The organism is Pseudooceanicola marinus (assembly GCF_020177265.1).
GTDB classification, from domain to species: Bacteria; Pseudomonadota; Alphaproteobacteria; order Rhodobacterales; family Rhodobacteraceae; genus Pseudooceanicola; species Pseudooceanicola marinus_A.
Window position 1 is genome coordinate 1 of record NZ_JAIVMC010000019.1, and the last position, 43,218, is coordinate 43,218.

General features: G+C 66.0%; 46 protein-coding genes and 1 tRNA gene. 37 read left to right on the forward strand and 10 right to left on the reverse strand.

The features are described from left to right. Positions 1-169: transposase (locus LC066_RS20825; protein ID WP_224903405.1), on the forward strand; the 169-nt coding region annotated here is incomplete at its 5' end. A 9-nt stretch (positions 170-178) separates the two neighbouring features. Here LC066_RS20825 and LC066_RS20830 read toward each other — a convergent pair. Then, positions 179-673 (reverse strand): glycoside hydrolase family protein, encoded by a 495-nt coding sequence (locus tag LC066_RS20830; RefSeq protein WP_263625223.1) that lies wholly within the window; start codon positions 671-673, stop codon positions 179-181. A gap of 425 nt (positions 674-1,098) precedes the next feature. On the opposite strand from LC066_RS20830, the gene LC066_RS20835 reads away from it, so the two are divergent. Next, positions 1,099-2,406 carry a short-chain fatty acid transporter gene (locus tag LC066_RS20835; RefSeq protein WP_224903326.1) on the forward strand — a complete coding sequence of 436 codons (1,308 nt, stop codon included), beginning with the start codon at positions 1,099-1,101 and terminating at the stop codon, positions 2,404-2,406. A gap of 72 nt (positions 2,407-2,478) precedes the next feature. On the opposite strand, the gene LC066_RS20840 is transcribed toward LC066_RS20835, so the two are convergent. Continuing rightward, a complete protein-coding gene (locus LC066_RS20840) occupies positions 2,479-2,823 on the reverse strand; it encodes a cupin domain-containing protein (protein WP_224903329.1) in 345 nt (114 codons plus the stop codon). Positions 2,824-3,231: 408 nt separating this feature from the next. Between LC066_RS20840 and LC066_RS20845 the strand changes: the two genes are divergently transcribed. The 5 genes from LC066_RS20845 (at position 3,232) to LC066_RS20865 (ending at position 4,736) form a co-directional block, all read left to right on the forward strand. Then, complete coding sequence (locus LC066_RS20845) at positions 3,232-3,438, forward strand: cold-shock protein (protein WP_085888236.1); 207 nt, start codon at positions 3,232-3,234, stop codon at positions 3,436-3,438. Further along, complete coding sequence (locus LC066_RS20850) at positions 3,435-3,662, forward strand: hypothetical protein (protein WP_224903331.1); 228 nt, start codon at positions 3,435-3,437, stop codon at positions 3,660-3,662. Before LC066_RS20845 ends, LC066_RS20850 begins: the two co-directional genes overlap by 4 nt. A gap of 182 nt (positions 3,663-3,844) precedes the next feature. Continuing rightward, positions 3,845-4,021: a hypothetical protein gene (locus LC066_RS20855; RefSeq protein ID WP_224903334.1), complete on the forward strand. Its 177-nt coding sequence runs from the start codon at positions 3,845-3,847 to the stop codon at positions 4,019-4,021. Positions 4,022-4,210: 189 nt separating this feature from the next. Continuing rightward, positions 4,211-4,462, forward strand: a complete 252-nt coding sequence (locus LC066_RS20860; RefSeq protein ID WP_224903337.1) for a DUF982 domain-containing protein — start codon at positions 4,211-4,213, stop codon at positions 4,460-4,462. A 109-nt stretch (positions 4,463-4,571) separates the two neighbouring features. Continuing rightward, positions 4,572-4,736 carry a hypothetical protein gene (locus tag LC066_RS20865; RefSeq protein ID WP_224903340.1) on the forward strand — a complete coding sequence of 55 codons (165 nt, stop codon included), beginning with the start codon at positions 4,572-4,574 and terminating at the stop codon, positions 4,734-4,736. Between the two features lie 308 nt (positions 4,737-5,044). Here the strand turns inward: LC066_RS20865 and LC066_RS20870 are convergent, their stop codons facing one another. Next, the gene (locus tag LC066_RS20870) at positions 5,045-5,215 is read right to left on the reverse strand and encodes a hypothetical protein (RefSeq protein WP_222479397.1); all 171 of its coding nucleotides are present in this window, start codon (positions 5,213-5,215) and stop codon (positions 5,045-5,047) included. Between the two features lie 226 nt (positions 5,216-5,441). Between LC066_RS20870 and LC066_RS20875 the strand changes: the two genes are divergently transcribed. The 3 genes from LC066_RS20875 to LC066_RS20885 all read left to right on the forward strand — a co-directional run bounded on the left by LC066_RS20875 (position 5,442) and on the right by LC066_RS20885 (position 8,087). Continuing rightward, a complete protein-coding gene (locus LC066_RS20875; protein WP_222479399.1) occupies positions 5,442-5,651 on the forward strand; it encodes a hypothetical protein in 210 nt (69 codons plus the stop codon). A gap of 284 nt (positions 5,652-5,935) precedes the next feature. Then, positions 5,936-6,736 carry a helix-turn-helix transcriptional regulator gene (locus tag LC066_RS20880; protein WP_224903343.1) on the forward strand — a complete coding sequence of 267 codons (801 nt, stop codon included), beginning with the start codon at positions 5,936-5,938 and terminating at the stop codon, positions 6,734-6,736. 208 nt (positions 6,737-6,944) lie between these two features. Next, positions 6,945-8,087 carry a LysR family transcriptional regulator gene (locus tag LC066_RS20885; RefSeq protein ID WP_224903346.1) on the forward strand — a complete coding sequence of 381 codons (1,143 nt, stop codon included), beginning with the start codon at positions 6,945-6,947 and terminating at the stop codon, positions 8,085-8,087. Here the strand turns inward: LC066_RS20885 and LC066_RS20890 are convergent. Both LC066_RS20890 and LC066_RS20895 read right to left on the reverse strand, forming a co-directional pair. Beyond that, positions 8,041-8,763 carry a hypothetical protein gene (locus LC066_RS20890; protein WP_222479405.1) on the reverse strand — a complete coding sequence of 241 codons (723 nt, stop codon included), beginning with the start codon at positions 8,761-8,763 and terminating at the stop codon, positions 8,041-8,043. The two genes, LC066_RS20885 and LC066_RS20890, sit on opposite strands and share 47 nt — an antisense overlap. Before the next feature lie 115 nt (positions 8,764-8,878). After that, entirely contained in the window at positions 8,879-9,271 is a 393-nt protein-coding gene (locus LC066_RS20895) for a hypothetical protein (protein ID WP_224903349.1), read from the reverse strand. 537 nt (positions 9,272-9,808) lie between these two features. Here LC066_RS20895 and LC066_RS20900 point away from each other — a divergent pair. Genes LC066_RS20900 through LC066_RS20940 form a run of 9 tightly spaced genes read left to right on the forward strand, consistent with a single transcriptional unit; the run spans position 9,809 to position 21,300 of the window. After that, positions 9,809-11,020: a PP2C family protein-serine/threonine phosphatase gene (locus tag LC066_RS20900; protein ID WP_224903352.1), complete on the forward strand. Its 1,212-nt coding sequence runs from the start codon at positions 9,809-9,811 to the stop codon at positions 11,018-11,020. Then, positions 11,001-11,348 carry an STAS domain-containing protein gene (locus LC066_RS20905; RefSeq protein WP_222479411.1) on the forward strand — a complete coding sequence of 116 codons (348 nt, stop codon included), beginning with the start codon at positions 11,001-11,003 and terminating at the stop codon, positions 11,346-11,348. The genes LC066_RS20900 and LC066_RS20905 overlap by 20 nt, the downstream gene beginning before the upstream one ends. After that, entirely contained in the window at positions 11,348-11,782 is a 435-nt protein-coding gene (locus LC066_RS20910) for an ATP-binding protein (RefSeq protein ID WP_222479413.1), read from the forward strand. The genes LC066_RS20905 and LC066_RS20910 overlap by 1 nt, the downstream gene beginning before the upstream one ends. Beyond that, complete coding sequence (locus LC066_RS20915) at positions 11,779-14,349, forward strand: PAS domain-containing hybrid sensor histidine kinase/response regulator (RefSeq protein WP_224903355.1); 2,571 nt, start codon at positions 11,779-11,781, stop codon at positions 14,347-14,349. The genes LC066_RS20910 and LC066_RS20915 overlap by 4 nt, the downstream gene beginning before the upstream one ends. Further along, the gene (locus LC066_RS20920; RefSeq protein WP_224903358.1) at positions 14,340-16,001 is read left to right on the forward strand and encodes a DUF3131 domain-containing protein; all 1,662 of its coding nucleotides are present in this window, start codon (positions 14,340-14,342) and stop codon (positions 15,999-16,001) included. The genes LC066_RS20915 and LC066_RS20920 overlap by 10 nt, the downstream gene beginning before the upstream one ends. Continuing rightward, the gene (locus LC066_RS20925) at positions 16,001-17,161 is read left to right on the forward strand and encodes an acyltransferase (RefSeq protein WP_222479419.1); all 1,161 of its coding nucleotides are present in this window, start codon (positions 16,001-16,003) and stop codon (positions 17,159-17,161) included. The genes LC066_RS20920 and LC066_RS20925 overlap by 1 nt, the downstream gene beginning before the upstream one ends. Before the next feature lie 4 nt (positions 17,162-17,165). After that, positions 17,166-19,025 (forward strand): glycosyltransferase, encoded by a 1,860-nt coding sequence (locus LC066_RS20930; protein ID WP_224903361.1) that lies wholly within the window; start codon positions 17,166-17,168, stop codon positions 19,023-19,025. Then, on the forward strand, positions 19,022-20,401 hold the full coding sequence (locus tag LC066_RS20935; protein ID WP_224903364.1) for a DUF3131 domain-containing protein: 1,380 nt from the start codon (positions 19,022-19,024) through the stop codon (positions 20,399-20,401). Before LC066_RS20930 ends, LC066_RS20935 begins: the two co-directional genes overlap by 4 nt. Then, the gene (locus LC066_RS20940) at positions 20,398-21,300 is read left to right on the forward strand and encodes a peptidoglycan-binding domain-containing protein (protein ID WP_224903367.1); all 903 of its coding nucleotides are present in this window, start codon (positions 20,398-20,400) and stop codon (positions 21,298-21,300) included. The genes LC066_RS20935 and LC066_RS20940 overlap by 4 nt, the downstream gene beginning before the upstream one ends. An 82-nt stretch (positions 21,301-21,382) precedes the next feature. On the opposite strand, the gene LC066_RS20945 is transcribed toward LC066_RS20940, so the two are convergent. The 3 genes from LC066_RS20945 to LC066_RS20955 all read right to left on the reverse strand — a co-directional run bounded on the left by LC066_RS20945 (position 21,383) and on the right by LC066_RS20955 (position 24,364). After that, positions 21,383-22,729: a TRAP transporter large permease gene (locus LC066_RS20945; RefSeq protein WP_224903370.1), complete on the reverse strand. Its 1,347-nt coding sequence runs from the start codon at positions 22,727-22,729 to the stop codon at positions 21,383-21,385. Position 22,730: 1 nt separating this feature from the next. Next, complete coding sequence (locus LC066_RS20950) at positions 22,731-23,246, reverse strand: TRAP transporter small permease subunit (RefSeq protein ID WP_222479429.1); 516 nt, start codon at positions 23,244-23,246, stop codon at positions 22,731-22,733. Positions 23,247-23,311: 65 nt separating this feature from the next. Continuing rightward, positions 23,312-24,364 carry a TRAP transporter substrate-binding protein gene (locus tag LC066_RS20955; RefSeq protein WP_222479431.1) on the reverse strand — a complete coding sequence of 351 codons (1,053 nt, stop codon included), beginning with the start codon at positions 24,362-24,364 and terminating at the stop codon, positions 23,312-23,314. Positions 24,365-25,029: 665 nt separating this feature from the next. Between LC066_RS20955 and LC066_RS20960 the strand changes: the two genes are divergently transcribed. The 16 genes from LC066_RS20960 (at position 25,030) to LC066_RS21035 (ending at position 39,700) form a co-directional block, all read left to right on the forward strand. Then, the gene (locus LC066_RS20960) at positions 25,030-26,190 is read left to right on the forward strand and encodes an amidase (RefSeq protein WP_224903373.1); all 1,161 of its coding nucleotides are present in this window, start codon (positions 25,030-25,032) and stop codon (positions 26,188-26,190) included. Continuing rightward, on the forward strand, positions 26,187-27,329 hold the full coding sequence (locus tag LC066_RS20965; protein WP_224903376.1) for an acyl-CoA dehydrogenase family protein: 1,143 nt from the start codon (positions 26,187-26,189) through the stop codon (positions 27,327-27,329). Before LC066_RS20960 ends, LC066_RS20965 begins: the two co-directional genes overlap by 4 nt. 73 nt (positions 27,330-27,402) lie before the next feature. Next, complete coding sequence (locus tag LC066_RS20970; RefSeq protein ID WP_222479437.1) at positions 27,403-27,762, forward strand: IacB protein; 360 nt, start codon at positions 27,403-27,405, stop codon at positions 27,760-27,762. Continuing rightward, a complete protein-coding gene (locus LC066_RS20975; protein ID WP_222479439.1) occupies positions 27,759-28,292 on the forward strand; it encodes a nuclear transport factor 2 family protein in 534 nt (177 codons plus the stop codon). Before LC066_RS20970 ends, LC066_RS20975 begins: the two co-directional genes overlap by 4 nt. 12 nt (positions 28,293-28,304) lie before the next feature. After that, positions 28,305-29,579, forward strand: a complete 1,275-nt coding sequence (locus LC066_RS20980; protein ID WP_224903379.1) for an aromatic ring-hydroxylating oxygenase subunit alpha — start codon at positions 28,305-28,307, stop codon at positions 29,577-29,579. Then, the gene (locus LC066_RS20985) at positions 29,576-30,067 is read left to right on the forward strand and encodes an aromatic-ring-hydroxylating dioxygenase subunit beta (RefSeq protein WP_224903382.1); all 492 of its coding nucleotides are present in this window, start codon (positions 29,576-29,578) and stop codon (positions 30,065-30,067) included. The genes LC066_RS20980 and LC066_RS20985 overlap by 4 nt, the downstream gene beginning before the upstream one ends. Continuing rightward, positions 30,067-30,825, forward strand: coding sequence for an SDR family NAD(P)-dependent oxidoreductase (locus LC066_RS20990; protein ID WP_224903384.1), 759 nt, complete (start codon positions 30,067-30,069; stop codon positions 30,823-30,825). The genes LC066_RS20985 and LC066_RS20990 overlap by 1 nt, the downstream gene beginning before the upstream one ends. A gap of 16 nt (positions 30,826-30,841) precedes the next feature. Beyond that, positions 30,842-31,804: a PDR/VanB family oxidoreductase gene (locus LC066_RS20995; RefSeq protein ID WP_224903387.1), complete on the forward strand. Its 963-nt coding sequence runs from the start codon at positions 30,842-30,844 to the stop codon at positions 31,802-31,804. 14 nt (positions 31,805-31,818) lie between these two features. Further along, positions 31,819-32,304 (forward strand): flavin reductase, encoded by a 486-nt coding sequence (locus tag LC066_RS21000; RefSeq protein WP_222479449.1) that lies wholly within the window; start codon positions 31,819-31,821, stop codon positions 32,302-32,304. Between the two features lie 73 nt (positions 32,305-32,377). After that, entirely contained in the window at positions 32,378-33,391 is a 1,014-nt protein-coding gene (locus LC066_RS21005; protein ID WP_222479451.1) for a TRAP transporter substrate-binding protein, read from the forward strand. Next, positions 33,388-33,930, forward strand: coding sequence for a TRAP transporter small permease (locus LC066_RS21010; protein ID WP_224903390.1), 543 nt, complete (start codon positions 33,388-33,390; stop codon positions 33,928-33,930). The genes LC066_RS21005 and LC066_RS21010 overlap by 4 nt, the downstream gene beginning before the upstream one ends. A 4-nt stretch (positions 33,931-33,934) precedes the next feature. Beyond that, a complete protein-coding gene (locus LC066_RS21015) occupies positions 33,935-35,215 on the forward strand; it encodes a TRAP transporter large permease (protein WP_222479455.1) in 1,281 nt (426 codons plus the stop codon). A 13-nt stretch (positions 35,216-35,228) separates the two neighbouring features. Beyond that, a complete protein-coding gene (locus LC066_RS21020; protein WP_224903394.1) occupies positions 35,229-36,248 on the forward strand; it encodes a ketopantoate reductase family protein in 1,020 nt (339 codons plus the stop codon). Beyond that, on the forward strand, positions 36,245-37,000 hold the full coding sequence (locus LC066_RS21025; RefSeq protein WP_222479459.1) for a class II aldolase/adducin family protein: 756 nt from the start codon (positions 36,245-36,247) through the stop codon (positions 36,998-37,000). Before LC066_RS21020 ends, LC066_RS21025 begins: the two co-directional genes overlap by 4 nt. A 225-nt stretch (positions 37,001-37,225) precedes the next feature. Beyond that, positions 37,226-38,044 (forward strand): hypothetical protein, encoded by an 819-nt coding sequence (locus LC066_RS21030; protein ID WP_224903397.1) that lies wholly within the window; start codon positions 37,226-37,228, stop codon positions 38,042-38,044. Between the two features lie 138 nt (positions 38,045-38,182). After that, positions 38,183-39,700 (forward strand): catalase, encoded by a 1,518-nt coding sequence (locus LC066_RS21035; RefSeq protein WP_224903401.1) that lies wholly within the window; start codon positions 38,183-38,185, stop codon positions 39,698-39,700. A gap of 78 nt (positions 39,701-39,778) precedes the next feature. Here LC066_RS21035 and LC066_RS21040 read toward each other — a convergent pair whose 3' ends face one another. Together LC066_RS21040 and LC066_RS21045 are read right to left on the reverse strand one after the other, a co-directional pair. Further along, entirely contained in the window at positions 39,779-40,243 is a 465-nt protein-coding gene (locus LC066_RS21040; RefSeq protein ID WP_222479464.1) for a MarR family winged helix-turn-helix transcriptional regulator, read from the reverse strand. 198 nt (positions 40,244-40,441) lie between these two features. Continuing rightward, the gene (locus LC066_RS21045) at positions 40,442-41,746 is read right to left on the reverse strand and encodes an ATP-binding protein (protein WP_222479466.1); all 1,305 of its coding nucleotides are present in this window, start codon (positions 41,744-41,746) and stop codon (positions 40,442-40,444) included. Between the two features lie 39 nt (positions 41,747-41,785). Between LC066_RS21045 and LC066_RS21050 the strand changes: the two genes are divergently transcribed. Both LC066_RS21050 and LC066_RS21055 read left to right on the forward strand, forming a co-directional pair. Further along, complete coding sequence (locus tag LC066_RS21050; protein ID WP_224903404.1) at positions 41,786-42,700, forward strand: MBL fold metallo-hydrolase; 915 nt, start codon at positions 41,786-41,788, stop codon at positions 42,698-42,700. Between the two features lie 157 nt (positions 42,701-42,857). Beyond that, positions 42,858-42,932 (forward strand) — tRNA-Asn (locus LC066_RS21055). The last annotated feature ends 286 nt before the right edge of the window (positions 42,933-43,218 follow it).

Below are 43,218 nucleotides of genomic sequence, written 5' to 3' on the forward strand. Positions count from 1 at the left end.
GAACAATGCGGTCAAATACGACAAGCGCCGCTACAAACGCCGCAATCGGATCGAGATCATGTTCGGCAGGCTGAAGGATTGGCGGCGTGTGGCGACCCGATACGACAGATGCCCGAAAGGCTTCCTGTCAGCCATCGCCCTCGCAGCCCTCGTTATTTACTGGCTATGAGTCCTGACCCTAGTCCTCCAGCTCGGCCGGATCGGCCGCGCGAACCGAGTGGATCTCGGCGATATGGTCGCAGTCCTGGGCAGCCTCGCGCGCAGCCCGGGCGTCGGGCGCCTCGAAGGGCACCTCGCGCGGCGGGTAGTAGTAGCCGTGGGCCTCGTTGCTCATGGTCACGAAGTAGCGGGGCATTCGGCCTCCCAGGTCGCATTGGTCTTCAGGTCGCGCCGCAGGTTCCAGGGCGCATGGGCCGCCCACCTGGGTGCGCCGGAACATCGAGGAGCCGCAGAAAGCCCCTGCCCCGATATTGTAGGCGGCCGAGACGAAGGCGGCTCGCGTCTGGTCCGGCAGCTGCGCCGGCTGGCGGGGTCGGATCCGCGTCTCGAAGGCGACCACCTCAGCCAGGAAGATCTCCCGGCATTCCTCCGGCCTCGCCGTGTCGCCCATCTTCACGCCGGCCGTGTGGCCGGTGCAGATCGTCGGGATGAGGCCACGCCGCTGATTGTTCAGCTGGCATCTCCACGCAGACCCATATCACTGACGAAACCAGTGCCCTTGACCGGAAAAGCACATTTGAGAAGAAAGTACTCGCAGCTGGACTGGCGAACCGGTGGCGTGCCCTAGCCCAATGGAACACTGAGCATCCATTCTTCCGGTCACGCCAAGGGCCATTGAACGCGTAGGCGTCCGAAACCTAAGACCGAACTAGCTTGTCTTACATGCAAGCCGCAAGATCCGTAGGCCGCCATCAAAATGACTGCGCTTCCGATTGGCCTGGCATCAAGTCAAGTGCGTCACCTAAAAACAAACTGATACAGGCAGCTAGTGCGCATTACGATCGACGCAGCTCTTGCCATCGGTGTTGCACAACACAATTCGACTCTTAGGAGGAGGCCGCACCGCGGCCCCAAGTCTGACGGATTGGAGGATTCCCCATGCTGAATGCCGTGTCGCGCCCGCTGGTGCGCCTGGTCGAGCGCTGGCTGCCCGACCCCTATATCTTTGTCGTCATCCTGACCCTGATCGTCATGGTCGCGGCGATGGTCTTCGAGCAACAGAGCCCCGTCGCCGTGGTCGAGATGTGGGGCGGCGGCTTCTGGGGGCTGCTGGCCTTTGCCATGCAGATGCTGCTGGTCCTGGTTACCGGCTTCATGATGGCTTCCACGCCCCTGGTGAAAGGCGGCCTGCAGAAACTGGCCGGCCTCGCCAGTTCGCCGGGCGCGGCGATCCTGCTGGTCACCTACACCGCCCTGGCGGCAAGCTGGCTCAACTGGGGCTTCGGCCTGGTCGTCGGCGCCCTCTTCGCCAAGGAGGTCGCGCGCAAGGTGAAGGTCGACTACAGGCTGCTGGTGGCCTCCGCCTACTCCGGCTTCATCGTCTGGCATGGCGGGCTGGCGGGTTCCGTGCCGCTGGCCATCGCGACCGAGGGACACCCGTTCGAGAGCATGATCGGCGTCATTGGAACCGACCAGACGATCTTCTCCTTCTTCAACCTGGCGATCGTCCTGTGCCTCTTCATCGTCGTGCCACTGCTGAACCGCATGATGCTGCCGAAGCCGGATGAAAGCGTCTATGTCGATCCCGAGCTGCTGACCGAATCCGAGCCCCCGGTGGCGAAGGGCGACACCCCGGCCGAGCGGCTGGAAGGCAGCCGGATCCTGACCTGGCTGATTGGCCTCTCGGGCTTCGCCTTCCTGTTCGACTATTTTATCAACGACGGGACGCTGACGCTCAATATCGTCAACTTCCTGTTCCTCTTCATGGCGATCATCCTGCACGGCACCCCACGCAACCTGCTGGCCAGCCTCAACGATGGCATCAAGGGCGGCGCCGGGATCGTCATCCAGTTCCCCTTCTATGCCGGCATCATGGCGATCATGGTCGACTCTGGGCTGGCCGAGTCGATCTCCTCGGGCATGGTCTCTCTCGCGTCCGAGGCCACCCTGCCCCTCTGGTCCTTCCTCAGCGCCGGCGTGGTGAACTTCTTCGTGCCATCGGGCGGCGGACAGTGGGCCGTGCAGGCCCCGGTGATCCTGCCCGCGGCGGCCGAACTGGGCGTCGATCCGGCCCGCGCGGCGATGGCCGTGGCCTGGGGCGATGCCTGGACGAACATGGTGCAGCCCTTCTGGGCCTTGCCGATCCTCGGGATCGCCGGCCTGAAGGCGAAGGACATCATGGGCTTCTGCACTCTGCACCTGGTGCTGAGCGGCATCGTGATCTCGCTCGGCCTGACCTTCCTGTAAGGCAAACGACTGCCCCGGGATCGACGCCCGGGGCAGCCGAAACTGGCCCAGGTGCCATTCACTCAGCCGCGCTTACAGGGCCGGCGCGTCGTGCCTATCGCCCCGGGAGGTCGGCGTTGAGACCACCAGGAAGATGACTTCGGACTCGCTGTCGTTCCGGGCCTGATGAGGGGAATTTGCAGGGACGTTGATGCCGCTTCGCGCGGGAACGGTCTGGCTCACCCCGTCCAGCTCCATCGTCAAGGACCCGGAGAGGACGTAGAAGAACTGCCGCGCTTTCGCATGATAGTGGCGAACTTCTTTCGTGTTCGCCGGCATGCGCTCTTCGATGATGAGCAGGTCGCTGCCCGAGGCCAGGATCCAGCCATCGCAATCCTCACCCCACTTGTAGTGCTCCGCGGTTTGCGAGCTGATCATCGGCGCCCCCCTTAATTAACGGGGACAACCTCTAAGATCAAAGCGGTCGTTCCACAATGCTTGGCCCGTTCCGGCAGCCTGACCGGCGTCGCCCCAAGGGGCGACTACACCGGACAGATGTGCATCACGCAGCGCACGCCCCTTTCAGTGAATTTCTGGAGAAGTGAACCACGATTTCCGGGACTCGATGCAGCATCATGCCGGGTGATCGCGGCAGAGGAGATGGCGCCTGAATTCGGCAATGATCCGACGCTGCCTTGTAAACCCGGTCCGCAAGGACCATGTGAGTTTAGCTTACGCTTTTCTCTTCGACATTCTGCTGCCTGAAACGGTTTCGGTTGATCGACTTGGATCGACTTTGCCGGGCTGCCGCATATCGCGGGCAGCAGACATCAGGAGGAGACCGACATGGCTCAAGGCACCGTGAAATGGTTCAACACCACCAAAGGCTTCGGGTTCATTCAGCCCGACGACGGCGGGAAAGACATCTTCGTGCACATCTCCGCGGTTGAACGCGCAGGTCTGTCCGATCTGCCCGAAGGCAAGAAGGTGAGCTACACGCTCGAGGCCGGCCGCGATGGCCGCGAATCCGCCGGATCGCTGGAGCTGGTGTGAAGCCAACTCTGGACGATATCCTCAACGGCGTTCCCGAACAGGGCGGCAATGGTGGCAAACCATTGTCGCCCACCAAGAAGGCCGATGCGCGGTCCGAGACGCAGCTCGACAAGATTTCGGCCAGCGCCAAGCGCTTGCTGACAGAAGAAGCTGAGCAGCGCGCGGACAAGATCGCGCGCCTCAGTGCCGCCCGCCGCGCGCTAGGGCGGGACGATAACACCTGATCCCCTGCGGCCCGCCAAGGGCCCGCACGAGATCAGTTCCAATACCTCTTGCGACACGGCCTGCCCGGAGCGCCCATCTCGGACCCAGTCCGACGGCGCCCCGGTGCAGCTCTTCGTGGCCGCCCCAGGCGGCGGCCGATGGCGCGAGGCACCACCGACACAACGGATCAGGGAGGATCACCATGGGCTATTCACAGCCAAAGAAGCAGTTGGATCTCAAGGAGTTCCTCAGCACGCCCGCGAAGAAGCGGCCCGGCGCCAAGACGTTCGGGTATCGAAGATTCCCCACGGCGCCTGCCGCGTCCCAAGACGACGCCCCGACCGGCGAGAGCGGGTCCGAGGAGCCTTCGGACGGCTGACCCACCAGGTCCACCGCAGCGGCTCGCCCGTCCGGGCGAGGCCTGCCCGGGCATTACCGGACGGGCTGTGCCCCGTTGGCCGATCTATCGCTCACTGCGCGAGACCAGACACGAATACAGGCGCCATTGCAGCGTCCCCGGACTGCAGCTGAGGAAACCGCTGCTTCCGGCAGATACTAGGATACGAAAATGATGGATATTCCCTGGGGCGAACCCTTCGCCCTCATCGACACGAACGGCCACAGCGTCGCCCGTGTCGGAACAATCGAAACCGCTCACCACTGGCTACGCCGCAAATGGCCGACCAGCGACACGACGCACCGAAAGGCTCTGGACCGGATCGAGGACGCCATGGACTGCATGGGTTCGGTCGTGGAGGCCAGACAGGCTTTCATAGTGGCGGCGCGCTCTGCCGGGTTCGTTACTGCGGAGCTTTCGTAGGAAGGCGCGACCCGGCGCCTTTCGCGGTCCCTCAAGGCGCCCCCATTTGCCCTGTAAACAAGATCCAAGAGCAGGCGGCGCTCCAGGACATCGCTAGGAAACACACCCCATGACCTCCACGAAACTCCCTCACGAGAACAACGAGACAGCGCGTCCCACGCAATTGAACCCGAATTCAGAGGCACTTACCTGGGACGACTTCATGATTGGGCTTTCTGAAGACATCCCGGTGACTGAGGCGCGCACTTCATTGGGGCGCCTGCTCCAAGAATGACAGGCCCTGGCCGTCGATCAACCTCCCAAAGGCAGGATCGGCTGCCCCCCAACGCCGCAGAATAGTCGGCCGGATCAGCCGCTCGGACCGAGTGGATCTTGGCGATATGATCCCAGCGTTGCGCAGCCTTGCGGGCCGCTCGGGCCTACAAGACATCAAATCGCCGCGTGCCCCCCGGCAACCGCAGGGTGGCCATCCGGCCGCAGAGCGGCACCTGCCCACGTTGGCCTCTCACCCCAGTCGCAGACTGTGGCGAAGACGCCCGGGACGGGGAACCAGACCCCACCCCGGGTCACGACAGGCTCTTGTCAGTGCTTCAACTCGCGGATCGCGTCGCGGATCCGCTGCCAGTCGCGGGCCTGGTCCGTTTCGCCGGACGCTTCGCAGGCACGGATCTTTTCCGCGACCTTCGCCTCGGCGGCCGGGCCGTGCGCACGGTAGAGCGCGCTCGCCTGCTGGGATGCGTTGATCGGTTGCATGGGTCCTCCTCTCTGCGGGCCTCTCTTGGCCCGGTGCAAGCGGTCTATCACATCCGCCCCTGTTTTTCATGACGCAGCGCAGCACGACGGCAAGGTCAGCGGGATACGGTCCACCTCCCATGGAAGCCCCCCGCTCCCGCGCCCCTGCCGCGGGCGGCAGGCAGGATCGCGGCGTCCCGCGACAATCGCTCTTGAGCCTCCCCGAGAGGCGCGGCAGAAGGCGCCCATGAGCGAGAATACATGCGAGATCGACCGGGCCGCGGGCACCTTCACCCTGAACCTGGAGACATGGGGCAACACCTACCCGCTGGACACGCTGGAACGGTGGCTGGCCTTCTACCGCGAGCAGCGCGACCTCTTTCCCAAGTCGCGCAATTCCTACGACAAGACGATCGCCCTGCTGGAAAACGCCCTGGCCGAGCGGGACGGGGGCTGACGCCTCCGCAGATGACCAACAGAGGCACGCCCGGTCCCGCCGCAGGCCGCCCGTGGCCCGCCCCGAAAGCCGTGCTGCGGCGATCTTGATCGCAGTCAGCCAATGGCCAACTGACGCCAAGGCGCGGCAGAAATGCGCCCGAGGTGATAGGAAAAACCTTTCTTGTGAATAGATTAACGCGACGGCGATTTCTGGCTAGCGTCGAGGCCGATCAGAAGAGGTGACCGCCCGCATCTGCACCGGGCTCTCGCACATCACCTCATGCGCCAGGAAAGGGGGATCCTATGAGTGCACCGGGAGGAACGGAGAGCGGTTCTACGCCGCAGAGCCACGGCACCGGCACGGGCGACCTGAGTCATTTCACCTTCATCGGCTCCGGCACGCTGTTTTCGGACGTGGTTCTACGCACGATCGACACCGAGTTTGCCGGCATTCACGCGACCAGATACCCGCAGCTCAACACCTGGGCGCTGACCGTGCTGGATCACCCGACCGCCCCGCCCCCGCCGACGCGTTTGCTGGTGGTGGATGAACGGCAGGTCGACGACCTGTTCCTGCTGCTCCGACGGCGTCCGACGGAGATGGAGGACACCCGGCTGGCCCTGGCCGCGCGCACCTCCCTGGGGGCGGCCAAACTTGTCCGCAGCGACGGGCACAACCTGGTGCAGCACCGCGTCAGCATCCTGCCGATGAACCTGCACCTGACGGCCTGGATCCAGCTGCTGCGACTGCTGGACTGTGGCGAACACTATCTGCCGTCCTGCGCGTTCGACCTCACGCCCCCCTATGCAGAGGGCGCGACACCCCCGGACGCCGGGGGAGAGGGTGACCACGCCTCGGCCGAGGCCTTCACCGCCCTGACGCCGCGAGAACAGGAGGTTCTGCGCCTCGTGGCGGCGGGCCGGCCCAACAAGGTCATCGCCCGCGACCTATCCGTCTCGGCCCATACGGTGAAACTGCATATCCACCGGATCATGGGCAAGCTGGGGGTCAGCAACCGCACCGAAGCGGCCATCCGTTTCCTGCACGAGGGCGCCGGCGACGGCCACGCCTCGGCACAGGCGCCCTCCCCCTCCAACAGCTGAACCCCCGCCGCACGCCCGCCCCACAGCCGCCGGGATGCTGCCCTGCGGCGCGAGAAATGCGGCGGCGCCGCACGGCAGCTGACCGGAATCCGGTCTGGCGCGAACGTCGAACTTCATGATTAGCTTCAATAATTGCCTGAGATCCGTCGGACACCCGAGGTCGGGAAAGAAGCGTCCAGCGGGGACCGTATTTTTCCGGAGCTGTGACATGACAGGTTCGAAACCGATTACCATTCGCCAGCTGGAGGTGCTCGACGGGATCGCCACCGCCGGTTCAATCCGCAAGGCCGCCAAGCTTCTCGGCCTGACCCAGCCCACCATCTCCGCGCAGCTCGCCAAACTGGAAACCGCGCTCGGCTCCGAACTGGTCAGCCGCGACCAGGGGCATCCCGGTGTCCTGACCGGGGCCGGCGAGCTTTGGGCGCGCACCGCCAGCAGCGTGTTGACTGAACTGGAGGAAGGCCGGACCCGCCACGGCGAGATCTTCGGCCATGAAGGCTACACGATGAGCTTCGCGACGATCCCTTCCCATGCCGGGCGGTCGCTGGGGATCGCGGCAGCGGTGGCGCGCGCCATCCCCGGCTTCTCCGAGGTCTCGGTCAGCCTGGCCCCGTCCAGCGCCGAGCTGCTCGACTACCTTGCCATTCGCAAGGCCAGGATCGGCCTGCTGGCCATGACCGAGGAGCTGAGGCAGACGCGCTCGCTGATGTCAGAAGAGATCTACACGGATCAGATCGTCTGGGCGGTGCCACGCTCGATCGACCCAGGGCTGGTGCGCGCGGTGCTGTCAGGCGACGCCGGGGCGCGGGACCTGCCGCCGGCGCTGCAGAAACGTGTCGTGGTAAGGGCCCCGCACGAATGGTCCGACGTCGGTGCCAACTGGTACAGGACCCGGTTGCCCGACGCCGCGCCCTCCTATGTCAGCGACCTGCACGTTGGCGCGGTCGAGATCGTCGCCGCGGGCCTGGCCACCTGCCATGTCTCGATGACGCTGCGGGCCAACCTGCCGGAACGCATCCACGACACCGTCGCCTTCTACGAGACCGGCCTGACCTCCCAGGCGATGGTGGTGGCCATGCCGCGCCACCTGATGGCCGTCCCCTCCTTCGCACGCTACTTCCGCAACCTGTCCGCCGCCCTGCGGGATCACTACGCCCGGGCCCTGTCACCTGCGGCCCTGCGGCCCGATGCGACGGCGCGTTTCATGCGCCATCGCGCCGGCGAAACCGGCGCGATGACACTGGAAAAAGTCCTGCCCCGGTCGGGACTTCCGGGGCAGGACCGATGCAGTGATGGGGGGACGATCACTGCATCGTCGAGCGACAGTAGTCAGCCACCTGTTCATCGTTGAACGGGGTGCCGCGCAGCTTGCGCGCAAGGATCACCCCGTCGTCACGACGAGAGCACGTCACATAGCTCGACAGCGGGCGCGGTGCCTGAGTGGTGGCGCGTCGCGGCGTCGTCGTGGCCGCGAAGGCCGCCCGCTGAACCTGGGTGGCCTGCCGCCGCTCGTTGGCGGTACAGACACTGTTGGGCGGAAGGGTGCCGACCTGCCGCAGGGCCTGGCAGGCCTCGGAATCACGCCGCGCGATCATGATCAGCGCCGCCTGACCCTGGCCCATCTGCGCCAGCAGGCAGGCCTCGTCCACGCGGGAGTTGCCCCCGGCCGCCCCGCCGCCGATCAGCGAGATGCCGACGCTGGAGGACAGCGAACAGGGATGCCCCGAGCCCATCGAGGGCGGCTGCACGGCCGGCGCGTTGCGCACGGTGTAGGACCCGCCGTAGCGATGATTGGTGGTGATCTCCCCCGGGGTCCGCTGATCGAGGTAGATCTGGGCGTTGGAATGGCCGCCCGCGGCCGAGGACGTCGAGCTGGTCGACACCTGGGCGGAGCTGGACGAACTGGAGCTCGATCCGCTGCTGGCGCTCTGGCCGGCGGCGGTCGTGGCCAGCATGGCCGAGACGAAGAGGGCGCCGGCAGCAGTGGCCAGCAACTTGGCGGGTACTTTCTGGATATCATTGAACATGGGTTTCTCCTCCCCGAACGCAGAGGTCTGGGTTGAGGCCGGAGCAGTACGTTCGGATAGCTGCTCCGGCCAGCCCGATCCGATGGGACACGGGACCGGGCTCTGGCATCAGGTCCTAGAACATGATGCCAAGGCCGCCGAAGGCGCCGCTGCTGCTGCCGTTGCCGAGGCTGTAGCCACCGGTGGCGCCTGCCGCACCGAAGCCGAAGACGCCGGCGGTCGAGGTGTTCTCGACCCCGCCGACCGTGGCGGTCGAGGACGACGAGCCGGAAATCGCGCCGCCCGGTCCGAGAACCGTGTAGCCTTCCGCGGTGCCAGCGCTGGCCAGTTCCATCGAGGTGCTGTTGGTCGCCCCGGCGAGACCACCGAAGGTCCCCGCGCCCGAACCACCCGATGCGATCACCCCGCTTTCGGAGCCCGACCAGGACCCGGTGCCCAGCACGACCTGTGCCGAGGCGCTACCCCCGGCCAGGGCGGCGGCAGATGCCAAGATAACGAAAAGTCTCATTTCAATTCCTCCTGCTGGTTTCACTTTCGCCCGACCGGCGTCGCCGTCGGCCGAACCGTCGAGTTGAGGTCTAAGCCTCGAAACCAACTTACTTTTCCGGATCAGCCGCCAGCAATTGACGTGACGGGCATCGCCCGTTTCGGGGAGGCCGGGATGCGGCATTGCCCGAAGGGTGTAACCCGATGGGGAGACGCCTCACCCGACCGGGCTACCCGGGGCCGTGGCACGGCGCCTCCTTCCTGCCCGGATGGGTCAGAACAGCGCCAACGCACCGCTTTTGGGGTCCCTCTCGCGACTCGGCGGAAGACGCCAGGGAGTCGCGGCATGCGGCCAGACCCCTCCTCGCAGTCTCGCGGCGGACGACGGGTCGGAAAACGACGGCCCTTGCCATTGAAAGAGCAGAATTAACCGGCGCCCGGGTCCAAAAATCGCCATCTTCTGACACAATAGTGAGCACCAGTTCAGAGAGTTCGCGGCGGCCCCACGGTCGCCTGTTTTCGACCCAGAGTGAGGCCAGTGCGCAGAATGCCATTGACCATGACCGATCCGATCCTGGTTCCGCCGCTGAAAGTGGTGGTCGCAGATGATGATGCCCTGCAGCGCGCCCATGCGTCCGCGCTGCTGCGGAAGCTGGGTTATGACCCCTACGAGGCCGAGGATGGCGCGGCGGCGCTGGATCTGGTGCGCCAGCTGGGCGCGCGAATCCTGCTGTGCGATCTCAACATGCCTGGCCTGGACGGTCACGAACTGGCCCGCAGCGTGCGCGAGGACAAGACCGATCACTACGTGCACATCATCATGGTCACCAGCCAGAGCCAGAGCGCGGAGCGCGAGCGCGCGCTGGAGGCAGGGGTGGACGATTTCATGGCCAAGCCGCTGGACCGCGCCAGCCTGACCGCGCGCATCCGCTCGGCCGACCGTCTGCTGCGCCATGAGATGCTGCTGGCCGAACGCAATCGCGTGCTGGCGGAGGCCAAGGAGCAGATCGAGGCGGACCTGCGGGCCGCCGCCAACGCACAACGCCGCATGCTGCCCGCGCCCGAGGCGCGCGTCGGCGACTGCAGCTTCCATTCCGCCTTCATGCCCTCGAACATCCTGTCGGGTGACATGTTCGCCTATTACCAGGTCGCGCCGGGCTACATCGGCTTCTACGCCATCGACGTGGCCGGCCACGGCGTGCATGCCTCGCTGCTGTCCGTGGCCCTGGGGCACCTGCTGACCGCTGAATACTTCCGCCGCCGCGCCTTCGACGACACCGGCGCGCCGAATCCCGCGGCCCTGGTGGCAACCCTGAACGAACGCTTCTTCCGCCAGGATAGCACCGAGTATTTCACCATGTTCTGTGGTATCCTCGAACAGAAGAGCGGCCGACTGCACTACTGTCAGGCCGGGGCCCCCTCCCCGGTCGCGATCGGCCCGACCGGCGTGACCCGCCAGATCGGCGACGGCGGATTCCCCGTCGCGCTGCTGGACATGGCCACCTTCGAGAACCGGTGTGACCAGCTCGACAGTGGAGAAACCCTGGTCGTCTATTCCGACGGCGCCACCGAGGCCGAAAGCCTGACCGGCGAGGCTTTTGGCGAGGCCCGGTTCCGGGGGGTGCTGGAAGAGGCCGCGACCCGGCCCGGCACCATTCCCGGCAAGATGGTCGAGGCCCTGACCCGCTGGCGCAACGGCCGCACCCTGCAAGACGATCTGACCATCCTCGTGTGCGAAAGGACCCAACAGAATGATCAAGTTTCACGGTGATGCCGCGGACGGCCTGGGCATCGTCGAGCCCGGCACCGACCGGCTGACCGCCGCCAACGCCACCTCCTTCAAGGACGACGTCCTGGGCCTGATCGAGGCCGGCACCAGCCGCCTTGTCATCGACCTCAGCAAGGTCGATTTCGTCGATTCCTCCGGCATCGGGGCGCTGGTCGGCCTGCTGAAGCGGATCGGCCACCGCGGCGAGATCGTCGTTTCCGGCCTGTCGGACAATGTCAGCCAGATGTTCCGCATTACCCGCATGGACCGTGTCTTTTCCAGCTATGACACCGCCGAGGCGGCGTTGCGTGCATTGAGAGAAAACGCCTAGTGCCGCTTCTGTCGCTGGAGATGCGCCCGGAATTGTCCGAGGTGGACATGGCCGTGACCTCCCTGAAGGAGGCTGCGGGGCACGCCCTGTCGGAAATGAAGCTGGCCACCTTCGAGATCGCCCTGTCGGAGGCGCTGACCAATGCGGTGCGTCACGGTCTGGTGTCGGTGGAAGGCAGTGCGGCGCCCGATCAGCCGATCAAGGTCACACTGTCGGACAGTCCGCGCGGGCTGCTGATCGAGATCATTGACGCCGGCGCCCAGGGCCCCGAGGATCTCTACGAAGATGTCGCCAGCCCCGATGCGATCGACCTGATGGCCGAAAGCGGTCGCGGCCTGTCGCTGATCCGGCATTGCGTCGATGACCTGACCTTCGAGCCCGCCCCCGGCCACAACCGTCTGGAGCTTCTCTTTCACCCGGACCTCGACACATGATGAACCTGCTGATCGAACCCGGATACCCTGTTGCCCTCCTGTCGGTGGTGCTGGCAATTGCCGCGCTCCTGCTGCAGGGCTATGCCTACCGCGCCCGCGGTCGGCGGCTGGCGCAGGTGGCCCAGGATCTGCAGGAGGCGCAGCGGATCGCCCATATCGGGACGGTCCGCTGGGATTTCGTCCGCGACGAGGTGGTCTGGAGCGACGAATACGCCCGGCTCCTCGGGCTGGAACCCGGCGGGCGCATGACCGGCACCCAGTTCACCGGCATGCTGCTGCCGGAGTATGTCGACCGGGTGGTGTCCAGCGAGGAACGCGCGCTGAAGGTCTCGGCCGAGACCGGCAAGCCCGCCCGGCGGGAAATCGTCTATCGCGTGCAAAGTCGTGACGGTCGGATCATGGATGTCTCCGCGCTGTCGGAGCTGAAGGCCGATCGCGACGGCCGGCCGCTCTACATGATCTCGACCATCCGCGACGTGACCGAGGAGCTGGAGCGGCAGGCCGAGCTGCGCAAGAGCGAGAGCAACCTGGCCGGCGCGCTGCGCGTGGCCGACCTCAGCTGGATGCGCAAGACCCTGAAGGATGGCAAGATCACCTGGTCGGACAGTCTCTATGCGCTGATCGGGCGCGATCCGGCGGAGGGGCCTGTGTCGCTGTCGACCCTGATCTGCGACGAGGATCTGCCCGCCTACCGCGCCGCGCTGAAGAAGATGCGCGCCGCCGAGCCCGCCCAGGACCCAAACCACAGCCGTCTGTCCCTGCGCCTGGCCCGCAGCAACGGCGAGGTGATCCACGCCCGGATCGAGCTGGAGGTCACCCATGATGCCGATGGTGAACCCGACACCCTGTCGGGGGTGATCCGGGACGTCACCGAGGACGTGAAACGCGAGGCGGAGCTGCATGACGCAGTGGCCGCTGCCGAACATGCCAATGCGTCCAAGAGCGAATTCCTGGCCGTCATCAGCCACGAGTTGCGCACGCCGATGAACGGGGTGCTGGGCATGCTGGGCGCGCTGAACGAAACACAGCTGGACGACGCGCAGCGCGAACAGGTGCAGATCGCGCGCAACTCCGCCAACTCCCTGCTGGTGATCCTCAACGACATTCTGGACGCCTCGAAGATCGAGGCGGGCCGCCTGCAGATCGAAGAGGAATCCTTCGAGCTGAACAGCATGGTGCGCAGCGTGATCCACCTCTACGCGCAGCGTGCGTCTGAGAAGCGGATCGTGCTGGACAGCCGGATCGACGCGGGCATCCCGCCCTGGATCCGCGCCGACAGCGGACGGATCCGGCAGATCCTGTCGAACCTCGTCAGCAACGCCATCAAGTTCACCGACAGCGGCCATGTGATGCTTTACGTCTCGGCCCTGCCGCAGACGGGCGGCGAACCGCTCCGCCTGCGCTTCCGGGTCGAGGACACGGGCGCCGGCATCCCGCAGGAATACCACTCGCGCGTCTTCGGCCGTTTCGAACAGCTCGGCGCCTCGGGCAACAACCGCCGCATGGGCACCGGGCTGGGCCTGTCGATCAGCCAGAGCCTGGCCGAACTGATGTCCGGCACAATGGGCTTCGACAGCACCGAGGGCGAAGGCTCGACCTTCTGGCTGGACCTGCCGGTCGAGCCGGCCGAGAATGCCCTGGAACGCGGCCCGGAAGAGCCTGCGGCCGAGAGCCTCGACGTGCCGCGCATGCGGATCCTCGTGGCCGAGGACAACAGCACCAACCAGCTGGTCGCCCGCTCCATGCTGGAACGCCTCGGACAGAACGTCGATCTGGTGGTCAACGGCGCCGAGGCGGTCGAGGCGGTGCAGAAATTTGATTACGATCTGGTGCTGATGGACGTGTCGATGCCGGTGATGGACGGCCCCACGGCCACGCAACGCATTCGCGCCCTGCCCACCGATGTCAGCGCCATCCCGATCTTGGCGCTGACGGCCCATGCCGGCGACGACCAGATCGGCTTTTACATGAACGCAGGCTTCAACGAGGTGCTGACCAAGCCGATCCTGAAGCACGAGCTGGAACGCGCCCTGGACCGCTGGAAGCAGTTCGCGCTGCAGAAAAGCGGCGCCGAGGACGGGATCGAGCTGCCTTCGCCGGGTGATGAGGACGTCACGACGGGATCACTTGGGCGCGCGCGCAGCGCAGGCGACAACGACGGCGGAGCGCCCGTCGCTGGCCGGGCGTCGGAGTTCTGCGATGCCGAGGCCCTGAACGAGAAACTGGTCGAGATGGATCACGATTTCGGCGCTGACACCGTGAAGGGCATCCTGAAGGCCACCGTCTCTGACCTGTCGCGCCATATCTCCACGCTGGAGGCGCAGCAGAGCGCCGAGGGCGAGGCGCGCGACGATGTGCTGCTGTACCGCTCCTTCCATTCGCTGGTCGGGATCGCCTCCACGCTCGGGTGCGGAAAGATGACCAACCATTGCCGCCTTCTGGAAACGCTGCCCGACGCCCGCGCCGATGCGCCCGAGCTGGTGCAGTCGCTGCTCGACCAGGTCCGCCTGATGCGCGACGAGGTTGCCGACCTCGCCGAAGAGAAAAGGAACTCGAAATGCGCCTGACGCGTCCCTCCACGCGCCCGATGCTTCCCCTGCTGTCCCTCGCCTGCGCCACGCTGGCCCTCGGCCTGGGCGCCGGTCCCGCCTCGGCGCAGGAAAGCGGCACCGCCCTGCCCCAGAGCCTGGCCCCGCTGACATCTGCCGAGGCGCCTTCGGAGCCGGTTGAGACGCATCCCCGCCCCTTTGGTCGCCAGGGCGAGCTGACGGAGCGCGAGATGGAGATGGCGCGCACCGCCTGGTCCTATTTCGTCGAGCGTTATCAGCCGGAAACCGGGCTGGTGAACGCCGTCGGCTCCTATCCCTCGACGACGCTCTGGGATACCGCTTCCTACATCAGCGGCCTGGTCGCGGCCTACGAGCTGGGCATCATCGACAAGCGCACCTTCGACACCCGCGCGACCAAGCTGATCCGCACCCTGCGCAACCTGGATCTGTTCCGCGGCGAGGCGCCCAACAAGGTCTACAACACCCAGACCGGCGAGAAGGTGAACTATGCCAACCAGCCCGGCGAGATCGGTTATTCCGTGCTCGACATGGGCCGCATGCTGGTCTGGCTGCGGATCCTGAAGGAACGCTATCCCTACCTGGCCAACGGCGTCGACAACGTGCCGATGCGCTGGAACTACTGCAATATCGTCAACGATGACGGGCGCCTTTTCGGGTCTCTGGTGCGAGGCGACGGCGAGACGCGCTATGTGCAGGAAGGCCGGCTGGGCTACGAGGAATATGCCGCCAAGGGCTTCGCCCTCTGGGGCTTCGACGTGACCGCGGCGCTGGATCCGCAGCCGCTGAACTACACCCGGATCTACGACATCGACATCCCCTATGACGGCCGCGACCCGCGCGTCTTCCACAACCAGAACTACGTGCTGACCGAAAGCTACCTGCTGGACGGCATCGAGCTGGGCTGGGACCTGCCGGTGGCCGACCCCGCCGGACCGGGCAACGCCAGCCACGGGTGGCGCGCCGAGTTCGCGCATCGCATCTTCGAGGTGCAGAAGCGCCGCTTCGAGGCGACGGGCGTGATCACCGCGCGCTCCGAACACCAGGTCGATGGCCAGCCCTATTTCGTCTACGACAGCATCTTTGCCGACGGCTACGCCTGGAACACCCTGGATCCGTCGGACACCTACCAGCCCGACCGCGCCGCCGTCGCCGCCAAGGCGGCCATCGGCATGTGGGCGCTGTGGGAGGACGAGTATACCGATCTGCTTTTCGAAACCGTGGCCGACCTCTCGGAGGCCGAGGGTGGGTTCTACGAAGGCCTCTACGAGAACGGCAACGGCTTCATCCCGCTTCAGACCGCCAACAACAACGGCATCATCCTGGCCGCCCTCCTTTACAAGGCGCAGGGACCCGTGCTGCAGTATGCCAATGACAACACCAGCTACTGGGACACCGCCTGGGCCGGCACCGATATCCGCGCCAACAAGTGCCTGCCGGAAACCCAGGTGGTAGAACTGACCTGCTGCGCCTGCGAGGACCTCCCGCAGCCGAAACCCGCCGTCACCGCCGAGGAGTTCCAGTTCTGTCGCCCCGTCAACGGCCCCTACGGCCTGGGCGCCACTGAATGCGGCACGACGGAACAGAGCTTTGCCAAGCCTGAGCCGCGGTACATCCTGCCGCAGGCCTGCCGTGTTCCCTGGGGGCAGTGATGAGCAGCGCGAGCGGCAAACCGAGGCTTCTGTGGTTTGACGCCAATCGTGTCTGCGCCGCGATCGGCGTGGTGCTGATCCATTCGACCACCGACTTCAGCGGCCAGCCCTTCCCGGACGCCTCCGTGGCGGAACGGGCGGTGCCGGTCTTCCTGCGCTCGCTCGGAGAATTCTCCGGCTCGGAGATGTTCTTCTTCTTCTCGCTGTTCCTGATGGCCATGCGGGTGGACCGGCACCGCCCGCCCTACCGCCAGGCGATCATGACCCAGGCCGAACGGCTGCTGGTGCCCTTCGTCTTCTGGACGTTCTTCTATGCCCTCTTCCGGTTGGTGAAGGCCTATGCCTTCGACTACGAGGACTGGTATCTCGACCAGCTGAGCCAGACGCGGGTCTGGGTCTCCTTCTTCCTGCTGGGCAAGTCGCAGTACCACATGCACTTCCTGCCCACGCTCTTTGCCATCTTCCTGTTCTTCCCGGTGATGCGCCTGGCCTGGCGGTACCCGATGATGGGGGTGCTGCTGTTTGCGACCCTGGGCGCCATGGACCACGTGCAAAGCTGGCTGTGGTCGCTCGACCTCACTTCGCTGACCCGCGAATATCTGGTGCGCATCACAAAGGTCTGGGGCTACGTCGGCTACGGCTTTGCCGCCTTCGCGCTCTATTCTCTGTGGAGCGACGGCATCCCGCGCGGCGAGTCGAAGCTGATCCGGCGCGGCGCGCTCTACTTCGCCTCGATGGCCTATATCGCCACCCTGCCCTTCTTCGGCACCGCCCTCTTCGAGGGACACTGGGGGATCCGCACCGGCTGGGACTACTACGGCCATTTCCTGATGCCGATCTTCATGTTCGCGCTGTTCATGGGCGGGCAGTTCGCCGACTGGTCGCCGCGCTGGTCGCAGCTGGCGAAATACACCTTCGGCGTCTACCTGGTGCATCCGGCGGTGATCGACCTGTTCGACATCGCCGTGGCGAAGACCGGGCTGGCCGATCTTTTGACGCCGACGCTGCTGGTGCTGCTGCGCTATGCGGTGGCCCTGCCCTGCGCCTTCGGCCTGGCCATGGCCTTCGAGAAGGCGCGACCGCTGGCCTGGACCATCGGCCTCGGCCCCGCGCCCTGGAAATGGTCGCGCAAGCGCGGCACCGCGGAAACGAAGGGCTGACCTGATGGACGATTATTTCCGCGCCTTCGAGGATCGGCGCCCGCCAGAGCCGCTGCCCTATTCTCCCGCGCGGGAAATGCTGTGGCAGTTCCTGGCGACCCTCGCCCTGGTGGTAGGCGGCTGGTACGTCTGGTGGCGCTGGACCAGCTCCCTGAACCCGGACGCAATGTGGTTCGCCATCCCACTGGTGCTGGCCGAAACCTTCGCCTACGTCGGGCTGATCCTCTTCGTCTTCAACCTCTGGCGCGACCAGCCGATAGAGATCCGCGATCCCCCCGCCACCCTGGGCGACATCGATCCGACCTCGCCCGAGGGCGACCGGCCCCTGTCCATCGACATCCTCTTTGCCACCTACAACGAGGAACCGGAGCTGGTTCGGCTGGGCATTCTGGACTCCAAGGCCCTGAACTACCCGCACGAGATCGAGGTGAAGATCCACGTCCTCGACGACGGCAAGCGCGCCGACATGCGCCGCGTGGCCGAGGAAGAGGGCGTCGGCTACATCACCCGTGAGACGAACGAGGGCTTCAAGGCCGGCAACCTGCGCAACGCGATGGAACAGACCAGTGGCGACCTGATCGTCATCTGCGACGCCGACACCCGCCCCTTCCCGACGCTGCTGGAACGCACGCTGGGCTATTTCCGCGACCCCAAGATGGCCTGGGTGCAGACCCCGCAGTGGTTCTACGATCTGCCGGCGGGCGAGCGGCTGCATGACGTCATGCACCGTCGACTTGGCCTGCTGGGCCGCTGGACGGGGCGCGCGGTCGAGGGCGTGCTGGGCGAGATCCGCCTGGGCGAGGACCCCTTCGTCAACGACCCGAAGATGTTCTACGACATCATCCAACGGCGCCGGAACCACGCCAACGCCTCCTTCTGCTGTGGCGCCGGGTCGATCCACCGCCGCGAGGCCGTGCTGGAGGCCTCCCTGCGCAGCTTCGGCGCCAGTGTCGAACGCCGGGTCATCGCCGCCGAGGAAGAGATCACCCTGGAAAGCCGCGAGAACCGCGTCTCACCCGAGCTGCTGGAGGCGCTGCGCACCGCCGCCGTCACCGAGGAAGTGCTGACCCCCTACAAGTTCCACGTCTCCGAGGACATCTACACCTCGATCGTGCTGCACTCGGACCGTGAACGGGAGTGGAAGTCCTACCAGCACCCCTACGTCGAAAGTAAGATGCTGTCGCCGCAGGACCTGCTGACCTGGACCATCCAGCGCTACAAATACGCCGGCGGCAGCCTCGACATCCTGTTCCACGACAACCCGCTGTTCCGCAAGGGCCTGACCTTCGCCCAGCGAATGATGTACGGGGCGACCTTCTACAGCTACCTCGGTTCGATCTGGAACGTGGTATTCCTCTTCGCGCCGGTGATCTACCTCTTCACCGGAATCGCGCCGGTGTCGGCCTATTCCAATGACTTCTTCGCCCATGTGATCCCCTTCCTGGTGACGCTGGAACTGGCGATGATGGTGGGCACCTGGGGCATCGCGGGCTACGCGGCCAAGGCCAGTTACCTGTCCTTCTTTCCCCTGGGGCTGAAGGCGATATGGACGGTGCTGCGGGGCGAGAAGATCTCCTTCACCGTGACCCCCAAGGACCGCAACGCCGACACCTTCCTGCGACTGGTGAAACCGCAGATGGCGGTGCTGATCCTGACGGCGCTTGGCGGCCTCTGGGGCCTCGGCGCGCTGTGGCTGGGCGGCACCCAGCACAGCCTGACCGGGGTCGTGACCAACTGCCTCTGGGGTCTGAACAACTGCGTTGCCATGTGGGGCATGATCGCCGCCGCCCTCTGGCAGCCGCCCGAAACCACCGCAGACACCGCCGAGCCCACCCTGATGAAAGCCGAGGAGACCCCGACGTGAGCTTCCGCCAGAATCTGACCCGCGCCCGCGGCCATATCGTCTTTCTCGTCGCCCTTGTCTGCGGCCTCATTCTGGTGCTGCAGCTGGAAAAGCTCGGCGAGCCACCTGCGGCCAACGCCGGCGAAAGCGACGGCACTGACACCGTCGCCGCCGCACCCGAGATCGCCGCCCCCCTGCCCGAGGACCCGATGCAGCCCTTCGAAGACCTGGAGCCCCTGCCCCTGCGTGCCCCCGCGCCCCTGTCGGAGACCGACGAGGAGTATGCCCGCATCGCCTGGAGCTATTTCCGCAACAACACCAACGAGGAAACCGGGCTGGTCAACTCGGTCGACAACTATCCCTCGACCACCATGTGGGAGACCGGCTCCTACCTCGTCGCGGTACTGTCGGCCGAACGGCTGGACCTCATCTCCGCCGAGGAGGCGCACAACCGCATTGCCCGCGTCCTCGACAGCCTGGCATCGCTGCGGCTCTTCGACGACACCCTGCCCAACAAGGCCTACCACGCCCGCACGCTGGAGCTGGTGAACTACGCCAACGAACCCGTGGAACTGGGCCTTGGCTGGTCCGCGCTGGACATCGCGCGGGTCGTGGCCACCCTGGGCCTGGTGGAACGCAACCACCCCGAGCTGTCGGAGGATGTCGAGGCGCTGATCGACACCTGGGCGCTGGAGCGGATGGTCGAGGATGGCGAGCTGATCGGCATGAACGTGGTCGAGGGCACGCCACGCCCCAACCAGGAAGGCCGCGTCGGCTATGAACAATATGCCGCCAAGGGCATGATGCTCTTCGGGTTCGACACCTACCGCGCCTATGACGTGCGCCCGCAGCTGATGGTGCAGGAGGTGCTGGGCCAGCCCATTCCGGTGGACACAAGGCTGCACCGAGCCACCACGCCCGCCTTCGTGGTGAGCGAACCCTACCTTTTCGACGGGCTGGAGTTCGGCTTCGACGCACGCTCGCAGCGGTTTGCCACGGCGATCTACCGAGCGCAGGAAGCGCGCCATGCCGAGACCGGCCAGTTCACCGCGGTCACAGAAAGCCACCTGAATGAGGCGCCCTACTTCGCCTATTCCACCGTCTGGGGCGGTGGCGCGCCCTGGGCCGTGCTGACCTTCCAGGGGGAGCGGATCGACAGCAAGCGCACCGTGGCGACCAAGGCCGCCTTCGGCTGGGATGCCCTTTTCGGGACCGAATACACCGCCGCGCTGGTGGCCGAGATCGCCGAGACCGCGCAGCCCGGCAAGGGCTGGCCCGAGGGGATTTACGAACAGACCGGCGAGGTGAACACCTCCACCACAACCAACACCAACGCGGTCGTGCTGGCCGCGCTGTCATTCAAGGCCACCGGCCCCCTGATGCGGGACCCTGAATGAACCTGCGCCGCTCCGCCTCCCCCCGTCTCGCCGCGCTTGTCGCCCTGTCGCTTCTGCCCGCCGCCGGGATGGCCCAGCCCTGCGTCGGCCCGGCTTTCGACCAGCCGCTGCCCGGCGCCGAGAACGTGCAGCGCCGCTACGCCGACGTGCCCTCGGCGCGCTATCCCGGGATCTGGCAGGAGGGCCGCGTCGCCGGGTTCACCTACCGGCTGTTCATGGACCTCACGGCCGAGGTGAACGACGGCTCCGCCAACCCCGCCTGGCAGGTCTTCCTGAGCTGCGATCCCGCCTCCGGCCTCTGCGCCGAGAGCTTCGACGGGCTGGCGCCGATCGCCGCCTCGCGCACCGCCCAGGTGCTGGGCCGCTGCCTGCTGGGCGGGCCGGTCACGGCGGAGGATTTCGCCCCATCCGAAAATGCGCGCCCCGCCACCGGCCTGCCGCCCGGCGCCGGCGTCTCCTCCGACGCGGATCGGCCCGAGAACCCTGCCGCCGGCCTGGCCGCCGCAGCCGCGCTGGAGGGGCTGCGCAACCCCGACAACACGCCCACGCCGGTGATCCCCGAGGCGCCGGAAGACGACCGGCCCCTGGCCTTCGGCGAAACCGAGGCCCCCGCGCGGCCGCAACAGGATACGGTCCGGCTGGGTCCGAACCTGCTGCCCTCGGGACAATGCGGGCTGTCAGCGATAGACGAGGGGAGCTCTCCGGTCATGACGTTGCAGAGGCTTCTGCAGGAGGGAGGGTTCAATCCCGGCCCGGCCGACGGGATGATGGGCCCCCGGACCCGTCAGGCCCTGCAAACGGCCCTCGGGGACGCAGCCGCAGGGCTGACGGTCACTGAAGCCATCACGACGCTCGACCGTCAGTTCTGCGCGGAAATCGACAACGCCACAGCAGACTGACGCCCGCCCCGGTCGACCGACATGAAAAAGGCGGGGTCCGATACGGCCCCGCCTTTTTCTTTGCCATCCTCCCAGGCTTGGCTCAGCGCCCGGCGACGCTCGGCAGCCACAAAGCCAATTGCGGGAACAGCGCCACCGTGATCAGCGCCGCCACCTGCATCAGCACGAAGGGCATCGCCCCCTTGTAGACCTCGGTGATCGAGGCCCCGGGCACCGAGGAGCGCAGGTAGAACAGCGCCATGCCCACGGGCGGCGTCAGGAACGACGTCTGCAGGCAGATCGCCAGCAGGATCGCCACCCAGACCGGATCAAAGCCGAAACTGGTCAGGATCGGCATCACCAGCGGCGCCACGATCAGCACGATCTCCATCCAGTCCAGGAAGAAGCCCAGCAGGAAGACGATGAAGATGATGAAGGCCAGCACGCCGTGCGGTCCCAGCGGGAGGGCGCGCAGTGCCGCCTCGATCGTTTCGTCCCCGCCATAGCCGCGCAGCACCACCGAGAAGCAGGACGCGCCGAAGATCAGCATGTAGAGAAACGCGCTGGTGCGGCCTGTGTCATAGCAGACCTGCTTGAAAGCGTCGCGGTTCAGCTTGCCGTTCAGCGCCGCCAGCAGGGTCGCCCCCGCCGCGCCGATGCCCGCCGCCTCGGTCGGAGAGGCGATGCCCGCCACGATCGAGCCCAGCACCGCCAGCACCAGGGCCAGGGGCGCGAACAGCGCGCCGGTAAACTCGGCCAGGGCCTTCATCGGCGGCAGACGGTCCCCCTCGCGCTGATAACGCGGCATGGCGCGCGGCGCGATCACGGCAGTGGCGACGATGAAGAGGATGAACAGCAGGGCCAGCCCCGCGCCCGGCACGATGGCCCCCATGAACAGATCGCCCACCGGGATCCGGAGCTGGTCGCCCATGACAACCAGCATGATCGAGGGCGGGATCAGGATGCCGAGGCAGCCTGTGGCGCCGACGATGCCGAGGCTGACGGAGCGGTTGTACCCCGCCTGGAACATGGTCGGCACGGCGATGGTCGCCAGCAGAACGACCGAGGCACCGATGATGCCGGTGGAGGCTGCCAGCACCACGCCGATGGCCACGACCGAGATGGCCAGCCCGCCGGGCGCCGGGCCCAGCAGGCCGCGCATCGCCTTCAGCAGGCGTTCGGCCACGCCGGAGCGGTCCAGCATGAAGCCCATGAAGATGAACATCGACATGGGGATCAGCGAATAGCTGGAAATCGTGTCGAAGATCCGGTTGGCGACGAAACCGATCATCCGCAGCTCGGCCACGTCGGCGATCTGCAGCGGCTCGATCAGGGTGCCCAGCACGGCGAAGAGAACGCCCGTGCCGCCCAGCACGAAGGCCACCGGGTAGCCCGAAAAGAGGATCGCCATGAAGCTGGCGAAGAACAGGAAGATGAAGAGAGCGTCCATGTCAGCGGGCCTCCGACCAGGCGGTGCCGAGGCGTTGCAGGCTGCGGATCAGGATCGACACGCCCTGAAGCGCCAGCAGGGTCATGCCGGCGGCCATGACGCCCTTGATGATGTAGCGCGCGGGCAGCCCCGAGGGCATGGGCGAGCCTTCCTTCAGCGCCCAGGAGAAGGAGAAGATCTTCCAGGCATGCCAGGACACGAGGCCCGCGAAGGGCAGCAGCAGGAAGATCACCCCCAGCACCTCGACCAGGGCCTGGGTGCGCGGGCGCATGCGGGCATGCAGGACGTCGACGCGCACATGAGTATCGGTCTGGTAGGCCCAGGCCAGGCAGGACATGACCACCAGGGCGTTGAGGTGCCATTGCAGCTCTTCCAGCTCGATCATGCCGATGTTGAAGACGTAGCGCAGGATGACGTTCAGAAGGATGGTGACGACCAGCAGCGGCAGAACGAAGGAGCCGGCCTTGCCGGTCAGTTCCGCCACCCGGTCGATGAAGCGGGTCAGCGAGGAAAACATGGGGAGGGTCCCGAAAAGTCAGTGGGCGGGCCCTAAGGCCCGCCCGTCGTCGGTGGCACGCAGGATTATTCCTTGTGCGCGGACCAGGTTTCGACCGAGGCGCGGTAGCTGTTGAGGCTCTCCAGCACGCGGGCGAAGGTCTCATCCGCTTCGGCCTGCTCGGCCATCACTTCGTCATTGGCCTCCTCGAAGGCGGCCAGGACTTCCGGCGGGAAGGTCTTGATCTCGGTGCCCGCTTCCTCGAACTGGGCGATGGCGGCGGCATTGCCCGGCGCGGTCGAGGTCAGCGACCAAATGTTGGTGGACTTGCAGACTTCTTCGATCTGGCCCTGCTGGGCCTCGGTCATGCTGTCCCACTTGCCCTTGTTGATGATCAGCTCGTTGAAGGCGGCGGGCTGGTGCCAGCCGGGCAGGTAGTAGTAGTCGGCGACCTTCTCGAAGCCCATGGCCACGTCAATCGCGGGCATCGAGAACTCGGTGCCGTCGATCACGCCGCGTTCCAGGTTCGGGTAGATGTCGCCCCCGGCCAGCAGCACGATGGAGGCGCCCATTTTCTTCATCACCTCACCGGCGAGACCGGCAAAGCGGATCTTCTTGCCTTCCATGGCATCGACGCTGTCGATCTCGAAGGTGTACCAGCCGCCGGCCTCGGCATCCATCACGCCACAGGGGACGGTGACGACGCCCTGGGCCTCGTAGATCTCACGCCAGATCTCCAGGCCGCCGCCGTTGTACATCCAGCCGATGTAGTCGATCGCATTGGGGCCGAAGGGCACGCCTCCGAAAAGCTGCACGGCGGGGAAACGACCGGCGACATAGAGCGGCGAGGTATAGCCCGCATCCAAGGTGCCCTGCTGCACGGCGTCGAAGATCTGCAGGGGCGGCACCAGCTTGCCGGCGCCGTACAGATCGACCTCCAGCGCGCCGCCGGAGATCTCGTTGATCGTGTCGGCAAAGTGCTGGGCGTTCTGGCCGGAGGCCGGCAGGGTCAGCGGCCAGGCCGATTGCACGTCGAGGGACATGTCGGCGGCGGCAGCGGCGGAAGACAGAAGCGCGGCGCCCGCCAGGGCCCCTGCGACGTTACGGGCGGTACGGGAAAGGAAGTTGGATTTGGTCATGGGTCCTTCGTTTCTGGCTGTGTGCGGGGAAGACCGCCCGGGAGCGGTTGAGGTAGATGAGTCCGAGGGCGCACTCCGGGCAAATGGCGGGCAAGGCTGCTTCCGACGGAAACCGATCTTGCCCATTTAGATTGCGTGAATTTTCATGGTTTGCCGAAGATTGCGGCAAAATCGTGATAAAATTCACCCTTTTGCTCACGCGCCGTGGGTACCTTCGCGAATCGAAATCCGATGACTTTTCTAAGGAATTTGCGTGACCCCAGGCGACCCACGGATACGGACCGTGTCAGGCAGCCACTCCGAATCGAAAGGAAGGCCACGCAAGCGCAGATCCGACTATACTCGTTATATTTCAATATGTTAGAGGAAATCCAACTGAATATAAGCACGACTAATATACCTCTAGATCGAGGTACTTTCGGCCGAATCCAGGCCCTATTCCATGCCGTATGGGCATCGCTCTCCCGCAATGTTGGCGCTCAAAAACCGCAAAAACCCACCCCGCACAGATTTTGTGCAAATTGATCTAAATCATTGTTTCGCAGGGTTCATATTGGCGTCACACACCCCCTCAAATAGCACCCTGAGCGGGTCCCGATCACGAAGTGGGTTCCCCGAAAACGAATTTACGGTAATTTTCACTTAACTACTCTGAGTGAGCGATGATGACCGACACAGCCAACTCCATCGTGACCCGTCCCCTGGACCTCGGCCCCGAAAGCGGCCCGCGTGTCCTGGTGAAGGAATGCCTCGGGATCGAGGGGATCACCACGCGCTGCGGCTCTGCCGCTTTCGCCGAGGCTCCTGCCGAAACCGCCCATTCCCACGTGGTCGAGACACTGCTGGGCGCCGGCGCCCATGTCGTCGGCACCGTCACCATGCATGAGCTGGCCTTCGGGGTCACCGGCGTGAACGCCTTCGCAGGCACCGCCGTGAACCCCGGCTGGCCCGACCGGATCCCCGGCGGCTCTTCCTCCGGTTCCGCCGCCGCCGTCGCCGCCGGCCTGTGCGATTTCGCCGTGGGCACGGACACCGGCGGCTCGGTCCGTCAGCCCGCCTGCTGCTGCGGCGTCTTCGGGTTGAAACCCACCTTCGGCGCCATCGACCGGCGTGGCGCGATCCCGCGCGGATCGTCGCTGGACGTGATCGGGCCCTTCGCGGCCTCCGCGCCGATGTTGACCAAGGCCGCGTCGATGATGCTGGCGGGCTTTACGCCTGAGACCATCGACACCCCGCGCCTGGGCCGCGTCGCCCTGCCCGCCGAGGTCGAAGTGGCGCCCGAGATCACCGCCGCAACCGATACGGCGCTGGCCGGGCTGGAGATGGCCCAGGCCGCCCTGCCCTCATTCGCGGATGCCTACCGCGCCGGCCTGACCGTCATCAACTACGAGCTGGCGGGCGAGTTCGGCCAGCTGGCCCGGTCCAACGCCACCCTGGGCGCCGACATCCAGGGCCGCGTCCGCGCTGCCCTGGCGGTCACGCCCGAGGACATGGCCGAGGCCGAGGAAATTCGCGCCCGTTTCACAGCCGAGGTGGACGCCGCGCTGGAAGGGCTGGACGCGCTGGTGCTGCCCACCATGCCGACCGTGCCACCTACCCTGGACCAGGCGACGGATCCCCGCGCGCTGATCCCGCTCACCCTTCTGGTGCGCCCGTTCAACCTGTCGGGCCACCCCGCCGTCACCCTGCCGATCCGCACCGCGGACGGGCTTCCCGCCGGTCTGCAACTGGTGGCCCGCAAGGGCGCCGAGGCGCGCCTGTGCGCGCTGGCCGAGACCCTCGCGGATCGCTGCACCCCCGCCGACACCTCGAAGGAAACGCCATGAACAAACCCGACCCCACCCTGGGCAAGGCAGCCGAGCTGTCTGCGCTCTGCGAGGAGATCCGCGGCCGCCGGGCCGAGTTCGACACGCTGCGTCACATCCCCGATGACATCGTCGCGGGCTTCAAGAAGATCGGCGTCTACCGGGCCTTTGTCCCCACCCGCCTGGGTGGCGACAACATCGACCCGATGCAGTTCCTGGAACTGATCGAGACCCTGTCCGCCGCCGACCCGTCGGCCGGCTGGGTTGCCTCCTTCGGCGTCTCCTCGACCTACCTCGCGGCCCTGCCGCCCGAGACCTTCGACAAGATCTATGGCGAGAACCCCGATACGGTCTTCGCCGGCGGTCTTTTCCCGCCGCAGCCCGCCTACCGCGTGGACGGTGGTCTGGAAGTGTCGGGTCGCTGGTCCTGGTGCTCGGGCTCGATGGGCGCCGACCTGCTGGGCGGCGGCATCAAGATCGAGGGCGACGAGACGCCCCTGCCCCGCACCGCCGTCATGCCCAAGGCCAAAGTCACCATCGACGAGACCTGGCATACCATCGGCCTGAAGGGCACCGGCAGCCATGACCTGGTGGCCGACAAGGTGATCGTCCCCGAAGAATGGACCTTCATCCGCGGCTCGAAGTCGCAAATGACCGACCCGATCTTCCGCTACCCCGCCATGGCCCTGGCCGCCCAGGTGCTGGCCGTGGTCGCACTGGGGGCTGCGCGCGAGGCGCTCGACTTCATCAAGTCCGACGCTGCGCAGCGCGCCTCGATCACTGGCGCGCCGAACCCCGGCGCCCGCCCCTATGTCCAGGCCCACCTGGCGCGGGCCGAAGGCACCCTGGCCGGCGCCCGCGCCCAGTTCTACGACACCACGGCCAAGGCCTGGGAAGAGCTGCAGCACAACGACGAGGTCTCGCCCGAGACCAAGGTGCAGCTGCGCCTGGCCTCCACCGTGGCCGCCCATGACGGCGCCGAGGTGGCGCGCGAAGCCTTCCTGATGGGCGGCGCGGGAACGATGATGCAGGGCCACCCCCTGGGCCGGATGATGATCGACGCGGCCTGCGTCGCCCAGCACGCCTTCATGGGTGAAGGCACCTGGACCGCCGCCGGCGCCGCCATGTTCGGCGAGAAGACCCCTCCGGGCTTCCCCTGATCCCGAAACACCGCCGGGCCGCCCCAGGCCCGGCACCAGAAAAACCGGAACACCTACCGACAGGAGCCCCCCCATGAGCGAGACCAAACTGCGCACCCTTCTGTGCTTCAACAACCACGGCACCTTCTTCTCGCTGCCCTTCGACCAGATCGGCCCGGTCTGGAAGGCCACGCAGGAACTGATGTCCGGCATCGCCAAGCTGGACGGCGTGGAAATCGTCGGCACCTTCGACGATGACCAGACCTTCGTCGGCGCCTCCCAGGGTTTCCCCTACACCTGGTACATCATGGCCGACTTCCCGAACCGCGAAAGCGTTCAAGCCGCCTGTAACCTGCTGCGCACCATCGTGGTGGGCGAAGGCAACGACCGGCTGTGGAAATACATGACCGTCGAGGCCCGCATGGGCCGCGCCCTGGAGATCCCCGACCTGTGAGCGATCTGTCCGAAATCCACGGCGACATCCTGGCGCGGCTCGACCGGCTGGAGGCCGAAAGCGCCTGCCGCCGCTGCTTGTCCGACTACATGGACATCTGCGACCGGCTGGACGCGGACACGGATCTCGACGCCCTGGGCGCCCTCTTCACCGAAGAGGCCGTCTGGGGTGGCGCGGGCGACCGCTATGCCAAGGATTTCGGCGCCCACCACGGGCGCGCGGCGATCATCGGCTGGCTGGGTCAGTTCTGCACCACCCCGCCGCATTTCGCGATGAATGCGCATTTCCTGTCGTCCGAGGCGATCACCCACGGCGACGACGGCACCGTCACCGGCCGCTGGCTGATGCTGCAGACGCCGACCTTCCACGACGGGCAGAGCTTCCTGATGGCCGCCCGGCTGGAGATCGACTTTGCCTACGAGGCGGGCGCCTGGCGCATGCACCGCTTCTCCACCCGCAATCTTTACGCGCGTCCGGTCGGTGACTGGAACGCTCCCGCCCAAATCCCGGCGCCTGCCGCCGGCCATTGAAAGGAATTCGACATGTCTCTGGATGAATTTCCCAGCGGTCCGCAGACCGACGAGCTGATGAAGGGCGACCGCGTTGCGACGCCCATGTACGAGGATCCCGCGCTCTTCGACGTGGAGATGGAACGGATCTTCGGCAAGTCCTGGGTCTGGGTTGCGCATGAATCCGAAGTGCCGGGCAAGGGCAACTTCGTGCTGTCCTGGGTCGGCACCCAGCCGGTGATCGTCTCGCGCGACCGCAAGGGCGAGATCCACGTCCTGGTGAACCGCTGCCGCCACCGCGCCGCGACCGTGTGCGAGATCAAGAAGGGCAAGACCAGCTCCTTCCAGTGTCCCTACCACGGCTGGGGCTACGCCCTGAACGGCGACCTGCGCGCGATCCCCTACTCCGAGGGTTACAGCGACGACTTCAAGAAGGAAAACTTCGGCCTGAAGAAGCTCCGCGTGGAGACCTTCGAGGGCATGGTTTTCGCCAACTTCGACCATGACGCCGAACCGCTGGAAGATTTCCTGGGCAACGCCAAGCCCTGGATCCGCCTGTTCATGAAACAGGGCGGCGGCTTCCCGGTGAAGACCCTGGGCGAGCATCAGTTCAAGGTGCCGATGAACTGGAAGGTGCAGCTGGAAAACACCACCGACGCTTACCACTTCCCCATCGTGCACAAGTCCTTCCTGCAATCGCTGGACGGCGAGGCGACCGAGACCTTCTCCTTCATGGATGACGACGACGGCTACGTCGAAGACCTCGGCAACGGTCACTCCGTCATGGTGATGATGCCGGAACTGATCGATCTGGACGAGAACCTGGACGCGCCGATCCCCGAGCGGTTCAAGGAACTGGCGGCCGAGCTGGCGGAGCAGGGCTACGAAGACGAGAAGGTGCGCCGCATCGTGCGCGCCGTGGGTGGTTGCGGGTTCAACCTGAACCTCTTCCCGAACGCCGGCTGCTCGCTGTCCTTCTTCCGCATCCTGCGCCCCGTCTCGGTCAACGAGACCGAGATCCGTCACATCGCCCTCGGCATGGACGGTGGCCCCGAGGTCGCCAACCAGATGCGCATGCGCCTGCATGAACACTTCCAGGGTCCGATGGGCTTCGGCTCGCCGGATGACGCCGAGGTCTGGGAACGCGTGCAGCGCGGCTCCGCCGGGGCCGGCGACGTGGACGTGATGGTCAACCGTGGCCTGGGCCTGGAGAAGGAAAGCCAGAACGGCCTGCCCGTCGGCGACATCTCCGCCGAGACCGGCATGCGCGCCGCCTACAAACAGTGGAAGAAGGTGATGGACCAATGAAAGACATGGCCGCAACCGACGTGAAACTGCAGGACATCGCCGAATTCCTGTGGATGGAAGCCGATCTGCTGGACCGGCGCGACTACGACACCTGGCTGGACCTGTGGACCGAGGAAGGTCACTACGTGATCCCGGTCGACAAGGAAGGCGATGATTTCGCCAACCGCCTGAACATCGCCTATGATGACGCGAAGATGCGCAAGATGCGCGTCGAGCGGTTCCAGGCCGGTTTCTCGATCTCCTCCGCCCCGCCGGCGGATAGCGTGCGCACCCTGTCGCGCTTCGTGATCGAGGGCGCCGAGGGCGATACCGTCACCGTCCGCGCCGCCCAGCACGTGATCGAGGACAAGTTCGGCCGCCAGCGCATGTTCGCCGCCAATGTCACCTGGAAACTGAAGGTGACCGAGGACGGCTTCATGATCCGCGACAAGGTCATCCGCCTGCTGAATTCCGATGGGGTGCTGACGTCGATCAGCTATCTGTTCTGATGTCGAAACCTCTTCCCCTTGAGACTCAGACAGCCGTCATCACCGGCGCCGGAAACGGCGTCGGGGCGGAAATCACGCGTGCCCTCCACGCGGCCGGATACCGGGTCATCATCACCGACGTGGATGCTGACGCGACCTACAAGCTCGCCGAGGAACTGGACCTCGCCTCCGAGATGGCCCTGACCGCCACCCTGGACGTGTCCAAGCCCGAGGATTTCCAGACCGTCCTCGACAAGGTCGTGGATCGCTGGGGCTCGGTCGAGGTGCTGGTGAACAACGCCGCCGTGACCCGCGCGCAACCGCTGATGGAGATCGACCCCGCCGCCTTCAACGAGGTGATGGGCATCAACGCGGGCGGCGTCTTTGCCGGTTCGCAGATTTTCGGACGGCATTTCATTGAGCGCGGCTATGGCCGGATCATCAACATGGCCAGCCTGGCGGGCCAGAACGGTGGCACCACCACGGGGGCGCATTACGCCGCCTCCAAGGGCGCGATCATGACCCTGACCAAGGTCTTCGCGCGCGACCTAGCCCAGTACGGCATCACCTGCAACTGCATCTCGCCCGGTCCCATGGACAGCCCGATGGTGCACGAACTGGTGGGCGAGAACATGCCCCAGATGCTGAAGAACATCCCCGTCGGCCAACTGGGCGATCCCGCCTTCGTCGGTCAGCTTGTCACCATGCTCGCCGGTCCCGAGGCTGCCTTCGTCAATGGCGCCTGCTGGGACTACAACGGCGGCCTTTACATGCGCTGAGGGAGACATGAAGGACATGAGCGATACCAACACCATGATCCTGACGGTCGCCGAGCGTTTCGACGACCGCGGCGACATCATGCAACTGACCCTGAAGGGCGACGGTCCGCTGCCGCCCTTCACCGCCGGCGCCCATATCGACCTGCTGGTCGAAAGCCCCGAGGGTCCGATGTGGCGTCAGTATTCACTGGCCGGCAACCCCGCCGACCGTGACTGCTACAAGCTGGGCATCCTTAAGGATCCCGAAAGCCGGGGCGGCTCCAACGCCCTGCACCAGCTGGTGAAGACCGGCGAGAAGGTGCACGTGGAAGGCCCGCGCAACCACTTCCCCCTGGCGGCGGATGCCACCAACACCGTGCTCTTCGGCGGCGGCATCGGCGTGACCCCCATGCTGGCCATGGCCTGGGAGCTGCACGACCGCGATGCGCCCTTCACCCTGCATTACGCCACCCGCTCGGCCGAGCGGACGGCCTTCCTCGACCAGATCGAAAGCCTGCCCTTCCGCGCCAATATCGTGCTGCATCACGATGACGGCCAGGGCGCCGAACCGCTGGATCTGGCGCGCGATCTGCCCAAGGCGGAGGCAGGCACGCACATCTATGTCTGTGGACCGCAGGGCTTCATGGACTGGGTGATTGGAGAGGCCGAAAAGGCAGGCTATCCCGGGAAGCAGATCCACCGCGAATATTTCTCGGCGGATGTCGATGCCACCGGGGACAGCTTCGAAGTGTACTGCGAGCAATCGGACCTGACGGTCACCGTCGGACCGGATGAAACCATCGCCAAGGTCCTGGCCCGCGAGGGTCTGAAGATCGAGGTGAAATGCGAGGAAGGCATCTGCGGCACCTGTCTGACCGACGTGCTGGAGGGCGAGATCGACCACCGCGACCAGTTCCTGACCGAAGAGGAACGCGAGGACGGCGACCAGATCTGTTGCTGCTGCTCGCGCGCCAAGGGCCGCCTGGTCCTGGACATCTGACGGAGGACGAGCGCATGGAAATGAAGGATCTGTTCCGCGAAGGCATGTGCCGCCTGGGCGCCGCCGTCACGGTCCTGACCACCGACGGCCCCGCCGGGCGCCACGGCATGACCGCCTCGGCGGTCTGCTCGGTCACCGACACGCCGCCCACCCTTCTGGTCTGCGTCAACCGGAACAACCGCAGCCACGACATGTTCCTGGAAAACGGCACGCTTTGCGTCAACGTCCTGGGGCCGCAGCACCAGGACCTGTCGGGCATCTTCGCCCGGGCCGGCACCGAGGAACGCTTCGCCGACACCGGCTGGACCACCCATGCCACCGGCGCCCCCGTGCTGGGCGATGCCCTGGCGGCCTTCGACTGCCGGATCACCGGCCGGTCCGAGGTCGGCACCCATTCGGTCTTCTTCTGCGAAGTCGAAGAGATCGCCCTGAACGAGGGGGACCGGTCCGGCCTCATCTGGTTCGGCCGCGATTTTCACCACCTGCGCGCGGCGAGCTGATCGCCGCGGGCCACACGACCAACCGGGACAACCCGGGACCATGACCCGTAAAACCAACAGGGAAACGCCAACAATGAAACATCTTCTTGCCGCTACCGCCCTCGGTCTGTCGATGGCAAGTGCCGCCGCCGCGGACACCGTGCTGACCGTCGCCAACTGGCTGCCGCCGTCGCACCCGCTGGTCTCCGAAGTCGTCGTGCCGATGACCGAGCAGATCGCCGAAGCCACCGACGGCTCGGTCACTGCCAACATCCTGCCCGCCCCCCTGGGCCCGCCGCCCGCCCACTTCGACTTCGCCGTCAACGGCGTGGCCGACATCACCTTCGGCGTGCAGGGCTACAGCGCCGGCCGGTTCAAGACGACCAACCTGGGCGAGCTGCCCTTCCTCGGCGACAGCTCGGAAGCCACCTCGGTCGCCTACTACCGCACCTGGAAGGAATACCTGGAGCCCGCCGGCGAATACGACGGCGTAAAGGTCCTGGCCGTCTTCACCCACGGCCCCGGCGAGATCTTCGTGAAAGAGGGCGACGCCACCAACCCCGACTTCCTGGAAGGCAAGAAGCTCCGCGTCGGCGGTGGTTTCGTGCATGAGATCGCCACCGGCCTCGGCGCCGTGCCGGTCGAAGGCCCCTCCTCCAAGGCCTATGAACTGCTGAGCCAGGGCGTCGCCGACGGCATCCTCTTCCCCTACGAGTCGGTCGACTTCTTCGGGCTGATCCCGCAGCTGAACGTCGGTGTCTCCGTGCCCGGCGGTCTCTACAACACCTCGTTCTTTATCGTGATGAACCAGGCCAAGTGGGACAGCCTGACGCCCGAGCAGCAGGAACAGATCGACAGCGTCACCGGCGAGGCCCTGGCCCGCATGGCCGGCCAGATGTGGGATCGCGTCGATGCCAAGGGCCTGGAGAACATGGAAGGCAAGATCGAGGTCACCCCGGCCACCGAGGAACAGATGACGGCCTGGACCGCCATGCTGGAGCCGCTGGTCGCCGAGAAGATGGAAGAAGTGGCCTCCACCGGCGTCGACGCCGAAGCCGCCTATGACTTCTTCAAGGCCGAGATCGCCAAGGAAATGGCGGCCGAATGAAGCCCGCCACGTCTACCCACGTGTCCGAGGAGCCGGCAGCAGATCTGCTGCCGGCGTCCCGGAACCCCTTCGATCTGCGCATGATCCTGGCCGTGCTGGGCGGGGTGCTGCTGATGGTGCTCATGGGGCTGACGGTCGTCGACGTGATCGGCCGCTACCTCTTCAATTCGCCACTGCAGGGCGCCACGGAACTGACCGAGCTGCTGCTGGCCGCCACCATCTTCCTCGGCCTGCCGGCCGTGTCCCTGGCCAACGACCACGTGACGGTCGACCTGGTGACGGACCGCCTGCCCTTCCGCCTGCAACCCTGGCGCCTGGCGCTGACCGGGATCTTCTCCGCCGTCATCCTGGCCGTCGTCGCTTGGCGGATCTGGATCTATGCCGGACAGATCGGCGACTATGGTGGCGTGACCACGTCGCTGCGCATCCCCATTGCCCCGCTTGGCTACTTCTGCGCGGTCTGCACGGCCGCCGGTGCCTTCCTCTCCGTCGCCGTGCCCCTGCTGGATCTCGTGCGACGGCTCAAGAACAGGACCTGACCCCATGGAATACTGGCCCGTCGGCATGGCCGTCGTCAGCCTGCTGCTGCTGATCGGCGTCCCGATCTCCTTCGCCCTTGCGGGCGTCGGTCTCGTGGGCGTCGCCTCGATCATCGGCTGGACCCCCGCCTTCTCCCTCCTGGGGTCCACCTTCTTCGACAACGGGCGCGACTATTCGCTGTCCGTGCTTCCCCTCTTCCTGATGATGGGCAACTTCGTGGTGCAATCAGGCATCGCCGAAGAGCTCTACAAATCCGCCTATGCCTGGCTGCGCCATCGCAAGGGCGGGCTGGCGACGGCGACCGTGGTGGCCTGCGGCGCCTTTTCGTCGGTCTGCGGCTCCTCCATGGCGACGGCCGCGACGATGACCCGGATCGCCCTGCCCTCGATGCGGCGCTACGGCTATCCCGACCAGCTGTCGACCGCCTCGATCGCCGCAGGCGGCACCCTGGGCATCCTGATCCCGCCCTCGGTCATCCTGGTCTTCTACGGCATCATGACCCAGCAGGACATCGGGCGCCTCTTCATGGCGGGGCTGATCCCCGGCGTCATCGGCGTCATCGGCTATGCCATTGCCGTGCGCATCTCGATGAAGCTGCAGAACCTCGAACTGCCGACTGAAGAGAAACTGCCCCTGATCGACCGCATCAAGGCGCTGAAGGGCACCGCCGGGGCGCTGGTTCTCTTCGTCTTCGTGATGGGCGGGATCTATCTGGGTGTCTTCACCCCCACCGAAAGCGCCGGCATGGGCGCCGGGGGCGCGCTGCTGCTGGTGATCCTGTCGGGCAAGTTCAGCATCGACAGCATGATCTCGGTCCTCTTCGACACGATGAAGACCACGGCAATGATGTTCTTCATCCTCTTCGGGGCGCTGACCTTCACCAACTACGTGAACATGTCTGGCATGACCCGCGACATCCAGGAGTTCCTGACCCTCTTCGGGGATACGCCGCTGGTGACGATCCTGGTGATCCTGTGCATCTACCTGGTACTGGGCTGCGTGCTGGAAAGCCTGTCGATGATCATGCTGACCGTGCCGGTCTTCTATCCCATCGCCGCCGCGCAGGGGATCGACCTGATCTGGTTCGGCATCTTCGTCGTCATGGTGACCGAGATTTCCTACATCACCCCGCCCGTGGGCATGAACGCCTTCGTTCTGCGCTCGGTCGTGCCCGACGTGAAGCTGGGCACGATCTTCCGCGGGCTCTTCCCCTTCGTCGCGATGGACGTGGTCCGCGTGGCGCTACTGACGGCGGTGCCGGGCCTTGTCCTGCTGCTGACCTGACGGAGACTGAACTATGAAGATAGCCATCATCGGCGCTGGCAATATCGGCACCGCCATGGCCGCCCTGATCTGCAACTCGGGCGCCGAGGTCACCGTGGTGGCCCGCGGCGCGCGGTTGCAGGCGATTGCCGAGGGCGGGCTGGCCCTCGATGACCGGGGCACGCGGCATGACGCGCGCCCCAAGGCCACCGAGGCGCTGAGCGAGGTGCAGGACGCCGTGTTCCTCTGCGTGAAGTCGCAGCAGTTGGGCGCGGCGCTGGAGGCCAACCGCGCGGGCATCGGCCCCGAGACCCTGGTCATTCCCATGGTCAACGGGTTGCCCTTCTGGTTCTTCATGCCGGATGTGCGGCCCGTGCCCCACACCGACCCCGAGGGCATCCTGGCCCGCCTGCTGCGCCCCGAACAGGTGCTGGGCGCGGTGTTGCTGATGACCGTCTCGATGGACGAGACGGGCGTGGCGCTGTCAACCAATACCCCCACCCTGTCGCTGGCCCCCGTGGCCCCCGGCGCGGACGGGGCCAAGGTGGACGCGCTGATCGAAACGCTGAACGCGGGCGGCGTGGTCACCGACCTGTCCGAGGACATCCGCGCCAAGGTGCTGGTCAAGCTGATGGCGAATGTCACCACCAACCCGCTGTCGGCCCTGGTCGGGTGCACCCTGGAAGAGATCGGCCAGCGCGACGATCTCTGCGCCCTGGCCTTTGCGGTGGCGGACGAGTTCCGCTCCTGGGCCAAGGCCAATCTGGGCCGCGACGTGCCGCCCAACCCGTGGCTGCGCGACCTGCTGCTGGATGCCGGGCCCTTCGCCACCTCGATGCTGCAAGATGCCCGCGCGGGCCGCCCCCTGGAACTGGATGCGATCGCCCGCGCCGCCATGACCCTGGCAGAAGACCAAGGGCAGCCGATGCGCTGCCTCGCGGCCATCGTCCATGCCCTGGACACCGCCCCGACGCTGCCGCTGGACGGCACCGCATGCGCCGCCGCCCTGTCCGACCTCACTCCCCTCACCTCCCTGGAAAGGACCCCGTCATGAACGAGATGTCGACCCCGATGGACGGAATGACCGAGGCAGAGCTGCGCGTGCAGCTGTCGGATTTCTACCACCTTGTCAGCTACCTCGGCTGGACCGAGCTGATCTTCAACCACATCTCCGTCCGCCTGCCCGGCGCCGAGCACGCCTACCTGGTGAACCCCATGGGCCTGCACTACGACGAGGTGACGCCGGAAAACCTGCTGGTGGTCGGCGTCGACGGCAAGCTGAAGCGCGACAGCGAATACAAGCCCAACCCCGCCGGTTTCGCCCTGCACGGCGTGATCCACGAACACCGCCCCGACGTGGGCTGCGTGGTGCACACCCACACCACCCCCGTCTCGGCGATCACCATGAAGGGCTACGGCATCGACCATAACTCCTTCTACGGGGCGCAGCTCTACGGCCGGGTCGCCTACCATGCCTTCGAAGGCATCACGATCTACGACGAAGAGCGGGAGCGGATGCTGAACTCGCTGGGCGACAAGCACGTGCTGGTCCTGAAGAACCACGGCGTGGCCTGCATGGAAGCGGATATTCCGCTGACCTTCTTCCTGCTCTGGACCTTCCAGCGCGCGGCGGAAATTCAATGCGCCGCCGCCGCCATCCCCGGCCCCGACAGCCAGCTGCCGGAAGAGATCAAGCAGAAGTGCGCCGCCGACGCGCAGCGCCTGAAGGACAGCGCCAGCTTCGCCACGCTGCTCTTCGACGCCATGGTCCGCAAGATGAAGCGAGAGCGCCCCGAGTTCGCCTGAACTGACCCAAACTCCTGATCGACCCATCGACCGCCCGGCCCCCTTGCCGGGCGGTTTTGTTTCGCCCGTCTCCGCCCCCCGGCAGGAAGCGGCCGGCCTCGACCGCCCCTCTGGACACGGAAGCGTGAGCATGGTCTCACTTGGGAACGGATAGCCAAAAGAGGAGCCAATCCCGTGAAGTTAATTAGGAATCTGTTGATCAGTACCACGATATTGACCTTCGCAGTGCCCGTGATCTTGTCCGACATCACCGGCACCGGCACCGCCGAGGCGCAAGGCAACAGCGGCGGAAACGGCAATGGCGGCGGCAACGGTGGCGGCAATAGCGGCGGCAACGGAGGCGGAAATGCTGGAGGCAACGGCGGTGGGAACGCTGGCGGAAATGGCGGCGGCAACGGCGGTGGCAATGCCTCCGACCGCGGCAACTCCGGCATGAACGGCAACGCCGCAGCGGCCAACGGACGCGGCAACAGTGCCGTGGCGCCAGAGGATCGCCGCCCGCTCGCCGCGTCCCTGAAGTCGCTCAATTCCCTCAAGCGGAACATGAACGGGATCGTCAATTCCGCCGATCCGAAGATGGAGCCGGCGCGCGACTACCTTGAAGCCGTGGCGGCACACGAGGAGGCTGTCGAAGCCCTGGAAGACGCGCAGGAAGTCTACGCCGAGAGCTACGACGTGCTGGCCACCGCCGTCGAGGACCTGGGCATCACCGGCGCGCCTGAAACCTGGGCGGACGAGATCGAGGACCTGCGCAGCGAGCTGGAGGCCAATCCCGTCGCCGAAGGCGAAGAGGGCTACGACGACTACCAGGAGACCCTGGCCGATCTGGAAGCCGCCGAAGCCGCCCTGGATCAGGCCCTGGCCGACAAGGCCGTGCTGGATGCCGCCGAGGCGACCGAGCTGGAAACCGCTGCGGCCTCCGGCGACGAGGCGCTGCGCGAGGCCCTTGCCGCCGCCTACAGCAGCACCGGCAACGGCACGATGACCCCCGATGAGGTCACCGACGAGATGCTCGACTTCGCCAAGCGCGAACTGGGCGTCTGATCACGCCGACCCTGATGCATCGCCTCGCCGGACCGTCCGGCGGGGCGGCTTCCCCTTGCAAAGGGAACTCATGCCCCGGCCCCCTCGTTGACCCTGGACGCGACACCGCGCCCTGACCTCATCGATGGAGACCGTCCCATGTCCCGCAAGCCGACGCTGACCTCGTCCTCCGGCAAGCCCTACCCCACCAACGAGACCTCCAAGACCGCCGGCGCGCGCGGGCCGGTCCTGATGGAGGATCACTACCTGCTGGAGAAGCTGGCCCACCAGAACCGCGAACGCATCCCCGAACGCGTGGTGCATGCCAAGGGCTGGGGCCTGCAGGGCAAGTTCACCGTCACCCAGGACATCACCGACTACACCTGCGCCAAGCTGTTCTCCGAGGTCGGCAAGACCACCGAGGTGCTGTCGCGCTGGTCGACCGTGGCCGGGGAAAGCGGCGCGGCGGATGCCGAACGCGACGTGCGCGGCTTCAGCCTGAAGTTCTACACCGAGGACGGCAACTGGGACATGGTGGGCAACAACACCCCCATCTTCTTCATCCGTGACGCCTTCAAGTTCCCGGATTTCATCCGCACCCAGAAACGTCACCCCAAGACCAACCTGCGCAGCCCCGAATCCATGTTCGATTTCTGGGCCGGCCAACCCGAAAGCGTCCATCAGGTCACCATCCTGATGTCCGACCGCGGCATCCCGCGGACGCCAGCGCACATGAACGGCTACGGCAGCCATACCTTCAGCCTGTGGAACGCCAAGGGCGAACGCCACTGGGTGAAGTTCCACTTCAAGACCCAGCAGGGCCACGACTGGCTGTCCGACGACAAGGCCGCCGAGATCATCGGCCACACCCGCGAAAGCTACCAGGAAGAGCTGTGGCACATGATCCAGGACGGGAACTTCCCCAAATGGACCCTCTACATCCAGGTTATGAAGGAAGAAGAGGCGCTGCAGACCGACTTCAATCCCTTCGACCTGACGAAGGTCTGGCCGCACAAGGATTTCCCGCTGATCGAGGTGGGCGAGCTGGTGATGGACACCTTCCCGGAAAACTACTTCCAGCTGGTCGAGAATGCCGCCTACAACCCGTCGAACGTGGTGCCGGGCATCGGGTTCTCGCCGGACAAGATGCTGCAGGCGCGGATCATGTCCTACCCGGATGCGCACCGCTACCGCCTGGGCACCCACTACGAGGCCCTGCCCGCCAACGCGCCCAAGCTTGCCAAGGTGAACCACTACCACAAGGACGGCGCGATGCGGTTCTTCACCAACGACTTCGGCAATCCCGACGCCTACTACGAGCCGAACCAGTACGACGGCCCGGTGGCGGACGAGACCGCCGACGAGCCGCCCTTGCGCATCGATCCGGAGGCCGTCGCGGCCCGTTTCCCGCAGGAGGAGGCCGAGATCGACTACGTTCAGCCCCGCGCGCTTTATGCCGAGGTGATGGATGACGCTGAACGCGATCGCCTGCACCGCAACATGGCCGGCGGCATGGCCCCGGTCAGTGAGCCGGTGAAGGAACGCTGGCTGGCGGTTCTGAAGCGGGTGCACCCCGACTACGAGGCCGGCGTGCGCCGCGCGCTGGAAACGGGCGAGCATGGCGAACCGTCGCTGCCGGTGACCGACGACACGCCGACGAAGACGGAAGACGCCTGATGGACGCAGGACCCCGGCCCGTGTGGTCGGGGTCCGCCCCTCCTATCGAGGCGATTCCGATCGTGGGCGTCGCCCGGATCACTCCAGCTTGCGGTAAACCTTTTCCAGCAGAAGGTTCAGCACCATCTGCTCTTCGCGCGACAGATCCTCGAAGGCGGTCACGAAAACCTCGTCGGCAATGGACCGGGCATTGCGCCGCATCTCGTGGCCCGCGGGCGTCAGGCAGACCTCGGTCACCCGGCCGTCACTCGGCCGCGGCCCGGTCGTCACCAGTCCCTGCGCCGTCATCCGCTGGATGATCTTGGTCGCCGTGTTGGGCTTGATGATGCAGTAACTGGAGATCTCGGAGATCGACAGCGCCTGATCCTCGTAGAGAGACATCAGCACGCGCCAGTAGGCGACATCCATGCCGATGGTCTTCAGCCGCCGTTCCATCACCTGCATGTAGCGGTTGGACGTCTGGGTGATCCAGTAAAAGGGCCAGTTGGCCTTGTGAAATCCCGCCTCCTGCGGCGGGGGCACCGAACGGCTGTCGTCTGTCATCCTGTGTCTCTGTCTGGCCCGGGATCGGGTCGGTATCCCTGTCTAACGTACGGAACAAGCGACAGAAAGCCGCATCACCCCCAGACCATGGTAGAGCGGCAATGTCACAAGACAAACGCCTAAGGCAGAAGCGCCTGGGGGATTGCGGACGCGCCGCCCTTTCCGCAAGGGGCCGGACCGGCACCGGACAGGCGCCGATCAGCGCGCGATGATGATATCCGCCTGCAACCCGCCCAGCACCTCGCTTTCGCCCAGGCGCAGCGCCCCGCCATGGGCCCGCGCCGTATCCACCGCAATCGACAGGCCCAGACCGACGCCCGACCCCCGGTTCTGGTTGCGCGCGGTATCAAGCCGGCTGAAGGGCTTCACCGCCTCCTCGCGCTTCTCGGCCGGGATGCCGGGCCCGTCATCCTCCACGCGAATGCGCAGGGCCTTGGGCGTCAGGTCCACGCTGACCTCGGCGCGGGAGCCATAGCGTACCGCGTTGCCGATCAGGTTCTCGACCGCGCGCCGGATGGCCATCGGCCGCAGGGGCATCTCGCCCTCTCCGACCGCCTCGACCAGGGTCACGTCCTGGCCGGCCCGGCCCGCGTCATGGACGATCTCGCGCACCAGCTGGATCGGATCGACGCGGGTCTCGACCTCCTCGGCGGTGCCCCGGGCAAAGGACAGGAATTCGTCCAGCATGCGCTGCATGTCGTCGATGTCCCGCTCCAGTTCCTTGCGATCCGCTTCCTCCAGCATCGAGACCGCCAGGCGCATCCGCGTCAGGGGCGTGCGCAGGTCATGACTGACCCCCGACAGCAGCAGCGTGCGCTGTTCGATCTGCCGCTCGATCCGGGCCCGCATGTCGAGGAAGGCATGCCCCGCCGCCCGCACCTCCACCGCGCCTGCCGGCTTGTAGGGCACGTGGCGCCCCCGCCCGAAAGCCTCGGCGGCCTGTGCCATGCGGGTGATCGGGCGCAGCTGATTGCGCAGGTAGATGAAGGAGATGACCGTCATCAGCACGCCGAAGAACACCATGTTCACCAGAAGCTGGTGCGGATTGGAGGCCGACAGCCGCGTCCGGTCGAAATCGAAGCGAAGCAGCTCTCCCTCCAGCCCGGGCTGGACCAGGTAGAGGCTGACGTCATTGTCATTGGGCAGGTCCACGACGCGCAGCGCCGGCACCTCCTCGCGCAGGACCCGGCCGATGACGCGGCCCGACAGGTCGAACCAGCGCAGGCGGCCCGCTTCCGGAACCGAGGCGACCGGCACCTGCGAAACCTCCATCTCCAGTACCGCGGCGGCCTCGCGCCCCTCGCCCTCGATCGTCTCCTGCAACACCATCTTCACGTCGCGCCCGGCGGACCGGGACATCTGTACCGTAACCCCCTCGAAATGGCGCTGGATGAAGACGACCGAGACCACCAGCTGCAGCGTAACCACCGGCAGCACCAGGATCAGCGCCGCCCGCCCGTAGATCCCCCGGGGCACATATCGTTTGAGCCAGTCGAAAAACATGCGCTACCCTAGCCCCGGGCCGCACGGAGGAAAAGCGAGATGCAGGCAGAGGCCAGCGATGATCTGATCCCGGGGCGCGTGGTGACCCTCGCGCCGGGCGTCCGCCGCGTGCTGGCGCCGAACCCCTCTCCCCTCACCGGGCCGGGCACGAACAGCTACCTGCTGGGCGATGGCCCCGACATCGCCGTCATCGACCCCGGGCCGGAGGATGCCCGGCACCTCGACGCGCTGCTCTCGGCCCTCGGTCCCGGCCAGCGTGTGTCGCATATCCTGGTGACCCATGCACATCTCGACCATTCGCCGCTGGCCCGCCGGCTCTCTGCCGAAACCGGCGCCCCGGTGCTGGCCTATGGCCCGGCCCTGGCCGGACGGTCCGAGGTCATGGCGCGCCTCGCCGCGGCGGGTGACCTGGGCGGGGGCGAAGGCACCGATCATGCCTTCCTGCCCGACGTGGCGCTGGAGGATGGCGCCCGCGTCGCCGGGTCCGATTGGGACGTGGAGGCGATCTGGACCCCGGGGCATTTCGGCAACCACCTGTGTTTCGCCATGGGCGAGCTGATCTTCACCGGTGACCTTGTGATGGGCTGGTCCAGCACCCTCGTCTCGCCCCCCGATGGGGATCTGACCGATTTCATGTCCTCCTGCCGGCGCCTGCGCCACCGCCCGGCCCGCCTTTTCCTGCCCGGCCACGGGGCGCCGGTCACTGCTCCGCAGGACCGCCTCGACTGGCTGATCGGCCACCGAGAGATGCGAGAGGCGCAGCTGTTGCAGGCCCTGGCCCTGGGCCCCGGATCCGCCGCGGATCTCGCCGCCCGAGTCTACACCGACATCTCCCCCGCCATGCTGCCGGCAGCCGCCCGCAACGTCCTGGCGCATCTCATTGACCTGACGAGAAAATCCCGCGTGACACACGACGGCGACCTCGGTGCGGAGACGGTTTTCTCCCTCCCCTGACAGCCGGTACTGGACCCGCGCGCAGCGCTTCGAAAGACCCGGGTAAAAAATCCCGATTTTCTGTCCGAAAGGCTCTTGCCGACCCGGAATCGCATTGCTATACCCCGCCCACACCGCAGGGACGGCAGCGCACAGCGCCCCGCCCGACACCAAATGCTCCGGCGTAGCTCAGCGGTAGAGCAGTTGACTGTTAATCAATTGGTCGTAGGTTCGATCCCTACCGCCGGAGCCAAAGATTTCAAGGACTTAGCGCTGGTCCGCTAAGTCCTGTTTCTTTTCGAGTACAGAATAAATACAGCGAACACTGCGTAGATCGACGCTTCCGGGTTTCGACCTAGTCAGCTGCGTAGTTCTACACCTCAGTTCGGGAAGCATGAGTCTAGGGTCAGGACCCATTGATTTCCGCAGGTTGGCGTGATTCACGGCTCGAAAAACGAGCGGTGACATGTCTGACCTTTTCTGGCTGACCGACGTGCAGATGGCGCGTCTTGAGCCCTACTTTCCGAAGTCCCATGGCA

Excerpts from the sequence above, each read along its gene's own strand:
- LC066_RS20835 (WP_224903326.1), top strand. The coding sequence starts at position 1,099 with ATGCTGAATGCCGTGTCGCGCCCGCTGGTGCGCCTGGTCGAGCGCTGG.
- LC066_RS20840 (WP_224903329.1), bottom strand. The coding sequence starts at position 2,823 with ATGATCAGCTCGCAAACCGCGGAGCACTACAAGTGGGGTGAGGATTGC.
- LC066_RS20845 (WP_085888236.1), top strand. The coding sequence starts at position 3,232 with ATGGCTCAAGGCACCGTGAAATGGTTCAACACCACCAAAGGCTTCGGG.
- LC066_RS20855 (WP_224903334.1), top strand. The coding sequence starts at position 3,845 with ATGGGCTATTCACAGCCAAAGAAGCAGTTGGATCTCAAGGAGTTCCTC.
- LC066_RS20860 (WP_224903337.1), top strand. The coding sequence starts at position 4,211 with ATGATGGATATTCCCTGGGGCGAACCCTTCGCCCTCATCGACACGAAC.
- LC066_RS20865 (WP_224903340.1), top strand. The coding sequence starts at position 4,572 with ATGACCTCCACGAAACTCCCTCACGAGAACAACGAGACAGCGCGTCCC.
- LC066_RS20870 (WP_222479397.1), bottom strand. The coding sequence starts at position 5,215 with ATGCAACCGATCAACGCATCCCAGCAGGCGAGCGCGCTCTACCGTGCG.
- LC066_RS20875 (WP_222479399.1), top strand. The coding sequence starts at position 5,442 with ATGAGCGAGAATACATGCGAGATCGACCGGGCCGCGGGCACCTTCACC.
- LC066_RS20880 (WP_224903343.1), top strand. The coding sequence starts at position 5,936 with ATGAGTGCACCGGGAGGAACGGAGAGCGGTTCTACGCCGCAGAGCCAC.
- LC066_RS20885 (WP_224903346.1), top strand. The coding sequence starts at position 6,945 with ATGACAGGTTCGAAACCGATTACCATTCGCCAGCTGGAGGTGCTCGAC.
- LC066_RS20890 (WP_222479405.1), bottom strand. The coding sequence starts at position 8,763 with ATGTTCAATGATATCCAGAAAGTACCCGCCAAGTTGCTGGCCACTGCT.
- LC066_RS20895 (WP_224903349.1), bottom strand. The coding sequence starts at position 9,271 with ATGAGACTTTTCGTTATCTTGGCATCTGCCGCCGCCCTGGCCGGGGGT.
- LC066_RS20900 (WP_224903352.1), top strand. The coding sequence starts at position 9,809 with ATGACCGATCCGATCCTGGTTCCGCCGCTGAAAGTGGTGGTCGCAGAT.
- LC066_RS20905 (WP_222479411.1), top strand. The coding sequence starts at position 11,001 with ATGATCAAGTTTCACGGTGATGCCGCGGACGGCCTGGGCATCGTCGAG.
- LC066_RS20915 (WP_224903355.1), top strand. The coding sequence starts at position 11,779 with ATGATGAACCTGCTGATCGAACCCGGATACCCTGTTGCCCTCCTGTCG.
- LC066_RS20920 (WP_224903358.1), top strand. The coding sequence starts at position 14,340 with ATGCGCCTGACGCGTCCCTCCACGCGCCCGATGCTTCCCCTGCTGTCC.
- LC066_RS20925 (WP_222479419.1), top strand. The coding sequence starts at position 16,001 with ATGAGCAGCGCGAGCGGCAAACCGAGGCTTCTGTGGTTTGACGCCAAT.
- LC066_RS20930 (WP_224903361.1), top strand. The coding sequence starts at position 17,166 with ATGGACGATTATTTCCGCGCCTTCGAGGATCGGCGCCCGCCAGAGCCG.
- LC066_RS20940 (WP_224903367.1), top strand. The coding sequence starts at position 20,398 with ATGAACCTGCGCCGCTCCGCCTCCCCCCGTCTCGCCGCGCTTGTCGCC.
- LC066_RS20945 (WP_224903370.1), bottom strand. The coding sequence starts at position 22,729 with ATGGACGCTCTCTTCATCTTCCTGTTCTTCGCCAGCTTCATGGCGATC.
- LC066_RS20950 (WP_222479429.1), bottom strand. The coding sequence starts at position 23,246 with ATGTTTTCCTCGCTGACCCGCTTCATCGACCGGGTGGCGGAACTGACC.
- LC066_RS20955 (WP_222479431.1), bottom strand. The coding sequence starts at position 24,364 with ATGACCAAATCCAACTTCCTTTCCCGTACCGCCCGTAACGTCGCAGGG.
- LC066_RS20960 (WP_224903373.1), top strand. The coding sequence starts at position 25,030 with ATGACCGACACAGCCAACTCCATCGTGACCCGTCCCCTGGACCTCGGC.
- LC066_RS20965 (WP_224903376.1), top strand. The coding sequence starts at position 26,187 with ATGAACAAACCCGACCCCACCCTGGGCAAGGCAGCCGAGCTGTCTGCG.
- LC066_RS20970 (WP_222479437.1), top strand. The coding sequence starts at position 27,403 with ATGAGCGAGACCAAACTGCGCACCCTTCTGTGCTTCAACAACCACGGC.
- LC066_RS20980 (WP_224903379.1), top strand. The coding sequence starts at position 28,305 with ATGTCTCTGGATGAATTTCCCAGCGGTCCGCAGACCGACGAGCTGATG.
- LC066_RS20985 (WP_224903382.1), top strand. The coding sequence starts at position 29,576 with ATGAAAGACATGGCCGCAACCGACGTGAAACTGCAGGACATCGCCGAA.
- LC066_RS20990 (WP_224903384.1), top strand. The coding sequence starts at position 30,067 with ATGTCGAAACCTCTTCCCCTTGAGACTCAGACAGCCGTCATCACCGGC.
- LC066_RS20995 (WP_224903387.1), top strand. The coding sequence starts at position 30,842 with ATGAGCGATACCAACACCATGATCCTGACGGTCGCCGAGCGTTTCGAC.
- LC066_RS21000 (WP_222479449.1), top strand. The coding sequence starts at position 31,819 with ATGGAAATGAAGGATCTGTTCCGCGAAGGCATGTGCCGCCTGGGCGCC.
- LC066_RS21005 (WP_222479451.1), top strand. The coding sequence starts at position 32,378 with ATGAAACATCTTCTTGCCGCTACCGCCCTCGGTCTGTCGATGGCAAGT.
- LC066_RS21010 (WP_224903390.1), top strand. The coding sequence starts at position 33,388 with ATGAAGCCCGCCACGTCTACCCACGTGTCCGAGGAGCCGGCAGCAGAT.
- LC066_RS21015 (WP_222479455.1), top strand. The coding sequence starts at position 33,935 with ATGGAATACTGGCCCGTCGGCATGGCCGTCGTCAGCCTGCTGCTGCTG.
- LC066_RS21020 (WP_224903394.1), top strand. The coding sequence starts at position 35,229 with ATGAAGATAGCCATCATCGGCGCTGGCAATATCGGCACCGCCATGGCC.
- LC066_RS21025 (WP_222479459.1), top strand. The coding sequence starts at position 36,245 with ATGAACGAGATGTCGACCCCGATGGACGGAATGACCGAGGCAGAGCTG.
- LC066_RS21035 (WP_224903401.1), top strand. The coding sequence starts at position 38,183 with ATGTCCCGCAAGCCGACGCTGACCTCGTCCTCCGGCAAGCCCTACCCC.
- LC066_RS21040 (WP_222479464.1), bottom strand. The coding sequence starts at position 40,243 with ATGACAGACGACAGCCGTTCGGTGCCCCCGCCGCAGGAGGCGGGATTT.
- LC066_RS21045 (WP_222479466.1), bottom strand. The coding sequence starts at position 41,746 with ATGTTTTTCGACTGGCTCAAACGATATGTGCCCCGGGGGATCTACGGG.
- LC066_RS21050 (WP_224903404.1), top strand. The coding sequence starts at position 41,786 with ATGCAGGCAGAGGCCAGCGATGATCTGATCCCGGGGCGCGTGGTGACC.